This window comes from Microbacterium sp. H1-D42, from assembly GCF_022637555.1.
Classification (GTDB): domain Bacteria; phylum Actinomycetota; class Actinomycetes; order Actinomycetales; family Microbacteriaceae; genus Microbacterium.
In genome coordinates, this window is record NZ_CP093342.1 from 3354624 (window position 1) to 3412294 (window position 57671).

The 57671-nt window shown below is 68.4% G+C and carries 47 protein-coding genes (2 of these 47 cut by a window edge); 17 read left to right on the forward strand and 30 right to left on the reverse strand.

What is annotated here, in order from left to right; all coding sequences use genetic code 11:
* Together MNR00_RS15820 and MNR00_RS15825 are read right to left on the reverse strand one after the other, a co-directional pair.
* A protein-coding gene (locus MNR00_RS15820; protein WP_241926868.1) for a LuxR family transcriptional regulator crosses the window boundary here: on the reverse strand, positions 1-2492 show its 5' portion. 409 nt of this gene lie to the left of the window's left edge; only the first 2492 of its 2901 coding nucleotides appear in the window; it begins with the start codon at positions 2490-2492; its stop codon lies beyond the left edge, outside the window.
* 50 nt (positions 2493-2542) lie between these two features.
* A complete protein-coding gene (locus tag MNR00_RS15825) occupies positions 2543-2806 on the reverse strand; it encodes a hypothetical protein (protein WP_241926869.1) in 264 nt (87 codons plus the stop codon).
* Positions 2807-3042: 236 nt separating this feature from the next.
* Here MNR00_RS15825 and MNR00_RS15830 point away from each other — a divergent pair, with 236 nt between their 5' ends.
* The 4 genes from MNR00_RS15830 (at position 3043) to MNR00_RS15845 (ending at position 9533) form a co-directional block, all read left to right on the forward strand.
* Positions 3043-5844 carry an immune inhibitor A domain-containing protein gene (locus MNR00_RS15830; RefSeq protein ID WP_241926870.1) on the forward strand — a complete coding sequence of 934 codons (2802 nt, stop codon included), beginning with the start codon at positions 3043-3045 and terminating at the stop codon, positions 5842-5844.
* 294 nt (positions 5845-6138) lie between these two features.
* Positions 6139-7449 (forward strand): extracellular solute-binding protein, encoded by a 1311-nt coding sequence (locus tag MNR00_RS15835; protein ID WP_241926871.1) that lies wholly within the window; start codon positions 6139-6141, stop codon positions 7447-7449.
* Positions 7450-7635: 186 nt separating this feature from the next.
* Positions 7636-8568, forward strand: a complete 933-nt coding sequence (locus tag MNR00_RS15840) for a sugar ABC transporter permease (protein ID WP_241926872.1) — start codon at positions 7636-7638, stop codon at positions 8566-8568.
* 2 nt (positions 8569-8570) lie between these two features.
* The gene (locus MNR00_RS15845) at positions 8571-9533 is read left to right on the forward strand and encodes a carbohydrate ABC transporter permease (protein WP_241926873.1); all 963 of its coding nucleotides are present in this window, start codon (positions 8571-8573) and stop codon (positions 9531-9533) included.
* 199 nt (positions 9534-9732) lie between these two features.
* Here the strand turns inward: MNR00_RS15845 and MNR00_RS15850 are convergent, their stop codons facing one another.
* The gene (locus MNR00_RS15850) at positions 9733-11478 is read right to left on the reverse strand and encodes a beta-galactosidase family protein (RefSeq protein WP_241926874.1); all 1746 of its coding nucleotides are present in this window, start codon (positions 11476-11478) and stop codon (positions 9733-9735) included.
* Between the two features lie 89 nt (positions 11479-11567).
* Here MNR00_RS15850 and MNR00_RS15855 point away from each other — a divergent pair, with 89 nt between their 5' ends.
* Entirely contained in the window at positions 11568-12596 is a 1029-nt protein-coding gene (locus tag MNR00_RS15855) for a substrate-binding domain-containing protein (RefSeq protein ID WP_241926875.1), read from the forward strand.
* A gap of 14 nt (positions 12597-12610) precedes the next feature.
* Here MNR00_RS15855 and putP read toward each other — a convergent pair whose 3' ends face one another.
* Positions 12611-14125, reverse strand: a complete 1515-nt coding sequence (putP, locus tag MNR00_RS15860; RefSeq protein ID WP_241928871.1) for a sodium/proline symporter PutP — start codon at positions 14123-14125, stop codon at positions 12611-12613.
* A gap of 101 nt (positions 14126-14226) precedes the next feature.
* On the opposite strand from putP, the gene MNR00_RS15865 reads away from it, so the two are divergent.
* The gene (locus tag MNR00_RS15865) at positions 14227-14892 is read left to right on the forward strand and encodes a DNA alkylation repair protein (RefSeq protein WP_241926876.1); all 666 of its coding nucleotides are present in this window, start codon (positions 14227-14229) and stop codon (positions 14890-14892) included.
* Positions 14893-14918: 26 nt separating this feature from the next.
* Here the strand turns inward: MNR00_RS15865 and MNR00_RS15870 are convergent, their stop codons facing one another.
* The 7 genes from MNR00_RS15870 to MNR00_RS15900 all read right to left on the reverse strand — a co-directional run bounded on the left by MNR00_RS15870 (position 14919) and on the right by MNR00_RS15900 (position 24795).
* Positions 14919-15863, reverse strand: a complete 945-nt coding sequence (locus tag MNR00_RS15870) for a siderophore-interacting protein (RefSeq protein ID WP_241926877.1) — start codon at positions 15861-15863, stop codon at positions 14919-14921.
* On the reverse strand, positions 15853-16653 hold the full coding sequence (locus MNR00_RS15875; protein WP_241928872.1) for an ABC transporter ATP-binding protein: 801 nt from the start codon (positions 16651-16653) through the stop codon (positions 15853-15855). Before MNR00_RS15875 ends, MNR00_RS15870 begins: the two co-directional genes overlap by 11 nt.
* Before the next feature lie 44 nt (positions 16654-16697).
* Positions 16698-17753, reverse strand: a complete 1056-nt coding sequence (locus tag MNR00_RS15880; protein ID WP_241926878.1) for an iron chelate uptake ABC transporter family permease subunit — start codon at positions 17751-17753, stop codon at positions 16698-16700.
* A complete protein-coding gene (locus MNR00_RS15885; RefSeq protein ID WP_241926879.1) occupies positions 17750-18796 on the reverse strand; it encodes an iron ABC transporter permease in 1047 nt (348 codons plus the stop codon). Before MNR00_RS15885 ends, MNR00_RS15880 begins: the two co-directional genes overlap by 4 nt.
* A 20-nt stretch (positions 18797-18816) precedes the next feature.
* On the reverse strand, positions 18817-19887 hold the full coding sequence (locus MNR00_RS15890; protein WP_241926880.1) for an iron-siderophore ABC transporter substrate-binding protein: 1071 nt from the start codon (positions 19885-19887) through the stop codon (positions 18817-18819).
* A gap of 188 nt (positions 19888-20075) precedes the next feature.
* On the reverse strand, positions 20076-21140 hold the full coding sequence (locus MNR00_RS15895) for a DUF998 domain-containing protein (RefSeq protein WP_241926881.1): 1065 nt from the start codon (positions 21138-21140) through the stop codon (positions 20076-20078).
* 118 nt (positions 21141-21258) lie between these two features.
* Positions 21259-24795 (reverse strand): alpha-L-fucosidase, encoded by a 3537-nt coding sequence (locus MNR00_RS15900; protein ID WP_241926882.1) that lies wholly within the window; start codon positions 24793-24795, stop codon positions 21259-21261.
* Positions 24796-24979: 184 nt separating this feature from the next.
* Between MNR00_RS15900 and MNR00_RS15905 the strand changes: the two genes are divergently transcribed.
* Complete coding sequence (locus tag MNR00_RS15905; protein ID WP_241926883.1) at positions 24980-26041, forward strand: FUSC family protein; 1062 nt, start codon at positions 24980-24982, stop codon at positions 26039-26041.
* 163 nt (positions 26042-26204) lie between these two features.
* On the opposite strand, the gene MNR00_RS15910 is transcribed toward MNR00_RS15905, so the two are convergent.
* Complete coding sequence (locus MNR00_RS15910) at positions 26205-26849, reverse strand: TetR/AcrR family transcriptional regulator (protein ID WP_241926884.1); 645 nt, start codon at positions 26847-26849, stop codon at positions 26205-26207.
* Positions 26850-26909: 60 nt separating this feature from the next.
* Here MNR00_RS15910 and MNR00_RS15915 point away from each other — a divergent pair, with 60 nt between their 5' ends.
* Positions 26910-27722, forward strand: coding sequence for an oxidoreductase (locus MNR00_RS15915; RefSeq protein ID WP_241926885.1), 813 nt, complete (start codon positions 26910-26912; stop codon positions 27720-27722).
* Between the two features lie 48 nt (positions 27723-27770).
* On the opposite strand, the gene MNR00_RS15920 is transcribed toward MNR00_RS15915, so the two are convergent.
* Together MNR00_RS15920 and MNR00_RS15925 are read right to left on the reverse strand one after the other, a co-directional pair.
* Entirely contained in the window at positions 27771-29405 is a 1635-nt protein-coding gene (locus tag MNR00_RS15920) for a SulP family inorganic anion transporter (protein WP_241926886.1), read from the reverse strand.
* Positions 29402-29764 carry a metalloregulator ArsR/SmtB family transcription factor gene (locus MNR00_RS15925; RefSeq protein ID WP_241926887.1) on the reverse strand — a complete coding sequence of 121 codons (363 nt, stop codon included), beginning with the start codon at positions 29762-29764 and terminating at the stop codon, positions 29402-29404. Before MNR00_RS15925 ends, MNR00_RS15920 begins: the two co-directional genes overlap by 4 nt.
* Before the next feature lie 57 nt (positions 29765-29821).
* Between MNR00_RS15925 and MNR00_RS15930 the strand changes: the two genes are divergently transcribed.
* Both MNR00_RS15930 and MNR00_RS15935 read left to right on the forward strand, forming a co-directional pair.
* On the forward strand, positions 29822-30181 hold the full coding sequence (locus MNR00_RS15930; protein WP_241926888.1) for a zinc ribbon domain-containing protein YjdM: 360 nt from the start codon (positions 29822-29824) through the stop codon (positions 30179-30181).
* Positions 30182-30256: 75 nt separating this feature from the next.
* Positions 30257-32761 (forward strand): DEAD/DEAH box helicase, encoded by a 2505-nt coding sequence (locus MNR00_RS15935; protein WP_241926889.1) that lies wholly within the window; start codon positions 30257-30259, stop codon positions 32759-32761.
* A 48-nt stretch (positions 32762-32809) separates the two neighbouring features.
* Here the strand turns inward: MNR00_RS15935 and MNR00_RS15940 are convergent, their stop codons facing one another.
* A complete protein-coding gene (locus MNR00_RS15940) occupies positions 32810-33790 on the reverse strand; it encodes a YafY family protein (RefSeq protein WP_241926890.1) in 981 nt (326 codons plus the stop codon).
* A 61-nt stretch (positions 33791-33851) separates the two neighbouring features.
* On the opposite strand from MNR00_RS15940, the gene MNR00_RS15945 reads away from it, so the two are divergent.
* The gene (locus MNR00_RS15945) at positions 33852-35024 is read left to right on the forward strand and encodes an epoxide hydrolase (protein ID WP_241926891.1); all 1173 of its coding nucleotides are present in this window, start codon (positions 33852-33854) and stop codon (positions 35022-35024) included.
* A gap of 72 nt (positions 35025-35096) precedes the next feature.
* On the opposite strand, the gene MNR00_RS15950 is transcribed toward MNR00_RS15945, so the two are convergent.
* The 3 genes from MNR00_RS15950 to MNR00_RS15960 are packed head-to-tail and all read right to left on the reverse strand — an operon-like array spanning position 35097 to position 37809.
* Positions 35097-36059 (reverse strand): D-alanine--D-alanine ligase, encoded by a 963-nt coding sequence (locus MNR00_RS15950; protein ID WP_241926892.1) that lies wholly within the window; start codon positions 36057-36059, stop codon positions 35097-35099.
* Complete coding sequence (alr, locus tag MNR00_RS15955; protein ID WP_241926893.1) at positions 36056-37147, reverse strand: alanine racemase; 1092 nt, start codon at positions 37145-37147, stop codon at positions 36056-36058. The genes MNR00_RS15950 and alr overlap by 4 nt, the downstream gene beginning before the upstream one ends.
* An 8-nt stretch (positions 37148-37155) precedes the next feature.
* Positions 37156-37809 (reverse strand): D-alanyl-D-alanine carboxypeptidase family protein, encoded by a 654-nt coding sequence (locus tag MNR00_RS15960; protein ID WP_241926894.1) that lies wholly within the window; start codon positions 37807-37809, stop codon positions 37156-37158.
* 86 nt (positions 37810-37895) lie between these two features.
* Between MNR00_RS15960 and MNR00_RS15965 the strand changes: the two genes are divergently transcribed.
* The gene (locus MNR00_RS15965) at positions 37896-38585 is read left to right on the forward strand and encodes a response regulator transcription factor (protein ID WP_241926895.1); all 690 of its coding nucleotides are present in this window, start codon (positions 37896-37898) and stop codon (positions 38583-38585) included.
* Positions 38586-38601: 16 nt separating this feature from the next.
* Complete coding sequence (locus MNR00_RS15970; RefSeq protein WP_347271917.1) at positions 38602-39690, forward strand: HAMP domain-containing sensor histidine kinase; 1089 nt, start codon at positions 38602-38604, stop codon at positions 39688-39690.
* 27 nt (positions 39691-39717) lie between these two features.
* Here MNR00_RS15970 and MNR00_RS15975 read toward each other — a convergent pair whose 3' ends face one another.
* Genes MNR00_RS15975 through MNR00_RS16005 form a run of 7 tightly spaced genes read right to left on the reverse strand, consistent with a single transcriptional unit; the run spans position 39718 to position 48978 of the window.
* Positions 39718-40398 (reverse strand): N-acetylmannosamine-6-phosphate 2-epimerase, encoded by a 681-nt coding sequence (locus MNR00_RS15975; RefSeq protein WP_241926896.1) that lies wholly within the window; start codon positions 40396-40398, stop codon positions 39718-39720.
* Positions 40398-41918: an SDR family NAD(P)-dependent oxidoreductase gene (locus MNR00_RS15980; RefSeq protein ID WP_241926897.1), complete on the reverse strand. Its 1521-nt coding sequence runs from the start codon at positions 41916-41918 to the stop codon at positions 40398-40400. The genes MNR00_RS15975 and MNR00_RS15980 overlap by 1 nt, the downstream gene beginning before the upstream one ends.
* 50 nt (positions 41919-41968) lie before the next feature.
* Entirely contained in the window at positions 41969-42727 is a 759-nt protein-coding gene (locus tag MNR00_RS15985) for an SDR family oxidoreductase (protein ID WP_241926898.1), read from the reverse strand.
* Positions 42728-42735: 8 nt separating this feature from the next.
* Positions 42736-43923 carry an NAD(+)/NADH kinase gene (locus MNR00_RS15990; protein WP_241926899.1) on the reverse strand — a complete coding sequence of 396 codons (1188 nt, stop codon included), beginning with the start codon at positions 43921-43923 and terminating at the stop codon, positions 42736-42738.
* The gene (gene gcvPB, locus MNR00_RS15995) at positions 43920-45488 is read right to left on the reverse strand and encodes an aminomethyl-transferring glycine dehydrogenase subunit GcvPB (RefSeq protein ID WP_241926900.1); all 1569 of its coding nucleotides are present in this window, start codon (positions 45486-45488) and stop codon (positions 43920-43922) included. Before gcvPB ends, MNR00_RS15990 begins: the two co-directional genes overlap by 4 nt.
* Positions 45485-46870 (reverse strand): aminomethyl-transferring glycine dehydrogenase subunit GcvPA, encoded by a 1386-nt coding sequence (gene gcvPA, locus MNR00_RS16000; protein WP_241926901.1) that lies wholly within the window; start codon positions 46868-46870, stop codon positions 45485-45487. Before gcvPA ends, gcvPB begins: the two co-directional genes overlap by 4 nt.
* Positions 46867-48978: a beta-galactosidase gene (locus MNR00_RS16005; RefSeq protein ID WP_241926902.1), complete on the reverse strand. Its 2112-nt coding sequence runs from the start codon at positions 48976-48978 to the stop codon at positions 46867-46869. The genes gcvPA and MNR00_RS16005 overlap by 4 nt, the downstream gene beginning before the upstream one ends.
* Positions 48979-49135: 157 nt before the next feature.
* Between MNR00_RS16005 and MNR00_RS16010 the strand changes: the two genes are divergently transcribed.
* Positions 49136-49792, forward strand: a complete 657-nt coding sequence (locus MNR00_RS16010; RefSeq protein ID WP_241926903.1) for a GntR family transcriptional regulator — start codon at positions 49136-49138, stop codon at positions 49790-49792.
* 45 nt (positions 49793-49837) lie between these two features.
* Here MNR00_RS16010 and MNR00_RS16015 read toward each other — a convergent pair whose 3' ends face one another.
* The 5 genes from MNR00_RS16015 to MNR00_RS16035 form a co-directional block, all read right to left on the reverse strand.
* Entirely contained in the window at positions 49838-51490 is a 1653-nt protein-coding gene (locus MNR00_RS16015; protein WP_241926904.1) for a hypothetical protein, read from the reverse strand.
* A complete protein-coding gene (locus MNR00_RS16020) occupies positions 51487-52431 on the reverse strand; it encodes a carbohydrate ABC transporter permease (RefSeq protein WP_241926905.1) in 945 nt (314 codons plus the stop codon). The genes MNR00_RS16015 and MNR00_RS16020 overlap by 4 nt, the downstream gene beginning before the upstream one ends.
* On the reverse strand, positions 52428-53399 hold the full coding sequence (locus tag MNR00_RS16025; protein ID WP_241926906.1) for a sugar ABC transporter permease: 972 nt from the start codon (positions 53397-53399) through the stop codon (positions 52428-52430). Before MNR00_RS16025 ends, MNR00_RS16020 begins: the two co-directional genes overlap by 4 nt.
* Positions 53396-54703, reverse strand: coding sequence for a sugar ABC transporter substrate-binding protein (locus MNR00_RS16030; RefSeq protein WP_241926907.1), 1308 nt, complete (start codon positions 54701-54703; stop codon positions 53396-53398). The genes MNR00_RS16025 and MNR00_RS16030 overlap by 4 nt, the downstream gene beginning before the upstream one ends.
* Before the next feature lie 305 nt (positions 54704-55008).
* Positions 55009-55560, reverse strand: coding sequence for a hypothetical protein (locus MNR00_RS16035; RefSeq protein WP_241926908.1), 552 nt, complete (start codon positions 55558-55560; stop codon positions 55009-55011).
* A 100-nt stretch (positions 55561-55660) separates the two neighbouring features.
* Between MNR00_RS16035 and MNR00_RS16040 the strand changes: the two genes are divergently transcribed.
* The 3 genes in view from MNR00_RS16040 to MNR00_RS16050 are tightly spaced (at most 12 nt apart) and all read left to right on the forward strand, a layout consistent with a single transcriptional unit that may run on beyond the window.
* Entirely contained in the window at positions 55661-56731 is a 1071-nt protein-coding gene (locus MNR00_RS16040) for a M4 family metallopeptidase (RefSeq protein ID WP_241926909.1), read from the forward strand.
* Positions 56706-57068: a protealysin inhibitor emfourin gene (locus MNR00_RS16045; RefSeq protein WP_241926910.1), complete on the forward strand. Its 363-nt coding sequence runs from the start codon at positions 56706-56708 to the stop codon at positions 57066-57068. The genes MNR00_RS16040 and MNR00_RS16045 overlap by 26 nt, the downstream gene beginning before the upstream one ends.
* Before the next feature lie 12 nt (positions 57069-57080).
* A protein-coding gene (locus MNR00_RS16050; RefSeq protein ID WP_241926911.1) for a VOC family protein crosses the window boundary here: on the forward strand, positions 57081-57671 show its 5' portion. The gene runs 312 nt beyond the window's last position; the window shows 591 of its 903 coding nt (coding positions 1-591); it begins with the start codon at positions 57081-57083; the stop codon falls past the right edge of the window.

The window sequence follows — 57671 nt, forward strand, 5'->3', positions numbered from 1 at the left end:
ATGTCGTCCTGATCAGCGACGGCGATACCGGCCCGAAGGGCACTGAGAGTCGCATCGAGCAGCCCGTCGAGCAGCGCCGTCCACCCCTCGGGGCGAAGGTCTGACGGCATGTCCCGCCACGCTGCCCGCACCCGGTCCCCCAGCGCGTCAGCATCCGACTCCCGGCCCTGCGCCCGCAGCATGGCGACCACCCAGCCGCCGTCGAGCAGCAGCCGCGCCTGCTGCCCGAGGCCGGGCCCGGTGTCGTCGAGCATCTGTGTCAGCACCGCCGACGCGGCCGACGCCTCGCCACGGCTCAGGCTCAACACGATCTCGGTGCGCCACAGCGAATACCGCACCTGCCGCTCGGCCTCGGCGATCTGATGCATGCGAGGGCGCCATTCGTCCAAGAGTGCTTGAGCCTCATCGATGCGCCCGCGCCAGGCGAGCGCGCGCACGCGCGTGGCCGTCGTGTACGCGCGGAAAACACGATGCGTGCGGAAGGTCAGGTCCTTGGCGAGCAGCTGTTCGACACGCGAGATCTCGCCCAGCTCCAGCAGCGGTTCGGAGCGGTTCTGCGTGAGCACGGATCCACTGGTGCGCTCGATGCCGAGGCGCCGAGCATCATCGAGCCCGCCCTCGGCCAGCCGCACGGCCTCACGATAGCGGCCGAGGTTGTAGAGCGTGTCCGAGAAGTTGACCCGGTACTTCAGCTGGGCCTCCATGTTCGCCGCGTGCGACCACGCGATGCGAAAATCGGCAAGCCCCGCGTCGACTTCACCCAGGTGCACGCGACTGTTGCCCAGGACGTTCGCCGCGACCGACATCTGCGCATCGTCGCCCGCCAGCTCTGCCACCGTGAACGCCTCTTCGGCGATGCGGATCGCGTCGTCGAGCCGCCCGCCGATCATGTAGCGCGCGGCCAGCAGCGTGAGCAGCACGGCATGCAGGTGCGGCTCGTCGACATCGCTGGCGTCGTACTCGGCGAGCGCCTGCTGGAACGTCTCGATCTGCTGCGGCTTGCCCAGACTGGTCAGGTACATCCCGCGGTCGCGCAGCAGCCGCACCAGCACGCGCGGCTCGACGGTTGTCCGGTCGACCTCCTCGAGCGCCATGTTCACGACCATCAGCGCCCGCTCGCCGTCGCCAGCGTTGCGCAGGATCGACCCGAGCCTCGCCAGCAGCGCGACGTGGTCGGTGCCGGTCACAGCCTCGGCGTCTGGAACCTGATCCCACAGCTCGAGGGCGAGCTCGCCGTAGCGCGCCGCCGTCGAGAATGCGAAGCTGCGCCGCGAGCGGTCCAGCGCGCCGATCGCCGCGACCAGCGCTCGTCGCGGGTCGTGCGCCTGGTGCCAGTGGTACGCGAGCGCCGACTCCTGGCATCCGACGCCCTGCGCTGCGCGCTCTTCGAGCGCCTCGGCATAGGCGCGATGCAGCCGGGCACGCTCGCCGGGCAGCAGGTCGTCGTGCACGGCCTCGCGCAGCAGCGCGTGGCGGAAGCCGTAGGAGTCATCGGCTCGGACCGCCAGGATGGCCACGTTCGCCGCTTCTCGGATGCCATCGTCGAGCCGATCATCGGGCAGATCGGCGAGCCGGGCGAGGAGGTCGTGATCGATGGGCGCGTCGGATCCTGATGCTGTGCGCACCACGCGCTGCGCATCGGCGCTGAGTGCGTCGTAGCGGGCGAGCAGCACTTCGCGCAGCGTCTCGGGGATCGGGCCGAGCGCGTTGCACGAGAGTTCCTCGACGAAGAACGGCACGCCCTCGGCGCGCTCCTGCACACGCTCGAAGACCGCATCGTCGACCGGACCACTGAGGGCTTCGATGAGCGCCCGCACCTCGATGTCGTCGAGCCGCTGCAGGGTGACTCGCTCCATCAGTCGCGCCCGCTCGGTCTCGACGAGGAAGGAGCGCACCGCGGCTCCGCGCCGGACCTCGTCGACGCGGCAGGTGATGACGAAGAGGATGCGAGAGCCGTCGAGCGCCCGCAGCAGGAATGAGAGCATCGCGAGCGTTGCGTCGTCGGCCCAGTGCAGATCCTCGATGAGAACGACGACCGGACGGACGGATGCCGCCGCTTCGAGCAGCGTGACGATCGCCTCGCGCAGCGCCTCAGGAGAATGCACCGCTGGATCCTCGACGGATCCGGTGACGTCCCGCCCGGACAGCGGGCGCAACTCGGGCAGCAGCAGGCGGAGGGCTTCGCGCGCAGGACCCGCAGCGGATGCCGTCGGATCCCCCATGGCTTCGAGCACGCCGCGCAGAACCGCCGGCAGCGGCGCATACGGCGAGGGCGCGAACCCGTAGTCGAGGCACCAGCCGGTGAAGACATCGGCCGTTGCACTCGCCCGCTCGCGGAATTCGCGCAGCAGTCGGCTCTTGCCGATGCCGGCCTCGCCGGCGACCAGAACGGCGCCCGCCTCGCCGGCACCGGCGCGCAGCAGTGCCGCGTCGAGCCGATCCGACTCGACGTCGCGTCCCACCATGTCAGCGGTCGGTGCAATGACGGACATGAATTCATCGTGCCACTGACCACCGACACTGCGGGTCGAATGCGATCCGATCACGCGACCTCCGACGCGACCCGACCGCTGACCGCCGCGCAGGCGGCCCGCTCGCCTCGTGCATCCACGGCAGCCGCCGGATCGACCGCCGGAGCGCGGAGCGCCACGGGGTGGCTGCGATGCAGCATCCGATCCATCCAGCTCCGACGGGCGACGAGACGTTCAGGGTGCTCCTTCGCGATGCGCGCCCGCTCAAGGCGCTGCTCCTGACGCTCGAGGTCGATCTGGCCGACTCGGTGGATGAGGCAGGGGTGCTCGTACATGGATCTCTCCTTCTGACAGCATCCACATTCCTCGCTGAGGCGGCACCGGGGCATCCGACAGGTTCCCTATCTTCGAAGCACCGCACCTCAGGAATCAGACGAAAGTTCTCAAGAACCTCTCCGAAAGTAGCTACCGCCACGCCGTCACCGTCCGGTATTCCAGTAGTCGTGCGTCTGATCGGCGCACACCATCGCGCCGTTGCGACACCCTCGCGCGGCGCGCGAAGGGAGAAGTGATGTCAGAACAATCCGCCCGCACACGAAGGCGTGTCGCGGCGATTTCATCGGCGTTCGCGCTCGTCGCTGCCGGCCTCACCGCCGGTGCGATCCCCGCCATCGCGGCGCCGCCCGCCGATCCGCCACCGCCCCCAGCGACGATCGGCTCCGGCGAGTACTACATGAACTACGTCGCCCCGCGCGCGGAGAGCGCATTCGACACCACCGGTGACATCCGCGTCACCGACGCCAACGGCAACCGCAAGGGTGCGTCCGGCGGCAAGGCGCTGGAGCGCGCGACCGAGCATGATCACAAGTTCGCGCAGGGCAACCCGATGGCAGCGAAGCAGCTGGCCAAGACCGAGGCGAAGTCGATGAAGACGGGCAAGAGCCCCAAGGCACTGAAGAAGTCGAAGACGACTCAGCAGGCCAAGCTGCTCACGATCCTCGTCGAGTTCGACGGCACCGAGGACTTCAGCGATCAGTACGTGCCGACCGAGTTCGGCGCGACGCCGTGCAAGCCCGGTGATGTGCAGGGGCCCGTGCTGCACAACAACATCCCCAACCCCGCGAACGCTTCGCACGAGGACAACAACACGATGTGGGTGTCCGACTTCTCGAGCGAGCACTTCAACAAGATGCTCTTCTCGGACGATGGCATCACCGAGCGCGTGCGTCCCGACCTCACCGGCCCCGACGGCAAGCCCGGCTTCGACATCTCCGGCTACACGATGAAGAACATGTACGAGGAGATGTCACGCGGCGCCTACACCCTCACGGGCGAGGCGACCGAATGGGTCAGCGTGCCGCACTCCGAGGCGTACTACGGCGCCACCCGCTGCTTCAAGAACGACGCAGGCGAGTGGGAGGCCGGCCCCATGCAGGACATGCAGGGCCACCCCGACAACCCGAACGGTCCTGGACAGCTGCCGATCGATGCCGCAGCCGCCCTCGCGGCCGCGCAGCCTGACTTCCCGTGGGCCGACTACGACATCGAGGACCAGGGCGACCGCGACGGCGACGGCAACGTCAACGAGCCGGACGGTGTGATCGACCACGTCGTGCTCGTGCACGCCGGTGAGGACAAGTCCGGTGGCGGCGGAGCCCAGGGCACCTACGCGATCTGGGCGCACTCGTCCGCGGTCGCGGGTGGTGCGTCGATCCCCGGCACCGACCTGAAGATCTCGAACTACATCGTGCAGCCCGAGGACTCCGGCGTCGGCGTGTTCGCACACGAGTACGGCCACGACCTCGGCCTGCCCGACCTGTACGACACGTCGAACGCGGCGAACTCCGACATCGACTTCTGGGATCTGATGAGCTCGGGGTCGCACTCCGGACCGATCTTCCAGTCGATGCCGACGCACATGGGCATCTGGGACAAGTGGGTGCTCGGCTGGGCCGACCCCGAGGTGATCAACCCGGGTGATGGCACCAAGACCGTCAAGGTGGGTCAGACCTCGCGTCCCAAGAAGGGCACCGAGGACGGGATCAAGATCAACCTGCCCGACAAGAAGATCGTGCTGGCCGAACCGCACAGCGGAACCGAGATGTGGTACTCGGGCGCTGACCAGGACTGGGCCGACATCCGGCTCACCCGCTCGTTCGACTCCGTCCCCGCCGATGCGAAGTTCTGGATGTGGAACGACTATGTGATCGAAGAGGACTGGGACTTCGGCTTCGTCGAGGTCTCGACCGACGGCGGTTCGACCTGGACCGAGCAGAAGGTCTACGACGAAGCAGGCGGTCTGGTCAGCACGGACGACGGCTACGGCGACCCGAACAACCGCATGGCCGACTTCGGCGGCAAGAAGTACGGTCTGACCGGGTCGACCGACGGATGGCGTCACGACTACGTCGACCTGTCGGCATTCGCGGGTCAGAACGTCCAGGTGCGTCTGCGCATGGCCACTGACGCCGCCTTCCAGGAGCGCGGCTGGTTCTCGGATGACTTCTCGCTGACCAGCGGATCCGAGACCGTCTGGAGCGACGACGTCGAATCCGGCGACAACGGCTGGACGGCGACCGTGTCGTCGTTCACCGACACGACCGGTGGCGGCTGGATCCAGGACACCGGCACGCAGGTCAAGGCGCAGTACTACATGGTCGAATGGCGCAACCTCGACGGGTTCGACGAAGGCCTGAGGTACGGCTACACCACGGTGTACAGCGACGACGCCTGGAAGGTCGAGAAGGTTCCCTACAACGCGCCTGGCGCGCTGGTCTGGTACCGCGACGCGGTCTACGGCAACACCAACCACGTCACCTCCAACCTGGCCGGACTCCCCAGTTACGGCGCGAAGGGCGGTCTGCTCCTGGTGGACAGCCACTTCGATCCACTGCGTCGCACCGGCGAGGGCGCTGAGATCGACCCGAGCGTGCTGAAGAACCTCTCCAGCCGTGCACAGTCGTCGAACGCGGCCTTCGGCCTGCAGAAGACGTACCAGTTCGAGGACTGCGTGGTCGATGCCTCGTTCAACGAGGGCTGCACGATCCTGAAGCCCCAGGCCGCGGTGAGCACGTTCACCGACAACAAGGGCTGGGCTCCTGGCATCGAGGCACGCGACGACGGGCTGTACTACCGACTGGCTGACGGCTCTGTGGTCGTCCCGTCGGTCGGCAACGCCCCGTACACCACGCGTGTGGTCAACTCGGACGGCACTCCGGCAACGGATCTGTATGGTCTCGACATCGGAAACACCGTGCTCGGCACCGGAAACCCCGCCGACTCCGGCGTGGGCTACGGCACCGTGGTCACGGTGAAGAAGTCGATGCAGAACAACACTGCCGCGCTCATCACGGTGACGGCCCCCAAGGGCTGATCCCCGGGCCCTCCGGGCCCATCCACTGAGAAACCACTCCCCGCGTGAGAAATCACGTGAGGAGTGGTTTTTCGTGCGGCATGTGGTTTCTCGCGCGGGCACGAGAGCGGGGTGGGAGAGGGGCGGATGCTGGATGTGAGCGTTACCTAGAAATCTCTGCTATGGGCATAATCACGGCCACCCCTGGTTTGTGAGCGCAAACATTCTCATGTTTAATGGCCACGGAGCACCCACCCGCGAAGCGGGCGGGCATCCGAAACCACCAGCCCCTCGCACTCATCGGAGAGCACAGCAATGGCATCCACGTCACGCATCACTCGCACCGCCGCCGTCGTCGCGGTCGGTGCCCTGTCCGCCTTCGGCCTGGCTGCCTGCAGCAGCGACGCAGGCGACGCGCCCACCAGCGGCGATCCCGTCACGATCGAGTACATGCACCGTCTGCCCGACGGCGAGGGCATGACCGCCGTCAACGACATCGTCAAGCGCTGGAACGACGAGAACCCGAACATCCAGGTCAAGGCCACGAAGTTCGACGGCAACGCGCCCGACATGATCCTCAAGCTCGAGACCGACGTCAAGGCCGGCAACGCGCCCTGCCTCGCGCAGACCGGCTACGCCGAGGTTCCGCAGCTGTTCGTCAAGGGCCTGCTCGAGGACGTCGCCGGCGAGGCGAAGAAGTACGAGGAGAACTACTCGGCCGGTGCCTTCAGCGGCATGCGCGTCGGCGACGCCGTCGTCGGCCTTCCGCAGGACGTCGGCCCGCTGGTGTACTTCTACAACGAGACCGCGTTCGGCGAGCTCGGCCTCGACGCGCCCGCCACGCTTGCCGACCTGACGGCCGACTCGGCCACCGCCGCAGCCGCCGGCAAGTACGTCACCGCCTTCACGCCCGACGAGGCGCACAACTGGCTCGCCGCACAGTCGGCTGCCGCCGGTGACACCTGGTTCGGCACCGAGGGCGACGCCTGGAGCGTGAACGCTGAGGGCGAAGGCTCCGAGCGCGTCGCCGCGTTCTGGCAGGGTCTGCTCGACAACAAGCAGACGCTCTCCACCGAGCGCTGGGGCGAGGGCTTCACCGCCGCTCTGAACAACGGCAGCCTGATCGGCCACATCGGCGCCGCATGGGAGGCAGGCTTCCTGCTCGACTCGCTCGACGGCACCCCGGCCGAGGGCCAGTGGCGCGTGGCGCAGCTGCCCGACTTCGGCGCCGGCGCCCTCAGCGGCCCCGACGGCGGATCCGGTGTCTCGGTTCTGAAGGGCTGCGAGAACCCGGCCGAGGCCATGGAGTTCAACAACTGGTTCAACACCCAGATCGATGACCTCGCCTCGCAGGGTCTGGTCGTCGCCGCCACCGGCGCTGTCGAGACCCCCGAGAAGATGGCCCGCCAGTTCGGCGGTCAGGATGTCATGAGCGAGCTCGCCACCGCGACCGCGAACATGAACCCGGACTTCCCGTACGCCCCCGGCTTCTCGACGCTGTCGAAGATGAACGAGACCGCAGCAGCTGCCACGACCGGCGGCGCGAAGGTCGCCGACATCTTCACCACCGCGCAGAACACGGCGGTGTCCTCACTGAAGGACCTCGGCCTGCCGGTCGCCGAGTGACGGCTGATCGCGACAGAGTATGACATCGACGGCGGAGGGCACCACGAGTGCTCTCCGCCGTCTGCATGAGCAGGAAGGACGCACATGGTCACCGTGACCGACAGTCGCGGCGGCTCCCGCCGCGCAGGAGCGCAGCCCGAGTCGAGTCCCGCCAGCGGGCCCGGAAGCAGCGGGCCCGGAAACACAGTGCCCGGGTCCAGTCACACGCGCAGAAGGCGCGGCAAGGGCATCCGACGCGAGGGTCTGACGGGCTGGATGTTCCTGCTGCCCTTCGCCATCCTGTTCGCGCTGGTCTTCCTCGTGCCGATCATCGTCTCGATCCGCTCGGCGTTCTTCAACCAGGTGCCAGGCGGCGGCGGGCTGTACGGCGGCGGTGAACTGGTCGACACGTTCGTCGGCTTCGAGAACTTCGCCCTCGCGATCGGCAACAGCGCGTTCTGGATCGGCATGGGCCGGGTGGTCGTCTACGCCGCCTTCCAGATCCCGGTGATGATCCTCGTCGCGCTCGGCCTCGCGCTGCTGCTCGACTCGTACATCGTGCGCCGTCCGGCGCTGTTCCGCCTCGCGTTCTTCCTGCCGTACGCCGTGCCAGGCGTGATCGCGGCGATGATCTGGCTGTACCTCTACACGCCCGAGGTCTCGCCGTTCATGGAGTACCTGCCAGCCGGCACCGACTTCATGGCACCGCAGACCATCCTGCTGTCGATGGCGAACATGACCACCTGGACCTACACCGGGTACAACATGCTGATCTTCCTGTCGGCGCTGCAGGCGATCCCGCGCGACCTCTACGAGGCTGCCCGCCTCGACGGCGCCACCGGGTTCCAGATCGCCACGCGCATCAAGGTGCCCATGGTGCGCGGCGCCGCGCTGCTGGCCGTGCTGCTGTCGATCATCGGCACGATCCAGCTGTTCAACGAGCCCGTGATCATGCAGGGGGCGAACTCGTGGATGGGCAAGGACTACACGCCCATGATGCTCACGTACAACTCCATGATGGGTGAGCTCTCGCCCTCGGGCAGCGGCCCGGCCTCGGCCTACTCGCTGCTCATGGCCGTCATCGCGGGTGTGCTCGCGATCGTCTACGCGCTGCTGCAGCGCCGCAAGGGAGACGCGTGACCATGGCATCCGCACCTGTCGTTTCGAGCGCAACCGTCACTTCGACCGCATCCGCCGTCGAGAACAACGTCGCCGCCGCGAAGCCGCGCCGCGAGCGCAAGCCGCGGGGCGCCGACGAGCCGCCCCGCTCGGTCGCACCGAGCGCGCTCGCCCGCACATTCGGCATCATCGCGCTGATCGTCGCGATGCTGTACTTCCTCGTTCCGGTGTTCTGGCTGCTGGTGGCATCCACCAAGGACAACGCCGACCTGGTCTCGTCGTTCGGGTTCTGGTTCGCGGACTGGAACCTCGACACGAACTACGACAGCCTGATGGGCTGGACGCAGGGACTGTTCTGGCGCTGGGTCGGCAACTCGATCCTGTACTCGGTGAGCGCCGGCGTGATCGGCACGCTGTTCGCCGTCATGGCGGGCTACGCGATCGCGAAGTTCTCGTTCCCCGGCAAGAAGATCGCCGTCGGCGTGATCATGGCTGGACTGCTGCTGCCGGTGGCGCTGCTCACGGTGCCGCTGTACATCGAGTTCAGCGCGCTCGGACTGACGAACACGATCTGGTCGATCATCATCCCCTCGGCCGTCTCGCCGTTCGGCGTGTTCCTCGGCATGGTGTTCGCGCAGTCGTCGGTGCCGACCGAGCTGCTCGAAGCCGCCCGCATCGACGGCGCCAGTGAGGCGCGCATCTTCTTCACGATTGTGCTGCGTCTGCTGAGCCCGGCGATGGTGACGATCTTCCTGTTCATCTTCGTCGCGACGTGGAACAACTTCCTGCTGCCGCTGATGATGGTCTCCAGTCCCGAGCTCAAGCCCGTGACCCTTGGCCTGTACGGCATGATGAGCTACTTCTCGCCCGACAAGGGCGCGGTCATGCTCGGCGCCCTGCTCGGGGTGATCCCGCTGGTGATCCTGTTCTTCACGCTGCAGCGCTACTGGCGCAGCGGCCTCTCCGCCGGCGCCGTGAAGGGCTGACGCCCGGCTCGGCGCTCCGGCGCCGCACATGAAGAGCACCTCTCGCTGATCAGCCGGAGGTGCTCTCTGTCTGTGGACACGCACACGTGCCAGCATCCGGCCCTGCAGGGAGCCAAATGCCGGGTAAGAAGCCTCCACAAACGACATCTGACTCCCCGGCACAGTGCCGAGGAGCCAGATGGGCGCGAGTGGCGCGGCGTCAGAAGCCGATGAACTCCTCGACCGGGCCGAAGTCCGGCTCCTCGCGGATCTCGACCGCGGAGCCGAGGCGATCGGTGTCGAGCACGACGATCTCGTTGGCCCCCTCGCGCCACAGCGGCGCCGGCGCGTACAGGGTCACCTGCGGTCCGCGCTCCCAGTAGCGCCCGAGCAGGAAGCCGTTCAGCCAGACCAGGCCCTTCGCGCCGCCGGGGAACGCCAGCCAGGCATCCGCCACCTCGGTGACCTCGAGCGATGCCACGGCCACACCGGCCACACCGACAGCACCAGTAGCAGCGGGCACGCCGTCGCCGAGCACGCGGTGCTCCCACCCGTGCACGTAACGGCGACCGATCACGACACCCTGCAGAATGCCCTTGTCCTGGCCGGTGTACGGCCCGTAGTTGATGCGTCCGAGGCTCTCGACGATGATCGTCAGGCGCCCCTCGCCCCCCTTCGCCGGCAGCTCGAGGGTGTGCGCACCGTCGTGCTCGAACGTGCCGAGAAGCACGTCGTCCACGTACAGGGTGGCGCGATCGCGCAGCCCCAGGATGCTGATGGGCGACGATGCGGCGAACGAGATGTCCGCCTCGTAGGCGACCAGTCCGTCCTCGGCACCGAGGGCCTCGAATGTCAGGGGCATCGGCGCCTGCGCGGTGACCGGCACGGCCCGAACGACGTCGAGCAGCGATGCCTGCGGCGCCAGAGGGGCGGATGCTGAGCGCTGGCGCTTCGGAGCATCGGGGATCGCCGGGAGCTCGCCGTCGTGGAACGGGGCGAACGCGGCGCGCAGCGCGTGGAACTTGTCGTTCAGCGTGCCGTCCTCGCCGATCGGCGCGTTCGAGTCGTACGACGTGACCGTCGGCTGGATGACGCCGTCGTGGTTGGCGCCGGCCCAGAAGCCGAAGTTCGTGCCGCCGTGCGCCATGTACAGGCTGACCGACCCGCCCTCGGCGAGCAGTTCGTCGACGGTGCCGATCATGCTCGGGACCGAGCGCACGTGGTGCTGCTCGCCCCAGTGGTCGAACCAGCCGCCCCACAGCTCGCTGCACATCAGGTGCTCGCCCTCGCGGCGCAGTGCGACCGCGGCCGGCACACCGGTGCCGAACGTGAAGGTGCCCATGGCACCGGGGGTGCTGCCGTTGCGCACCATGTCGGCGGTCGTGCCGTCGGCCGTCGTGAGCATCTCGACCATGCCGCGCGTGGTGAGTGCATCGCGCATGTGCGCCACGTAGCCGGCATCGCTGCCGTAGGAGCCGTACTCGTTCTCGACCTGGATGAGCCGGATCGGGCCGCCGTGCACGGCCTGCAGCGGTTCGAGCTGCGGGATCAGCTGATCGAACCACGCGTCGACCGCGGCGAGGTAGACGGGATCGACCGTGCGCAGCGCGCGGGTGCGTCCTGACAGCCAGAACGGGATGCCGCCGTTCGACCACTCCGCGCAGATGTACGGGCTGGGGCGCACGAAGACGTCGAGCCCCACCTCGCCCGCGATGCGGATGAAGAGCGCCAGGTCGCGCCAGCCGGTGAAGTCGTACTGCCCCTCGACGCGCTCGTGGAAGTTCCACGCGACGTAGGTGTCGACGGTGTTCGCGCCCATGGCGGCGAGGCGGCGCAGCCGGTCCTCCCACTGATCCGGGTGCACGCGGAAGTAATGCACGGCGCCGGACAGGATGCGGTGCGGCTTGCCGTCACGCAGGATCTCACCGTCGCGCCAGGTCAGCGACGGGGAAGCAGAGGTGGACATCAGATCTCCCTTGATGTTTATGTTTGCGCTCTCATTCTGGCATCCACTGGGCTTGTGGGCTAATCGCCGTCTGTCGCTAACATGGGCACATGTCTCCGCGCCATCCCTCTGACGACCGCGCTCCGAACCAGGTCGACGTCGCCCGCCTCGCCGGCGTCTCGACGCAGACCGTGTCGCGCGTGATGTCCGGTCAGCAGAACGTGCGCCCTGACACCGCCCGCCGGGTGCTGAACGCCGTCGAAGAGCTGGGCTACCGGGTGCATGCGGCCGCGGCGTCCCTGGCATCAGGTCGCACCCGCATCCTCGGCGTGATCGTCGTCTCGACCGACCGCTACTCCACCGCGGCGCTCAGCGTCGGCATCCAGCAGGCCGCGGCCGAGCACCGCTACACCGTCACGACCGCCGCCGTGGCCGACCATGCGTCCACCGACGCGTTCGTCGAGGCCTTCGACCGGCTAGAGCGCCAGGGCGCGGAGGGCATCATCCTCGGGGTGCCGGTCGAACTCGACAGCCCGGCCATGCGCCTGCGCACCGACCGCACGCCGTCGACCCGCAATGAGCGCCTGTCGATGGCACCGGACGCCCCTCTGATCGTCGACCAGCACGCCATCGCACGGCTGGCCGTCGAGCATCTGCTCGACCTCGGCCACAAGACGGTTTGGCATGTGCCCGGCGACGCGTACTGGCTCGAGACCGTGCAGCGCCGCGAGGGGTGGGAGCAGGTGCTCACCGAGCGCGGCATCACCCCGCCGCCGCTGATTCCAGGCGACTGGACGCCCGAATCGGGCTACCGCGCAGGCCGCACGATCGCCGCGATCCCCGAGGCGACGGCCGTGTTCGTCTCCAGCGATGAGATGGCCTTCGGTCTGATCCGCGCCCTGCATGAGGCCGGACGCAGCGTGCCGGAGGACATCTCGGTGGTCAGCGTCGACGACATCGCCCTGGCCGGATTTGCGTCGCCCGCCCTCACGACCGTGCGCCAGCCGTTCGAGCAGATGGGCCGGGCCGCGGCACTGCGGATCATCGCCGAGATCGAGGGCGAGGATATCCCGGATGCTGCCGATGACGTGCACCCCGAGCTGATGGTCCGCTCCTCGACGGCCGCGCCTCGCAAGTAGGCGGATCGCCCGACTCAGGGCGTGTCGCCGACCGCGTGCGGACGCGGCAGCGTCAGCATGGTGCCGGTGTCGGTGAACTCCTGTTGGATCTCATCGTTGTGGCGGTAGGTGAGCAGGCTCACGACGACGGCCACGACCAGGCCGAGCACGAAGGCCGGCAGCAGCTCGTACAGGCCGGTGTCCATCGCCTTCCAGATGAAGACGGTCGCGGCACCGACGAGCATGCCGGCCAGCGCACCCCAGTTCGTCAGGCGACGCCAGAACAGGCTCAATAGGATGATCGGCCCGAACGCGGCGCCAAAGCCGGCCCAGGCGAACGACACCAGACCGAGGATGCTGTCGTTCGGCGTGATCGCCAGCACCATCGCGATCACCGCGACGACCAGCACCGTCATCCGACCCATCATCACCAGGGTCTTCGCCTTCGGAACATCCGCGCGGAACACCTTGAACAGGTCTTCGACCAAGGCCGAGGACGACACGATGAGCTGGCTGGAGATCGTGCTCATGATCGCCGCGAGCACCGCCGCCAGCACGAGACCGGCCACGAACGGATGCAGCAGCGTCTGCGCCATCACCAGCACGACGGTCTCGGGGTCGGCCAGATCGATGCCGTTGGCGGCCATGTAGGCGATGCCGACCAGGCCCGAGATGATGGCACCGACGAGCGAGACGATCATCCAGGTGATGCCGATGCGGCGGGCGCTCTTCGCCTCTTGCGGCGAGCGCAGCGCCATGAAACGCACGATGATGTGCGGCTGTCCGAAGTAGCCCAGCCCCCAGGCGAGCGACGAGACGATCGCGAGCACGGTCGCCCCGGTGATCGCCGTTCCGCCGAACCACGACAGGTGCCCGGCGCCGGCGTTCTCGGCGATGAGCGTGGTGGTCTCGTCGATGCCGCCGATGGCGATGACGGCCGCGACCGGAACGACGATCAGCGCGATGACCATCATCAGCCCCTGCACGACGTCGGTGAAGGAGGCCCCGAGGAACCCGCCGAACAGGGTGTACAGCAGCGTGACGGCGCCGATCAGCAGCATCCCGAACAGGTAGTCGCCGTTGAACGAGCTCTCGAAGAACACTCCGGCGGCGACCATGCCGGCCGAGATGTACAGCGTGAAGAACACCAGAATCACGACGCCAGACAGGATGCGCAGCAGGCGCGTCCGGTCGCGCAGCCGGTTCTCGAAGAAGCTCGGCACGGTGATCGAGTTGCGTGACACCTCGGTGTACGCGCGCAGGCGCGGGGCGACCAGCAGCCAGTTCAGATAGGCGCCGATCGTCAGCCCGACGGCAATCCACGCCTCGATCATTCCGGTCAGGTAGATCGCCCCTGGCAGTCCCATCACGAGCCAGCCCGACATGTCGGATGCCCCGGCGCTGAGGGCTGCGACCCACGGCGGCAGGTTGCGCCCGCCGAGCATGTAGTCCTCGTGATCGTCGGTGCGCTTGAAGGCGATGTACCCGATGACGAGCATGCCCGCGAAGTACAGCCCGAGCGCGATGTAGGTGAAGATCTGGTCGGACATCGTCGTCCCTCCCGCGGTGGCGGTCACCGCTAGCGGTTCCTCTCGATGATGCCAGGAGCCACCGGCGCGCACCAGGGCGCGTGCCGCCTACGCTTGTCAGCATGGCCACGATCACTGCTGCGGATGCCCTCGCCGAGCTCGCCGCCCTCGAAGACCCGAAGGCCCGAGCCGTCAACGAGCGGCACGGCGACGCGCACGGGATCAACCTATCGAAGATGCGCGCCGTGGCGAAGCGGATCGGCATGGACACGGACTTCGCCCGCGAACTCTGGGCGACCGACGACGTACCAGGCCAGCTGCTGGCGCTGCTGATCGCGAAGCCGCGCGATCTGTCGGCCGACGAGGTGGATCGGATGCTGCGCTCCACCCGCTCAGCGAAGGCACACGACTGGCTGGTCAACTACATCGCCAAGAAGTCGCCGCACGCTGAGGAGCTGCGACTGCGCTGGTTCGAAGATGCGGATGCCGACGCCCGCGCAGCAGGATGGTCGCTGACCACGGTGCGGGTCGTGAAGAAGCCCGACGGGCTCGATCTGGACGGGCTGCTCGACCGCATCGAGCGCGAGCTCGTCGATGCGCCGGCCCGCGAGCAGTGGGCCATGAACGAGACGCTCGCGAACATCGGAATCCAGCATCCGGCGCTGCGCGAGCGCGCCCTCGACATCGGCAACCGCCTGCAGGTGCTGGCCGACTACCCGACCCCGCCGAACTGCACCTCGCCGTTCGCTCCGGCGTGGATCGCCGAGATGGTGCGCCGCGGGGCCTGAACCACCCGCGCCCGGCCGCGCGAACCTCAGCCCCGCATGGCGACGCCGCGGCGCCAGTAGCCCATGAAGGCGACCTGCGTGCGGTCGATGCCGAGACCCTTCACCAGGTGACGGCGCAGGGTCGTGACGACTCCGCTCTCGCCGGCGATCCAGAAGTACCGGTCGGCACCGCCGTCGACGCTGGAGATCTCCTCGCCGAGTCCGGAGTACACCGGCGTCTCCCACACGAGATCCTCGCCCTCGGCATCCTGCACCACGATCTCGGTGCCCGCCGCCTCGCCCAAGTAGTCGAGCACCGTCGGGATCAGGCGCAGCCCGTGCGCGACATCTCCGCGCGGCAGCCAGTGCACATCCACCCCGGCGGGGGCGTCGACCGCGAGTTCATCGGCAGCATCCGGCACCTCGATGAAGGCGATCCCGCGCAGATCGCGCGGGGCATCCTCGAGAATCCGCGCGATCGCGGGCGCGGCGGTCTCATCGCCGACCAGGCACACCTGCGATGCCGAACCCGGCTCGTACTCGATGCCGCTGCGGTCCTCGCGTCCGCGACGCGGGCCGACCATCAGCAGCGCATCGCCGACCTCCGCGGCACTCGCCCACGAGGATGCCGGCCCGGTCAGGCCAGGCTCGAGGTGCAGCACGAAGTCGACCACGACCTCGGTCGCAGCATTCGCACGCAGCTCCCGCACCGAGTACGTGCGCATCGACCCGCGCTCCGCCTCTGGAACGGCGAGGTACGCGCCCCACCAGTCGTCCGTGTCGCGATCGACCGGAGGGAGGATGCCGGATGCCGGCGGGAAGACGAGCTTGATCCGCGCGTCGAACACGTCACCCGGCGTCCCGAAGTCGGCGAGTTCGTCGCCGCCGAAGGTGACGCGCACGAAGCTCGGCGAGACGCGTTCGACCGCGCGTACCTCGGCGCGCGCGAGCACGTACGGCGGGCGGGTGCGGGTGGTGGAGCTAGAGGACATGATGCCTTCCCATCGGTGTGACCATCGGCTTGCCCGACGCGGGGTCCTCGCTCACGACGTTCGCCATGCCGAAGACCTGTTCGACCAGTTCGCTGGTGAGCACCTGCTCGGGCGCGCCGACGGCGTGCACGCGGCCCGCCTTCATCGCGACGAGCTGGTCGGAGTAACGGGCGGCGAGGTTGAGGTCGTGCAGCACCATCACGATCGTGGTGCCCCGTGACAGGCAGAGGTCGGTGAGCAGGTCGAGCACCTCGACCTGGTGCGCGACGTCGAGGAACGTCGTCGGCTCGTCGAGCAGCAGGATGTCGGTCTCCTGTGCGAGAGCCATGGCGATCCAGACGCGCTGGCGCTGACCTCCCGAGAGCTCGTCGACGCTGCGGTCGGCGAGATCAGTGATGCCGGTGGCCTCGAGCGCATCGGCGACGACGGCGTAGTCGTGTGCGGTCCACCGGGCGAGCACCTTCTGATGCGGATGCCGCCCCCGCCCGACCAGGTCGGCGACGGCGATGCCCTCTGGCGCGACCGGCGACTGCGGCAGCAGCCCGACGATGCGCGCCACCTCCTTGGTGTGCATGCCGCGCAGCGGCGTGCCGTCCAGACGCACCTCGCCACCGGTGGGCCGCAGCAGGCGGGCGAGCGCGCGAAGCAGGGTGGACTTGCCGCATCCGTTCGCGCCGACGATCGCGGTGATCTGTCCTGGCGCGATGGCGAGGTTGAGGTCTGCGATCACGGTGCGGTCGCCGTAGCCGAGGGTGAGCCCCTCGGCGGTCAGGGTGTGGGCGTCGCTCACAGGGTCGATCGCAGGTTTGGTCTCGTTCACAGGGTCGATCTCGGTCACAGGGATCCTCCCGAGCGATTGGTGCGGATGAGCAGGTAGATCAGATACGGCGCACCGAGGATGCCCGTGATCACGCCGACGGGGTACCGGCCCTCGAACGCGAACTGTCCGATCAGGTCGGCCACCAGCACGAGCAGTGCGCCGACGAGCGCTGAGGGCACCAGCAGGTTCGCGCCGGGTCCGGTGATGCGCGCGGCGATGGGCCCTGCCATGAAGGCGACGAACGCGATCGGTCCTGTGGCGGCCGTGGCGAAGGCCAGCAGGATGACGGCGCCGATGATCAGCAGCAGCCGCGTCAGAGAAACCCGCACGCCGAGGCCGGCGGCCGAGTCATCGCCGAGGCGCAGCATGCTGAGGCTGCGCTGCTGGGCGAGCAGCAGCGGCACGACCACCACGCACGCGACCAGCAGCGGCAGGAGGCGATCCCAGCTGGCGGAGTTCAGGCTGCCGGTCAGCCACTGCATGGCCGCCTGGATGTCCCAGCCGGCGGCGCGAGTGAGCTGGTACGAGATGACCGATTGCAGCATGGCGGCGATGCCGATGCCGATCAGGATGAGCCGCACCCCGGCGAAGCCGCCCTTGTAGGAGAGCAGGTAGATGGTCAGCGCCGTCAGCAGGGCACCGGCCAGCGCGAACAGCGAGACGCCGATGCCAGAGAGCGAGAAGGCGATGATGCCCAGCACCGCCGCGGCGCTGGCGCCGGTGGTGATGCCGATGATGTCGGGGGATGCCAGGGGGTTTCGCAGCATGGTCTGGAAGGTGACGCCGGCGATGCCGAATGCAGTGCCGGCCAGCACCGCCGTGATCGATCGCGGCAGTCGCAGCTCACCGACGGTGAAGGACGCTCCTGGCACCTGCTCGCCGAGGAGGACCGCGAGCACCTCCCCCGGCGTGTAGAAGGTGTTGCCGATCATCAGCGAGAGAGCGAAGACGCCGAGAACCAGCACGGCCAGCACGATGCTCGCGACGGCGTGCCGCCGCTGCCGACGGCGACGCCCGGCGATGATCGGGGCGGCGGCCGGAGATGCGGTGGTGGGGCGCACGGCGCTCACAGTTCACGCACCTTCTGCCGGCGGACGATCCAGATGAACAGCGGTGCCCCGATGACGGCCGTGATGATGCCGACCTGGATCTCCTCAGTGGGAGAGAGGACGCGACCGATGATGTCGCTCGCGATCAGCAGCGCGGCGCCGGCCAGCGCCGAGAACGGCAGCAGCCACCGGTGGTCGGTGCCGATCAGCATCCGACACATGTGCGGCACGACCAGCCCGACGAAGCCGATGGGGCCGGCGATCGCCGTCGCGACGCCGGCGAGGATCACGGCGCCCAGCGCCGACAGCATCCGAGTTCTGGCGACGTTCTCGCCGAGCCCCGCCGCCATGTCGTCGCCGAGGGCGAGCGAGTTCATGCCGCGCGCGCTGGCGAGGCAGACGATGGCACCCACCGCGAGCACCGGGGCGGCCATCGCCATGCGCGACCAGTCCGCCCCTCCCACGCCGCCGACCTGCCACGCCTGGAAGCTGGTGAGGATGTCGACCCGCGGCAGCATGACCGCGCTGATGAGCGAGGCGAACGCGGCCGACGTGGCAGCCCCTGCCAGCGCGAGCTTGAGCGGCGTCGCGCCGCCGCGTCCGAGGGAGCCGACCAGGTAGACGAACACCGCGGCGACCGCGGCACCGACGATGGCGAAGCCCATGTACGCCAGCGGATGCGTGATGCCGACGAATGCGATGCCGAGCACGATGGCCAGCGAGGCGCCGTTCGTCACCCCGAGGATGCCGGGGTCGGCGATCGGGTTGCGCGTGACCGCCTGCATGGTGGCGCCGCTGAGCGCGAGGGCCGCGCCGACGAGGATGGCGAGCACCGTGCGCGGGATGCGCTGCGTCACTGCCGCCTGCGAGACGGTGTCGCTGTGGCCGGAGAGCGCGGCGAGGATGTCATCCACCGAGACGGCGCGCGACCCGAACGCCACCGACAGCACGCACAGCAGCAGCAGGATGCCGACGCCGGCGACCAGCCACGCGGCGCGCACCAGTGTCGGGCGCCGCAGGTCTGCGGTGCCCGACACGGTGGTGCGCGCGGCGGTCGTCGTCATGAGGTGAGCGTTGCGATCGGTCAGTTGCCGTCGAGCGCACCCGCGAGCACCGCGAAGTACTCGTCGATGCCCCAGCCGATCGACAGCGGAGACGGGTTGGCGGATGCTGCCAGCGGGCTGTTGTCGGCGAGGATGGCGATCTGGCCCTTGGCGATGGCGGGGATCTTCGACAGCAGCGGGTCGGCCTGCAGCGCCGGGATGCTCGAGTCGTCGCCGTAGCTGACGAACACGTCGACGTCGTCGAAGCGCTCAGCCTGCTCGGCGCTGACGGTCACGTAGAACCCGTCGGTGCCCTTGGTGGCTTCGGCGACCACGGTGGGTGCCGGCAGGCCGATGCTCTCCAGGAATCCGGGCCGGGTGTCGTGGCTGGTGTAGAGCCCGATCTGGCTGAGGTCGTTCATGTCGAGGTAGCTGAACAGCACCTTGGCGTCCTTCAGGGCGCTGTGCTTGTCGAGGGCCGCGCTGATCTGCGCGTGCAGGTCGTCGATGAAGGCGTCGCCTTCGGCTTCGAGGCCGAGCGCCTCGGAGTTCATCTCGATCATGTCCTCGAGTGAGGTTCCCCACGCGGTGTCGGGGTAGGCGACGACCGGGGCGATCTTCGAGAGGGTGTCGTATTCCTCCTGTGTCAGGCCGGAGTAGGCGGCGAGGATGACGTCGGGGGCGGTGTCGGCGACGGCCTCGTAGTCGATGCCATCGGTCTCATCGAACAGCACCGGCACATCGCCGGCCTTCTCAGCGTCCTTGTCGCCGATCAGCGAGGTGTCGACGCCCAGTTCGGTGAGCTTGTCCTCGACCCAGGGCAGCACGCCGTTGCCGTTGTCATCGCCCCAGGTCGCCTTGCTCATGCCGACCGGCACGATGCCGAGCGCCAGCGGCACCTCGTGGTTGGCCCAGGCGACCGTGGCCACCCGCTCGGGCTTCTTCGTGATCGTCGTCTCGCCGTAGACGTGCTCGATCGTGACGGGGAAGGCGTCGGATGCTGCGCCGCCGGCACCGGATTCCGGCGCGGGCGCGGTGGACGGCGAGCAGGCGACGAGACCGACGGCGAGAACCGCGGCGGCGCCGATGCCAAGGAGACGAGAGATGCGCACAGGCTTCCCTTTCGGGTTGGTTTGCGGGGAGTCGGCGAGCGAGCGCCGGACGGCCACCTCGGTGTTTTACTTTGGTAAGCCTCGCCTAACCTAACACGCTCATCGGGTGCACAAGAACGACGATTACGTCCATCTACAGATAGCGGAGCGGTGCGTCAGGGTGACGCCCCCGGAACGGCGCGGGCCGGTCAGGACGCCGTGGCGCGCAGCGGCGAGCGCTGCATCGACGGGCGCGACTGCGCCGGTGCCAGGATCGCCAGCACCCGCACGAACGTCGACATCCACAGCAGCACGAGTCCGATGACGATGCTCTCCAGCGCCGTCACCGACAGCAGCGCGAACACCACCGTCAGCACCACCGCGACGGCCACCACTGAGACCAGTCCGAGGGTGATGATGCGCAGCATCCGACCGCCGCGCAGTGCACGCGCCGAGAGCACCACGGCGACGACGATCAGCACCATCGTCGAGATGGCGACGACGTCGTGCACGCGATCGAAGCGATTGATCGGCAGCAGCCCGACGGCGGCGAGCGCGAGCCCCGCGACCACCCAGGCCAGCACGACCACGGCGATGCGGCGCAGCATCCGATCCCCGCGCAGGCGGTGCAGATCGCGTCCGATGTACAGACCGGTCGTGGCGACGAGGATGCCGGCGATCATGACCGTGCCGTTGAACGCCCACCCGCCGCTTCCGGAGCCCAGCTGTGAGAAGTTGCGCTGCCACCAGGTGGGATCGGTCGCGGTGATCATCGCGAACAGCGTGCCGATGAGAAGGAAGGCGAAAAGCAGGGCGGCGATGTCGCTGGTGCTCAGTTCGACGCCCATGTCGAAGGACAGCCTCCCGCCGACCGCTGCGGCGACGCCGACGAGCAGCCCGCCGCTGATCGGCGAGAGTTCGAGCCCCTGCAGGCCTGTGGCAAGCACCTGGCCGGCAAGCAGCACGCCGATGCCGCTGACGGCCGCCACCGCGATCGTCACGGACACTGCCGACAATTCGGTCACGATGGCCTGCCACCGCGGCATCGGGCGCGTCTCGGTGCGTCGGTGCATCAGAGTGCTGATGACGAAGGCACCGGCCGAGATGATTCCCGTCACGAGCGCCGTGGGGACGATCACCGAGTCGTCCCCGTTGAACGGGCGCGCAGCCCCCCATAGCGCGGCCGTCCCCGCGACCACACCGAGGACGAAGCAGCACAGGGTGGCCCACAGGGCGCGGGCCTGCGCGCGCAGCATCCGATCAGTGTCGTTCACGTCTCTTATCGAACCACGCGTCGCCGACACCCCCAATTCGCGCCGACACCCCCAGGTGCGGGCAGCAGCTGGGGGTGTCTGCGGGCGGATGCCGGGGCCGGAGCGGCGGATGCCGGCGTCAGCCGCCGGCGCGGATCACGACCTCCGACTCGGCGCGCGTGCCGTCCGGGCCTGTGGCGACCAGCGTGTACGTGCCCGGCTTGTTGCCGGCCATGCGCAGGGTGAGCGATCCGGCACCATCGGCGTCGGTCGTGATCTCACCGCCCGGCCGGCTGGTGCCCTCGAAGCCGATGGTCACCGTGGCGTCAGCCGGGAACCCCGCGACCGAGATGGATGCCAGTGCGCCGACCTTCACCGAGCCACCGTCGAGCGTGACACTCGGTGCCACGTCCGAGAACGCGATCTGCCAGCCCTGCGTCTCAAGAGGCGCGAACACGTCACGAGCGGTGCGGTCGCCGAAGGTCGGCGGCTCGTTCCCGTCGTAGAGGTCGACGACGATCGGGGCCTCGGCGGTGCCGTAGCCCCAGAACGGGCTGTCGGAGTCGGCGCACGACGTGCCTGCGCGCAGGTGCACGGCTGCACCGGGGGCGAGCTCGACGTCGCGGAACTGCTCGAGAGAGGCGAACGGGCGCTCCTTCGATCCGCCGCCGGCGACCTCGGCTGTGCAGTCGACCCACACCTCGGTCAGCCGCCCCGGGTCGTCGGCCAGCGTCGGGTGCACGGTCAGCTGCGCCAGGGCGAACGGCGCACGCGCCGAGTCGATGACCACGCGGAACCGCTGCGCGGTCGTCGGGGCATCGAGCGTGACGATCCGGCTGACGCCGATGGTGCCGGCCGCGCCGACGCTCTTCCACGCCCCGTCGACCTCAGCCTCGATGTGGAAGGCGTCCACTGTCTGCCCCGAGACGTCCACGCCCTCGGCGAGCCCAATGCGGGTGACCTTCTGCGCCGCACCGAGGTCGATCGTGAACGTGCCGGTCGTGGACTCGCTCTGCCATGACGTGCGGCGGTTGCCGTCGGTCAGCACCGCGGTGCTGCCGTCAGGCGCTTCGACGGGAGTGCCGAGTGCGAAGTCCGTGGCGAAGGCCTTGCGACGTTCTGCCGCGAACGATTCCAGCGCCTCGGTGGATGCCTGCGCGAACGAGCCGTTCACGGTCGGCGGTGTGTTCAGCAGCATCACCGAGTTGCGTCCCACGGTGTTCAGGTAGTGGTTCAGCAGCGTCGGTCCGCTCTTGGGAACGTCGTTCGGGTGCGCGAACCAGCCCTGGGTGAGCTTCATGTCGGACTCGGTCGGCCACCAGTGCAGCGCGTTCGCGCCGCTCTGGGCACCGGCGAGCAGAGAGGCCGCGGAGCCGACCTGCTCGAATGCACCGCCGGCGACGACGCCGATCTTGCCGCCGTCCTCAGGGACCTTCACCGCCATGGGCGCCCACTCGTTCAGACGCGCAGTGCCGTGCTCGTTGCCGACCCAGCGGACGTCGTTGCCGCCGACGGCGACGACCGCGTTCGGCTGCAGCTCTCCGATCAGGTCGTAGAACGCCGGGTAGTCGAACAGCTCCTGCTTGGCGGTGTTGCCTGCTGCGCCGTCGAACCAGACCTCGTCGATCTCGCCGTACTGGGTGAGGATCTCGTACAGCGAGTTGAGGAAGTACGCGCCGTAGTCGGTGGCGTCGTAGGTGAATGTCGGCAGATCCTTGCCCGCTCGGTCATCGCCTTCCACCAGGGTCGGGATCGTGCGCGCAGACTTCACGCTGCCGTTGCCGAAGCGCCCGTCGATCTCCTCGTGCGAGTCGGCCGGCGACATGTACAGGCCGACCTTCATGCCGTACTTGTTCGCAGCATCCGTGAATTCCTGCACGATGTCGCCCTTGCCGTCCTTCCACGGCGTCGAGGCGACGTCGTAGTCGGTGTACCGCGAGGGGTACAGCACGAACCCGTCGTGGTGTTTCAGCGTCAGGATCGCCATGCGGTGTCCTGAATCGCGCAGCGTCTTCATCCAGCCATCGACGTCGACGTCGCCGGTCGGGTCGAACCGCGCCGGGTCCTCGGTGCCGTGGCCCCACTCCTGGTTGTAGAAGGTGTTGATGCCGAAGTGCACGAATCCGGTCAGGGCGAGCTCCTGCCACCGCAGCTGCTGGTCGGTCGGGCGCACCATGGCCGACTTGGCGGTGAGGTTCTCGGCGCAGTCGTCGGCCGAGATGCTGACGTAGTTCGCCGGCTCGATCTCGCCGAGGTCGGCGCAGGGGATGACGGGCTTCAGCTGCTGGAACGTGAACGACTTGGCGCTGAACTGCTCGGTGAGCAGCGCAAATCGCGCGCGGTCGATGGAGCCGATGAAGCCTCGTCCGCCGATGGAGGGGATCTCGTTGCCGAGCGTCACGGTTCCAGCGTTGGCGGTGTTGCGCACCGAGCGATCGGCGGCGCTCACCTTGGGCAGCTCCACCCCGTCGAGCCAGGCGATCACCTCGGCGCCGCCGCCTTCGATCGGCTGGTAGGCCAGCGACAGGGTGTGCGTCTTGCCGGTCGCGGGCACCGCGGCGGAGCCCATGTGGTCGACCCACGCGCCGGACTGGTTCGAGCTGAACCCGTATTGCAGGCCGTCGTTGCGGTAGCGGGCGGAGAAGTTGCCGCCGACGGCGACCAGCGTCGCCAGATCCTTCTGCGCAGCATCCGCCTCGAATTCGATCTCGGTCACGAAGCCGGTGTCGAGAGTGGCGCCGGCGAAGGGCGATTCGGATGCTGTGAAGTCGGCCGCCTGCGCGGCGGAGGCGAGCACGAGCTTGCCCGACGCGACGGTGGCGCCGCCGCGCATCGAGAGCGAGCCGTCGAGGGTCTCGGTCGCGCCCGCTGCGTAGGCGGTGCCGTCGAGCGTGCCGTCGAAGCCGGCGCGCAACAGGTTCTTGGTGACGGGAGCGCTCTGGAACGTGTTCTGCTCCGGCGCGTACGCGGTCAGCCCCGAGGCCACGCGTACGCGACTCAGGGTGCCCTTGTACCCGCGATCGCCGCCGGCCGGATGCACGTCGTTGCCGAAGCCGAACGACGAGCCGGCCGCGGCGTTGATCGCCGCCGGCGCGTTCGCATTGATCGGCGCGAGTTCGACGCCGTCGAGCGACACGTGCATCTGTGCGCCTGCGCCGACGCGGATGTACTGCACCGAGAGATCGTGGCTGAGCCCTGCGGCCGGGGCGGGAGCAGAGAGTCGGTGCTTGCTCCAGGTGCCGGCGGTGACCGAGTCGAACCCGTAGGTGAGGGCGCCTGCCTCGAGCCGCACGAACATGTTGCCGCCGGCGCCGAACAGGGTCGCCATGTCGGCCTGCGCGGTCTGCGGGTCGATCGAGAGCTCTGCCACGAAGCCGGTGGTCGCGTCGGCGCCGGTGAGGCTGAATTCGGATGCGTCGAAGCGGATGCCCGCGGTGCCTCCGCCGAGCGTGACGCCGCCGCCGGGCAGCTGCTCTTCGGCGCCGTTCATGCGGTGCACGACACCGCGCATGGTCTCGCCTTCGACCGTGGTGTAGGCGGTGGTGCCGACGAGTGACCCACCGAACGCGATGTTGAGGTCGTCGGTCTCGGCAGCGGATGCTGCTGGTGTCACGGCTGCTCCGATCACGAGTGCTGCGGTGAACGCCGCGACAATGCGGAGGGTTCTATGAGACATTCTCTCTGCTCCATTGCGTCAAGAGTGGGGACCCGGCCGACGCTATCAAAGACCCGATGTATGAACAAGGGATCCCCGCAAAGTGCGCCCGGAACTCTGTTGTGTTCAGTCATTCATCGGGTGTCTCAGCGATATATCGGTATACCCGGCAGGAATGGTTCCCGGTCGGACTAGCGTGGTGGCCATGCGCTTCCCCTCTGCGATCAGAGCCGCACAGCGGGCCCCGCTGCTGCAGGTGCTGAAGTCGGCCGCAGCGACCATCGCGGCCTGGCTGATCGCCGGATGGCTGCTGCCGGGGCCGCTGCCGGTGTTCGCGGCGATCGCCGCGCTGCTGGTCGTGCAGCCGAGCGTGAATCAGTCGCTGTCGAAGGCGATCGAGCGCAGCGCCGGGGTGATCATCGGCGTCGTGATCGCGGTGCTGCTGACGCTGCTGCTCGGTTCGCAGAGCTGGGTCGTGCTGGCCGCCGTTCTCGTCGCCATGCTGGTCGCGTGGGCGCTTCGGGCCTCGACCGGCACGGGAAATCAGGTCGCGATCTCGGCCCTGCTGGTGCTCGCCCTCGGCGCCTCGAACCCCGCGTACGCGGCCGAGCGCATCATCGAGACCCTGATCGGAGCCGCGATCGGCCTGATCGTGAACTTCGCGATCGTGCCGCCGGTGCTCTCGGGCCCTGCGCGTCGGGATGTCACTCTGCTGGGGCGCGAAGTGGCAGCATCCCTCGACCGTCTCGGCGAGGCGCTGCCCTCGGTCCACACCAGCGCGCAGCTGCACGAGCTGATGCTGCAGGTGCGGCTGCTGCGTCCGATGAAGGACGCCGCCGAAGCGTCGCTCAAGGCCGCCAAGGAGTCACTGTCATTGAACCCGCGTCGCTCGCGGCACGGCGACGAACTGACCGATATCCAGGCGCTTTACGAGCGACTCTCCCCTGTCGTCACGCAGGTGATCGGCATGACTCGCGCGTACTTCGACCACTACGACGACACCCTCGCCGATGACGCTGCCGTGCGGGCGATCGCCGAGCAGCTGCACCGCGCGGGGCACGATGTGCGGCTCGCGGTGCAGACGCTGGCGCAGTCGTCGGATGCCCCGAATGCAACGGATGCGGGCGAGCCCGCCCCGATGACCTCGGCCATGCCGGCGTTGACGGCTCCCCTGGTGGTGCGGCCACCGGCATCCGATCATTGGATTCTCGTCGGCTCGCTCATGGAGGACCTCCGTCGCATCCACGGCGAGCTCGCCGGCGACTGACTCCGCTCCGGCCTCGCGGCCCACTCCTCGCGGCTCACTCCTCGCGGCCGGGTACGGATGGCGGTCGATTTCGCGGCGTGTCGGCCGCCATCCGTTCAGGCTCCCGCCATCCGTTCGGGGATTCGGGCGGGGACCACAGGCTGCGGAGGCCGCGGACTCGTGCTCAGTCGAGGCCCCGAAGGACGGTGTCGACGGCGAAGGTGAGTTCGGTGCGGGCATCGGGCGCCTCGCGCTGAACGCTCAGTCGAGGGAAGGACTTGGCGACAGCATCCGACAGCCAGGGAGCGGGTGCAGCCGCCGTCAGGCTCCGCTCCATGGCCGCGTACGTGCGCGTCAGGCTGTCGAGCAGCAGGGCGATCCGCAGCGGGTCGGCCTGCACGTCGTCGGTGATCGCGGTGACCAGGGCATCGATCCACGCGTAGGCACGCGGCTGCACTGGCAGCCGCGTGGGCGCGACATCCGAGAGCCAGGGGTGCGCGGCATAGACGCCCGCGAGGTGCCGGACCCAGACGCGGCAGCGCTCCCGCCAGTCGGATGCTGTGATCTCGGGCGGATCGCCGATGGCAGCATCCACCATCAATTCCACCAGCTCGGCCTTCGAGCCGACGTATCGATACAGCGCCGTCGTGGTCATCTCGAGGCGTGCAGCGACGCGGGCGAGCGAGAGGGACTCCAGGCCGATCTCGTCGGCGAGGTCGACCGCGACCGAGGACACCTCTGCAGTCGTCCACCGCGCTTTCGGTCCGCGGACGGTCGGCGCCTCGAGACCCCAGAGCTGCCGAATCGCGCGATCGTCTTGACTGTGCATGACGTTCACTGTAACGTACCCGGTAATCAGTGAACAGCATTCACAGTAAGGGAATCTCGCATGACGAACATCCTCATCACCGGCGCCTCCTCCGGAATCGGCGCCCGCGTCGCGGCCCTGCTCGCAGCCCAGGGCCTCACGGTCTACGGCGCAGCGCGCAACACCACGGCGATCGCCGCGATCGACGGTGTGGCCCCAGTCGCACTCGACCTCACCGACGAGCAGTCGATCCAGCACGCCGTCGCCACCGCGACCGAGAACGGCCCCATCGACGTGCTCATCAACTGCGCCGGCTACGGCGAGTTCGGCAGCGTCGAGGAGACCTCGCTGGCAGACGCCCGCGCCCAGCTCGAGGTGAATGTGCTCGGCGCCGTCGGCCTGATCCAGGCCGCGCTGCCAGGCATGCGCGCTGCAGGCCGCGGCCGCATCGTCAACGTCTCATCGCTCGCCGGCGAGTTCGCAGCGCCCCTTGGTGGCTGGTACCACGCGTCGAAGTTCGCGCTCGAGGCCCTGTCGGACTCGCTGCGCGGAGAGGTGGCCCAGTTCGGCATCGACGTCACGCTGGTGCAGCCGAGCTATGTCGCCACGGACTGGCACAACACTGCGATGGATCGCCTCGAGCAGACGTCGGCGCGCGGTCCGTACGCGAAAATGGCGGCCGCGATGCGCGCGTACTTCGCCAGCCCCGGCATGGCGAAGCAGATGTCGAGTGCGGATGCTGTCGCCGAGCTCATCGTCAAGGCCGCACTCACCGCGCGCCCGAAGACCCGCTACCGGATCGGCCCAGGCGCGAACATCGCCGTCGCGCTCGCGACCTTCCTGCCCGATCGCACCTTCGATGCCATGACGCGCAAGCAGTTCGGGTACGCCTGAGTCCGGGCATCCACCCTTCCGAGAGACCTGTCCTGAACCGGAGGCGCGTCAGGGAGCCGCGGCCCGCGCGACATGGCTGCGCGCGTGCGCGACGGCGGCGCCGAGCTCATCGAAGAGGTGATTCTGGTGGCGCAGGGATGCCAGCACGCCGACCCGCTCGGCGAGTGGACGGTGCTGCGGTGGGATCCCCTTGACCAGCACGGTGATGCCGCGACGCTCCAGCGAGGTGATCAGCTCGGTGATCACCTGCGCGCCGGTGGCATCGAGGATCTGCAGCTGCGACATGCGGATCACGATGACCTCGATGTCGCGCAGCTCGGCGACGCGCTCCAGCATCCGCTCCGCCGCTCCGAAGAACAGGGCGCCCTCGAGTCGGAACACCGCGATGCGCTCGTCGCCGGGCTGCGCGAGCCCCGGCAGCTCCTCCCGATGCACGCCGCTCGTGCCCGCCAGCTGACGGAGCGCGAAGAAGCCCGCGACGAGCAGGCCGATCAGCACCGCGTAGATCAGGTCGACGCTGATCGTGATCACGGCCGTGACGATGAAGACCGCGGCGTCGGCGCGGGTCGAGCGCAGCACGGTGCGCACCGTGGACGGTGTGATCATCCGCACGGCGGTCACCATCAGCACACCGGCCAGCGCCGCCAACGGGATGTGCGCGACCACCGAGGCGCCGACGAGCGCGATGGCGAGCAGCAGCAGCGCATGCACGGTGGATGCCGCGCGCGTGCGGGCTCCCGCGCGCACGTTCACGGCTGTGCGCGCGATCGCACCGGTGGCCGGCATGCCGCCGAACAGTCCAGAGGCGATCGAGGCGAGGCCTTGACCGACGAGCTCACGATCGGCGTCATACTGGCCGGTGTCGGCAAGGGTCGCAGCCACTCGGATCGACAGCAGGGATTCGATGGCGGCCAGCGCGGCGACCGCCACGGCAGGACCGACCAGAGAGAGCAGCGTCGTCAGGTCGACGGCGGGCAGCATCGGGGCCGGCAGCCCGGTGGGCAGCTCGCCGATGGTGTCGACCGGAAGTCCGACCAGTGCAGCGATCAGCGAGGCGACGACGATCGCCAGCAGTGACCCGGGAAAGCGCGGATGCAGACGGGTCGAAAGGAGCATGATGACCACGACGATGCCGACCAGCAGCAGCGACCAGCCGAGCTTCGGCCACGCCACGGCGGCCAGTGATTGTGCGGCCGCGATCACGGCGTTGGTGCTCTCGCCCACCGGGGTGCCGGTCGCCGTCGGCACCTGCTGAAGGAAGATGATCACGGCGATCCCGAGGGTGAACCCCTCGATCACCGGCCACGGGATGTAGCCCACCGTGCGGCCGAGCCGCAGCACGCCGGCGATCAGCACGATGAGCCCTGCCATCAGGCAGATCGCTGCCAGCGCGCCGGCGCCGTGCACGGCGAGGATCGGCGCGAGCACGACGACCATCGCCCCGGTGGGGCCGGAAACCTGCACGTTCGATCCGCCGAAGATCGCCGCGACCGCCCCGGCGACGATGGCAGTGACCAGCCCGCTCTCGGCGCCGGCACCAGAGCTGACGCCGAAGGCGAGCGCGAGCGGCAGGGCGACGATGCCGACAGTGACGCCCGCAAGCAGGTCACCCCGCCAGGTGCGCGGCAGTGCGCGGTAGTCGGATGCTGACGGCAGCAGCATCCGGGCGGAGCGGAGGTTCATGCGCGTGCGGGGATGGCCGGCAGGTGATCGCGCTCGACGAGCTGCTGCTGGGTCGTCTCGAGGATCTCACCCAGCAGCGCGCGGGCGACGCGCAGCAGGCCGGCGACCTGGGGGTACGCGAGACGGTAGAACACCAGACTGCCGCGACGCTCGGAGACCACGAGGCGGTTGCGGCGCAGCACGGCGAGATGCTGAGAGACGTGCGAGGGCTCGAGCTCGACGACGCGCAGCAGGTCGGTGACCGTGGCCTCGGGAGTACTCGAGAGCACTTCAAGGATGCGGATGCGGATCGGGTGCGCGAGCCCCTTGAAGAGTCCGGCCTTCACCTCGTACAGCGGGCGGTTCGGATCACTCAGCATCTCTCCCCTTCGCATCGCTGATCTGATGAATTCATCATATCGAGATATGCTCGAGGCATGACCGACACGCTTCCCCTGTGCCCGGAATGCTCCAGCGAGCACGCCTACGAGATGGGCGCGCTGCTGGTGTGCCCGATGTGCGGACACGAGTGGTCGCCGGCCGAATCCGCCTCAGCATCCACCGAGGAGTCCGCCGAACGCGTCGTGAAGGACGCCGTCGGCAACGTCCTCGCCGACGGCGACACGGTCGTGGTGACCACCTCGATCAAGGTGAAGGGATCACCGCAGGGCATCAAGGCCGGCACCAAGGTGCGCGGCATCCGCCTCATCGACCCGGTCAACGGCCACGACATCGACTGCAAGGTCGACGGCTTCGGCGCCATGCTGCTCAAGTCGAGCCTCGTGAAGAAGGCCTGAGCGCGGCACGCCGCGCGCAGCGAGCTCGCAGAGCGCAGGAGATGTGGCCTGCGACCGTGAAAGGATCGAGACACCATGCTTCTCGATCCCACTCCCCTCCGCGACGCCGATCCGGATGCCGTGTACATGGCATTCGTCGAATGGGCGGAGTCGACCGGCATCAGCCTGTACCCCGCGCAGGACGAAGCTGTCATCGAGATCGTCTCGGGACAGAACCTGATTCTGAGCACCCCGACCGGCACTGGCAAGTCGCTCGTCGCCGTCGGCGCCCACTTCGCCGCCCTCGCCGACGGCCGCCGCACGTACTACACCGCGCCCATCAAAGCACTGGTGAGCGAGAAGTTCTTCGCGCTGGTCGACACGTTCGGCCCCGAGAACGTGGGCATGATCACCGGCGACTCGTCGGTGAACTCCGATGCCCCGATCATCTGCTGCACGGCTGAGATCCTGGCGAACCTCGCGCTGCGCGAGGGGTCGGATGCTGATGTCGGCCAGGTCGTGATGGACGAGTTCCACTTCTACGCCGACCCCGATCGAGGTTGGGCGTGGCAGGTGCCGCTGCTCACGCTGCCGCAGGCGCAGTTCATCCTGATGTCGGCGACCCTCGGGGATGTGACGGAGCTGGCATCCGATCTCACCCGGCGCACCGGGCGCGAGACGGCCGTCGTGACCGGCGTCGAGCGGCCGGTGCCGCTGCACTTCTACTACGAGCTCACGCCGATCCACGAGACCGTCGAAGAACTGCTGACCACCGGGCAGGCTCCGATCTACGTCGTGCACTTCTCGCAGGCGGCCGCGATGGAGCGCGCGCAGGCGCTGTCGAGCACCAAGATCGCCACCCGAGAGCAGCGGGATGCCATCGCCGAGCTGATCGGCGAGTTCCGCTTCACGACCGCGTTCGGCAGGACTCTGTCGAAGTTCCTGCGGGCCGGTATCGGCGTGCACCACGCGGGCATGCTTCCGAAGTACCGGCGCCTCGTCGAGCAGCTCGCCCAGCGCGGCATGCTGCGGGTGATCTGCGGCACCGACACCCTCGGCGTCGGCATCAACGTGCCGATCCGCACGGTGCTGCTGACCGCGCTGACGAAGTTCGACGGACAGCGGATGCGACAGCTGAACGCCCGCGAGTTCCACCAGATCGCCGGCCGCGCCGGCCGCGCCGGATTCGACACGGCCGGAACCGTCGTCGCCCAGGCACCGGAGCACGAGACCGAGAACGCCGCGGCGATCAAGAAGGCCGGCGACGATCCGAAGAAGAAGCGCAAGCTGATCCGCAAGAAGGCACCGGACGGCTTCGTGTCGTGGGGCGAGCCGTCGTTCCGCAAGCTGATCGACGCCGAGCCCGAGACGCTCACCTCGCACATGCAGATCACCAGCGCCATGATGCTCAACGTGATCGCCCGCGGCGGCGACGTGTTCGGCAATATGCGCGCGCTGGTATACGACAATCACGAACCGCGTGCGAAGCAGCGTCTGCTCGCCCTTCGCGCGTTGGGGATCTACCGCACGCTGCGGGAATCGGGCATCGTCGAGCAGACGGCTGACGGCGAGGTGCGTCTCACGGTCGACCTGCAGCCGAACTTCGCGTTGAACCAGCCGCTGTCGCCGTTCGCGCTGGCGGCGTTCGAGCTGCTGGATCCGGATGCTGCGACGTTCGCGCTCGACATGATCTCGATCGTCGAGTCGACGCTCGACGACCCGCGCGCCGTGCTCGGACAGCAGGAGTTCCTCGCGCGGGGCGAAGCCGTGGCCGAGATGAAGCGCGAGGGCATCGAATACGACGAGCGCATGGAGCTGCTCGAGCAGATCACCTATCCGAAGCCGCTGGAAGAGCTGCTCGGTGCGGCCTTCGAGACCTACAGCTCTGCGCAGCCGTGGATCCGCGACTTCGAACTGCACCCGAAGTCGGTCGTGCGCGACATGTACGAGCGAGCCATGTCGTTCGGGGAATATGTCGCGTACTACAAGATCGCCCGCTCAGAGGGGGTCGTGCTGCGATACCTGTCCGACGCGTACCGCGCGGCATCGCAGACGATCCCGGAGCACCTGAAGAACGAAGACCTGCGCGACCTCATCGAGTGGCTCGGCGAGCTGGTGCGCCAGGTCGACTCGTCACTGCTCGACGAGTGGGAAGAGCTGCGCGCTGGCATCGACAACGGGGTGTTCGACGTGCCGCGTCACGATGACGAGCCGGTCGTGCCGCCGGCACCCAAGCGCCTCACCTCGAACGTGCGCGCCTTCCGCACCCTGGTGCGCAACGAGCTGTTCCGTCGCGTGCAGCTCGCCGCCCGCGAGGACGTCGATGCACTGGCATCCCTCGACGCCGACTTCGGCGCCGACGCCTGGGACGCGTCGCTCGACGCGTACTTCGCCGAGCACGATGAGATCCTCACAGGGCCAGATGCCCGCAGCGCGAAGCTGCTGATACTCACCGAAGGCCAGACGATGTGGACCGCACGCCAGATCCTCGACGATCCCGCCGGCGACCACGACTGGGGCATCTCGGCGACGATCGATCTGGCGGCATCCGATGAAGCCGGCGAAGCCGTCGTCACGGTGACCGGCGTCGACCGGCTGTAGACCGACCCGCCGTTCGGCAGTCGCCGGCCGAGAAAGCCGGCCGGTGGATCATGAATGTCGAGGGTCAGCCTCCCCCGGCCCTCGTCCGCGCAGCATCCGCTCCCCCATCTCACAGAGCGCGCGTCGCACCTCCTCGCCCTCGAGCACCTCGAACTCGATGCCGCTCATGCCGATGTACAGCGCGAACTCCTCCGGTGTGCGGGCGCCGGCGGTGAGGATGCTGGTGCCGTCGACGTCGTCGACGACCTGGGCGATCGACGCGTCGAAGTGCTGAGATACCTGTGCCGCGGGCGCATGCATGCGCAGCCGCGCCCGGATCGGATAGGGCGCCGTCGTGATGCTGTGCGCTGTGAACTGCCGCAGCGCATCGTCGGGGATGTCGCGCTGGGGAAAGTCCTCACGAAGTTCGACCGGGCGTCGCAGCCGGTCCACGCGCAGCGTGCGCCAGGCTTCGCGTGTGGGGTCCCAGGCGACCAGATACCAGCGCTCTGCGGTGTGCACGATGCGGTGCGCCTCGATGACCCGCTGAATCTCGACACCGTCATGGCGGGTGTAGTCGACACGCAGTCTCCGATGGGCGGCGATGGCAGCGGCGAGCGCGGTGACGACCTCGAAGTCGATGTCCTGCCTGCCCTCTGCGAGCGGCACCATCGCCTGCTCGACCTCGACGATCTGCCGGCGGGTCGCCGGTGACAGAGACTGCTCCAGCTTCGCGAGTGCGCGGGCCGCGGCATCCTCCATCCCCGTCACCACGGTCGTCGCGGCGGCCCGCAACCCCACGGCGATCGCGACGGATTCGTCCGGGGCGAGCGTGAGCGGCGGCACCTCGGCGCCGGCGCCGAGCCGGTATCCACCGTGTCTCCCGCGGGTCGCTTCGACGCCGTACCCGAGTTCACGAAGGTCGTCGATGTCGCGCCGCAGCGTGCGACCGCTCACTTCGAGGCGCTCGCGCAGTTCGGCGCTGCTCCATGCCCTGCGCACCTGCAGCAGTGCGAGCAGGGCAAGTGTCCGTCCCGTGGTTCGAGTCATGCATCCAGCCTGTTTGCGTATCAGGACATATTGTGACCTATTAGGGCGAGAAGCTGAAGTCATGAACACGAACCGGGTCCAGCCCTTCCGCATCGAGATCGCCGACTCCGCCGTTGCAGATCTGCAGCATCGGCTCGAGAACGCGCGGTTCCCGCAGCCCCTTCCAGTCGACGACAGCAGCACCGGCATCCCGTCGGCGGAACTGCAGCGTCTGATGGCCCGGTGGGCTCAGCACGACTGGCGCGCGACAGAGGCACGACTCAACGCCCTGCCGCAGATCATCACGAACATCGACGGCCAGAACATCCATGCCGTGCACGTGCGGTCGCCGCATCCCGATGCGACGCCTCTGCTGCTCATGCACGGTTGGCCAGGGTCGTTCCTCGAGTTCGAAGCGCTGATCGGGCCGCTCACCGATCCACTCGCCCACGGCGGCGCGGCATCCGACGCCTTCGATGTCGTGATTCCGTCGCATCCCGGCTTCGGCTTCTCGACGCCGCTGGTCGGCGCGGACTGGAAGCGCAGCGATATCGCGGTCGTGATGCTCGAGCTGATGACGCGGCTAGGCTACGAGCGCTTCGCGATCCAGGGCGGCGACATGGGGGCGGGCGTCGCGCCCGAGATGGGGCGCATCGCACCGGACCGTGTGATCGGCATCCACGCGAACGGTTCGCTCGGATCATTCGTCGGACAGGTCGACGACGAGACAGCCGCGGCGCTCACGCCCCTGGAGCGCGATCGGCTGCGGCGGGTCAGCGAGTTCATGCAGCGGGAGTTCGGCTACATCTCGATCCAGTCGACACGACCCGCCCTGATCGGTGCGATGCTCGCCGACAGCCCGGTGGCGCAGTTCGCGTGGATCCACGACAAGATCCAGGCGTGGACGCATCCGGCGGAGACCTCCGCCGCCGACCTCATCGGAGAGCGATTCCTGTTCGAGAACGCGGCGCTCTACTGGTTCACGGCCACAGGTGGGACGGCCGCGTACGTCGGATACGCGCAGGATGCCGGATGGGGAGCCGTGCCCGAGAACTCGGGTGTTCCCACCGCGGTGATGGTGTTCGCGCACGACGTCGGACTGCGATTCGCGGAGGAGAAGTCGAACACGATCGTGCGCTGGACCGACGTCGAAGGTCGCGGCGGACACTTCGCCGCATTGGAGGAGCCGCACCTGCTGCTGGCGGACGTGCGGGAGTTCTTCGCGGGACTGCGGTCTGATCGCTTGCCGCGGTGAGGCGGCGTGAACAGCCCGGAGTCGCGGCCGAGCGCACCCCCTTGACGACGTCGGGTGAGCCCACCCTCCCACTCACCGCGGCACCCCCTCGAGTGCACTGGCCACCATCCGCCGCACCAGCTCCGGGTATGACACCCCGGCGGCCGCGAACATCAGCGGCACCTGTGACTGCGCGGTCATTCCAGGTGTCGTGTTCACCTCGTTCAGCACCGGCCCTTCTGCAGTGAGGAAGAAGTCGATGCGTGCGACGCCCGCGCAGCCGAGGGCATCGAACATCCGCAGTGCGGCACCGGTCAACGCGGTCCGGTCGCGGCGCGACAGCTCGGCGGGCACCTCGAAGCGCGCCGTGCCGTCGTACTTGCTCGCCGTGTCGAACAGTCCGTTCGCGTGGATCTCCAACGGCGGCGTCGCCCAGCGCACGCCGCCCGAATCACGCAGCACCGCGACGTCGATCTCTCGACCGCGCACGACCTGCTCGATGAGGATGCGGCGGTCATGGTGCGCCGCCTCGTGCAGCGCCGCCTGCAGCTGATCGGCCTGACGCACCAGCGTCACGCCGTGACTCGACCCGGCGCTGACGGGTTTGACGACCACTTCCTGCTCGAACTCGATGTCGCCGATGTCGGAGGCGTCGACGAGCTGCGCCGGGGCTGTGCGGATGCCGATGGCCTCGGCCACGAGCTTGGTCGCCCATTTGTCCATGCCGATCGCGCCGGCGGCAACACCGGATCCCACAACGGGCACGTGTGCGAGGGCGCACAGCGCGGCGAGCGCGCCGTCCTCCCCGCCGCGGCCGTGCACGACAGGGAGCACTGCGTCGGCCCCCGCGAGAACTCCGACGGCGAGCTGCAGCGACAGCGCCGGTGTCGGCGCCAGCGGCACGCCGTCGTGCATCCAGCATCCATCTGCGCTGATGGTCAGCCGCTCGACAGCGAAGCCGGCCTGTTCCAGCGCGGCGGCGAGGCCGTCCGCGCCGGCCAGCGAGACCGCGTGCTCTGCGCTCTCGCCCCCTCCTATGACGACGATCCGCTTCATGCAGCGCTCCTTCTCACTCGTGGTCCGATGCCTGTGACGATCGTGTGCGGGATCGTGCCCGCCCAGGCGGCCCACTCCTGCACGCTCGGCGCCCCCGCGTCGGGCCCGAAGATCGTCACCGTGGTGCCGCGCGGGTAGTCGAAGACGCCGGTGTCGACGACGATCTGATCCATCGACACCCGACCGACGATGGGATGCCGCCGGCCATCGATCGACACGCAGGCGTCGGCGGACAGCTCCCTCGGGATGCCGTCGGCATAGCCGACCCCGACGACCGCAAGCCGTGTGGGGGAGCTCGTGATGTGCGTACCGCCGTAGCCGACCGGCGTGCCCGCTGATGCGCTGATGCTGTGCACCACCGGGGCGGTGAATCGTCCCGCTGCCGCGAGCGTCGTGGTGGCAGACGGATCGATGCCGACCAGCCCGGCGCCGATCCGCACCAGATCGAAATGGGTGCCGGTGTCGGTCAGAGCTCCTGACGTGGCAGACAGGTGGGTGATGACGGGGGCGAAGCCCGCGCGCAGCGCGGTGTCACGGGCCGCGCGCATGAACAGCACGGCGGGCACGTTGGCGCGCGGATCAGCGCGGTCGGCGTTCGGCAGGTGCCCCATCAGACCGGTCACAGTGATGTGTCCGGCATCGCGACCCCGGCGGGCCAGCTGCAGCAGGGCGTTCCAGTCCTCGATGGGGCATCCGCCCCTGGTCATGCCGGTGTCCACACTGAGGTGCACGCGCTGCGCCGTGGGGCGCTGGTCGAGCAGCGCTCGCAGTTCGTCGACCGAGCCGATCGCGACGTCGACGCGCAGCAGGTTCGCCTGCTCGGCGTCGATCCCCGCCGGGTTCAACCACGCCAGGATCGGCGCGCGCAGCCCGGCCTCACGCAGCGGTGCCGCATGAGCGACGTCGGTGATGCCGAGCCATTCGGCTCCGGCATCGAGGGCGGCGGATGCCACGGGCACGGCCCCGTGGCCGTATCCGTCGGCCTTCACGACGGCCATGATCGGCGGGCGGACCTGCGCCTGCACCCTGGCGATGTTCTCGGCGACCGAGGATCGAATCAGCTGCAGAGTGGGTGGGGGGAAGCTCATGTCGATCCTCACCGCCGCTCGGAGGCGTCGGCGTACATGCGCGGGCATCCGACGTCGACGGCGTCCGGACGCAGCTCGAAGTGCCACGCCTCGTTGGCGTACACCTGGCAGAGTCCGTGCGCGGCGCCGTGGTCGGCGAGCCACTCCGCGGCCCGCCACGGGCCGATGTCGACCGCCTCGCCGGACACGTGCTCCGACTCCTCGGGTGTGGCCACCCAGCGGGCGGCCTCTTCTGCCGTGCCGTGCTCTGCGGTGGCATCCTGCAGCAGGAGGTTCTGATAGGCGGGCGTGCGCCAGCCGCTGTTCAGACGGATCTCCACCCCGTCCGCCGCCGCGTCGTCGGCTGCGCGGCGGAGCGCGTCGAGCAGTGCGGGCTCGAGATTCGTCACCGCCGGAACGTCGCTCCAGGCATTCACCTGCTCGCCATCGCGGATCACGCCGTCCGCACCCGTGACCTCTCGGTCGGCGGTCGTGCCGGCAGGCTGCCCGACCACCGGCTGCCCGTCCGCCGCTGCGCGTGGTGCGTGCTGCAGTTGGAGTGCCGCCTGGGTGACGGCGAAGGCCGCGAGCACGACGATGAGCACCGTGATGCCCGTGAGGGTCCGACGCCGACGCCGACGCCTGCGCTCGGTGGCCGCGGTCATCGTTCTGACGCTGTTCATGCTCCCAGTCAACGAAGCCGGATGTTGCAGGGCCGTATGCGGTTTTCGATACGCGGGCGATATGCGCCCGCACGTAGGCTTCAGGCATGCGCGTTCTGATCGTCGAGGACGAGCCCCTGATGGCCGAGGCCATCCGCGATGGGCTCCGGCTGGAGGCCATCGCCGCCGACATCGCCGCCGACGGCGACACCGCGCTCGAGCTGCTGACGATCAACGCCTACGACCTGGCTGTGCTCGACCGCGACCTGCCTGGGCTCTCCGGGGACGACATCGCCCGCTGGATCGTGGCCTCTGGCAGCGGCATCCCGATCATGATCCTGACGGCCGCCGACCGCCTCGACGACAAGGTCTCGGGTTTCGAGCTGGGCGCCGACGATTACCTCACGAAGCCGTTCGAGCTGCGTGAGCTGGTGATGCGTCTGCGCGCGCTCGATCGCCGTCGGGCTCACGCGCGGCCACCGGTGCGAGAGCTCGCTGGTCTGCGCCTGGATCCGTTCCGTCGCGAGGTGTATCGCGATGATCGCTATGTCGCGCTGACCAGGAAGCAGTTCGCCGTTCTCGAGGTGCTCATCGCCGCTGAGGGCGGGGTGGTCAGTGCGGAGGAGCTGCTGGAGCGGGCGTGGGATGAGAACGCGGATCCGTTCACGAATGCCGTGCGCATCACGGTCTCGGCGCTGCGCAAGCGTCTTGGCGAGCCATGGGTGATCGCCACGGTGCCCGGTGTCGGCTATCGCATAGATACCGCGCCGCAGGGAGACGTCGATGCCGACCGGTAGGCTCCCCGGGCTGAGCGTGCGGACCAAGCTCGCGTTGACGTACGCTGGATTCCTGATCGTCGCCGGCACCGTGTTGCTGACGGTGGTCTTCCTGTTCCTGCTGCGCTACGTGCCCGACGGCGCCATCACCGCCGATCGGTTCGTGCCCAATCAGTCAGACCTGGTGCGCGCGTTCACGCCGGCGGTCAGCTGGGCGATGCTGTTCCTTCTGGTGGTGGGGCTGCTGGGCGGCTGGTTCCTCGCAGGGCGCATGCTGGCGCCGCTGAACCGCATCAGCCGGGTCGCGCAGCTCACCGCGCAGGGGAATCTCGATCGGCGCGTGGCGATGCCGGGGCGCCGCGATGAGTTCCGCGACCTCGCCGACGTGTTCGACACCATGCTGGACCGCATCCAGGCGCAGATCGCCGAGCAGCAGCGTTTCGCGGCGAACGCCTCGCACGAGCTGCGCACGCCGCTGGCGATCACCCAGACCCTGCTCGAAGTGGCAGAGGCCGACCCCGACCGCGACGTCGACGCGCTGCTGTCGCGCCTCACCCAGGTCAATGCTCGCGCGGTCGAACTGACAGAGGCGCTGCTGCTGCTGGCGCGCGCAGATGGCCAGGCGTTCGAGCGCCGACCCGTCGACCTCTCACTGCTGGTCGAGGAGGCGACCGAGAATCTGCTGCCGCTCGCCGAGAAGCGCGGCATCGTCCTGGAATCGATGGGCACCCCGACGCGCGTGATCGGCTCGGACGCACTGTTGCTGCAGCTGCTGACCAACCTGATGCACAACGCGATCGTGCACAACGTCGGCCCCGGCGGCTACGTGGGGGTGCGGGTGGCGGCCGAACCGGATGCCGTCGTGCTGACGGTCGGCAACACCGGGCATCCGATCTCGCCCGAGCTGCTCTCGACGCTGGCCGAGCCCTTCCAGCGCGGCGCTGGACGCACGCGTCAGACGGGCAGGGAGGATGCTGACGCGGATCCGTCGGTCGACCACGGCGGTCTCGGGCTCGGCCTCGCCATCGCGCAGAGCATCGCCAGGGCGCATGATGCGCAGCTGCGCTTCACCGCGCGGGCGGAGGGCGGGCTCATGGTCGACGTCCGGTTCCCTCGCGCGGAGTGACCCGGACCCGCCCTCCGACGCTGACGCTCAGCCGATGGCGTCCACGAACCACGAGGTGATGGTGGACGGATGCGTGATCGCGGTGCCGACGCAGACGCTGAAGGCACCGGCCGCGAGCGCCGCGGCTGCCTGGGCAGGCGAATGGATGCGCCCCTCGGCCACCACTGGCAGGGAGCAGGCCTGGGTCACCAGTGAGATCAGCTCGAGGTCCGGCCCGTCGGTCTTCGGCCGCTCGCCGGTGTAGCCCGAAAGCGTCGTGCCGATGATGTCAGCGCCTGCGGCTTCGGCCGCGATGGCATCTTCGAGCGACCCGCAGTCCGCCATGATCAGGGCGTCGCTGCGCGCGCGCAGCCCCGCGATCGTCTCCGCGAGCGTCAGACCGTCTGGCCGTGCCCGCCGTGTGCCGTCGATCGCGACGATGTCGGCACCCGCATCGGCGACCGCGATCGCATGCTGCAGGGTGGGGGTGATGAAGACGTCGGAGTCGCCGTCCTTCCACAGACCCACGACCGGCACCGGCAGGTCGGCTGTGGCGCGGATGTCGCCGATGCCCTGCACGCGGATGCCACTGGCACCGCCCACCAGCGCGGCTTTCGCCACCTGCGCCATCGTGTTCGGGTCGCGCATGGCCTCGCCGGGGTAGGCCTGGCACGACACGATGAGCCCGCCGCGCAGGCGTTCGATGATCTCGCTCGCGGGCATGCTCATCACCAGGGGTTCGGCTTGTAGTCCTTCAGGAACACGCCGTGCAGGTCTACGCCGGCCTCGCCCTGCACGATCGGGTCGTATACGCGCGCGGCGCCGTCGACGAGGTCGAGCGGTGCGTGGAAGCCCTCTTCTGCCAAGCGCACCTTCGTGTAGTGCGGACGCTCATCGGTGATCCAGCCCGTGTCGACAGCGGTCATCAGAATGCCGTCGGTCTCGAGCATCTCCCCGGCGCTGGTGCGGGTGAGCATGTTCAGCGCGGCTTTGGCCATGTTGGTGTGCGGATGCCCCGGTCCCTTGTACCGGCGCGAGAACTGCCCCTCCATAGCCGAGACGTTGACGACGTAGGTGCGGCGTGCACTCGACGCGGCCATGGATGCCCGCAGTCGGCTGATCAGCAGGAACGGCGCCGTGGTGTTGGCCAGTTGCACCTCGAGCATCTCGAGCGGGTCGACGTGCTCGATGTTCTGCACCCAGCTGTTCACGGTGTTCACGTCAGGCACGAGGCCGCCGGCGTCGATCGCGGTGCCATCGGCGTGCTTGACCAATGATGACGAGCCAGGTGCCATCGCCAACCGTGCCAGGTCCTCGGCGGTCAGCGCCTGCCCGCCCTGCTCGGCGACCGTGCCGCCGAGCGCTGCCACCGACAGCAGGGGGTGCGCATCCACGGATGCCTGCAGCGCCTGCGGGTGCGGGTCGGCGGTGTGCCCGAACGTCTCCATCTCGGGCAGCGGTCCGTCCGGGAGCGGCTGCAGCTCAGCATCCGCCAGCAGCGAGTACGAACCCGGCGAGCGCCGCACGGTCTGCGCGGCGTTGTTGATCAGGATGTCGAGCGGGCCCTGGGCCGCGACCGAGTCCGCCAGGCCGATCACCTGGGCGGGGTCGCGCAGGTCGATGCCGACCACGCGCAGCCGGTGCAGCCAGTCGGCGGAGTCCGGCAGCGATGAGAACCGGCGCACGGCGTCGCGCGGGAAGCGAGTGGTGATCGTCAGGTGCGCGCCGTCGCGCAGCAGCCGCAGCGCGATGTGCATGCCTATCTTCGCGCGGCCGCCGGTGAGCAGCGCGCGGCGGCCCGTGAGGTCGGTGCGCGCGTTGCGCTTGCCGTGGCTGAAGCGCGCGCACTCGGGGCAGAGCTGGTGGTAGAACGCGTCGACGATCGTGTACGGCTGCTTGCAGATGTAGCAGTTGCGCGGCTTGAGCAGCTCACCGGCGATCGGGGCGTCGGTGACGCTGGTGGCCAGGTCGTTGCCGCGGGTCTCGTCGTCGATGCGGTCGGGGGCGCCGGTCGCGGTGCGAGCGACGACGGCCTTGTCGGCCTCGGCGATGGCATCGCGGATCTCCTTGCGACGCGCGCGCTTCACGGCCTTGAACATGTTCGAGGTGCCGCGGCGGACTGCCAGGTAGTCGGGATGCTCCTGGTCGACCTGATCGAGGGCTGCGAGCACCCGGAGCGTGGTCGCGAGGTCATCGGGGTCGATGCCGGAGGGGATGCCCGCGAAGGGCTCAGAGGGACCGCTGGTCATTGGGCCGATTCTACGCGAGCCGGCTGGGCGCGCGCCCGGCGCGGACGCCGTCAGGCGATGCCACCGCCGTCCACGACGAGCGCCGAACCGGTCACGTACGAGGAGTCGTCGCTCGCAAGCCAGACCACGGCCTGTGCGATCTCGCTGGGCTGCCCCATCCGGCGCAGCGGGCGGTCGGCGGCCTCGGCGAGAAACGTGGCCGGGTCCTGCCCGAGCTGACGTGCCTCGTCACTGAGCATCCCAGTGTTCACGTCGCCAGGGTTGACCGAGTTCACGCGGATGCCGGCGGGTCCGTGATCGATCGCCAGCGCCCGGGTCATGTTCACGACCGCCCCCTTCGAGGCGCAGTAGGACAGCGCCTGCCCGCCGCCCTTGAGCCCCCACCCGGAGCCGGTGTTGATGATCGAGCCGCCACCCGCGGCCTCCAAGATCGGCACTATGTGCTTGCACATCAGGAAGATGGAGCGCACGTTCACACCGAACACGCGGTCCCACTCCTCGACCGTCGTCTCGACCGCGGTGGTGCGGCGGATGATGCCGGCATTGTTGAAGACTATGTTCACACCGCCGAGTTCGGCGACTGCGGTGGCGACGACCCGCTCGATGTCGGACTCGCTGGCGACGTCGGCGGCGATCGCGATCGCGGTACCTCCGCCCTCGCGGATCTCGGCGGCCACTGCTTCGGCGGCCTCGGCGTTCAGGTCGACGACGGCGACGGATGCGCCCTCCGCGGCGAGCGCAATCGACGTGGCGCGGCCGATGCCGCCGGCTCCGCCGGTGACGATGGCCTTCTTGTTCTCTAGACGCATGGAGTTCCTTACTGTGTGGGGGCGAGTTCGGGGGCGATGACGGCGTACAGGCTGCTGATGCCGACGCCCGTGATGATGCGCATGTGTCCGGCCAGCTTCGCATCGAGCTCGGCATCACCGGTGTCGACGATGAGTGGACGGCCGTGCAGGTCGAGCAGTTTCTGCTCAGGCGCGACGATGAGAAGGGGGGCGTCGCCGAGGCGGCGCAGGACTGATGCCGAGAGCTGCTGATTGCCGCGGCCGAGCAGGAACCCCTGCCCTCCGATGACCGTCACCACGGCCTGCGCCGGGCCTTCGGCGATCTCAGCGAGGAGTTGCCGCTCACTCGCGGCGGCCCTGACGAGAGCGCCGTCGAGGACGACGTCGACGCCGAGCGGGGAGCCTGTCACGCCCAGTTGGCTGGCGACCTCGGCGGTCGTGCCACCTGGTCCGAGGAGATAGCGGATGCCGGGCCGCATCTGCGCGATGACACCGCGCGCGGCCGCAGCGACGGCGGCTGCCTCGGTGGCGGGAGTCGCGGCTTTGCGCGCCTGGGTGCGGCCGCCGCGGTACGGCACCCGAAGGAACCCGTGCAGGACCGGGTCAACGCGGGTGCGGCGCATCGCAGCCTCGTCGATGTCGAGCACCTCTCGCTCTTGGACCGGCAGTCCGTGCTGTGCGACCCATTCCGCAGCGATGGCCCCCGCCGCGCGGGGGCTGACGGCGAACACCGGGGAGTACATCTTCACTCCGGCCGGGACACCGAGCACCGCGGGCATCCGTGCCTCCGCGGACGCCGCAGCACCCAGCCCGGCGACGGCATCCCGCAGCGTCCCATCGCCGCCGACGACGAGCACGAGTTCGGCGCCGGCAGCGGCCACCGCGGCGATGGCACGCGACGTGTCGACGGCATCCGTGCCCGCTGCCCGGTCGCCACTGTACGAATCGGACTCTGACTCCTCGTCCGCCCCGTACAGGACGTGGGGTGCCAGGCCGGCCGCGCGCACGGCATCCGCCCCCATCTCACCGGCCGCCGTGAGCACGACGAGGCTCGGATGCTGTTCAGCGAGCACCCGCAGCGCGATGGCCGTCCGCTCCTGCACGCGCGAACGGGCGCCGCGCGCGATGGCGAGGCGCTGCACGTCCGCGCCGTCGGAGCCGGCGAGCCCAGCAGGCCCGCCCACTCCGGCGACAGGATTGACGACCAGTCCGATCACGACGAGAAGTACTTGCGCTGGTAGGCCCGCCACGTGATCGCCCAGCGCTCCGGGTCGTCGAGGTCGTCGTGGTGCGTGTGGTGCACGGTCTGGTTGTGCGGAGCTGTGCGCACGACTTCTGGTGTCTCCCGCGCCTCGCGCGCCACCTCGGCCAGCGTCGCTGCATACTCGTCGAGCTCGGCCATCGAGTACGACTCGGTCGGCTCGAGCGTGAACGGCTGCGGCACCACGTACGGGTGGTGGCTGGTCCAGTAGTGCATGCCGAAGTCGGTCATCCGCACGCCGATCTCCTCAGAGGAGACGCCGGTGTCCTGGAACAGCTCCTCCCAGGAGTAGCGCACCTGCTCGATGCGGCGCCTGCCCGCCGCATAGGGCGCGGACGCCCCCGGAATCGCCAGCACGCGAGCCATCAGATAGTTGTTGTTCAGCACCGCGATCTCGGCCGCCGCGAGCAGTCCGGGGGCACCGAGCGCCATGATCCACGAATAGGCGCGCACAAGATTGGGGATCACGCCGTGAAATGGCGCCACTGCCCCGATCGACTGGGCGCCGGCCTCGGCGACGTCGAACGTGCCGTCGTCCGCCCGAATCACCCGCGGACCCGGCAGGAACGGTGCGAGGGCTGCGCTCACCGCATTCGCACCCGCGCCTGGTCCACCGCACGCGTGCGGGGTCGAGAAGGTCTTGTGCAGATTGAAGTGGCAGACATCGAACCCGGCGTCGCGGGCACGCGTGATGCCCAGGATGCCGTTGGCGTTCGCCTGGTCGTACGAGGCCAGCGCGCCGACGGCATGCGCGGCATCCACCCATTCCCGGATCGCCGGGTTGTAGATGCCGGTGTCCTCGGGGTTGGTGACCATGATCGCCGCTGTCTGCGGCGACAGCGCCGCCTTCAGCGCGGCCAGATCGGGATAGCCATCGGCATCAGGGAACACCGTGATGACCTCGTAGCCGGCGGCCTTCGCCGCCGCCGCATTGGAGGGGTGGCTGAAGATCGTGGTGATGACCTCGCGGCGCTGCTCGCCCTCGCCGTTCGCCTCGTGATATGCGCGGATCATCGCGATGTTCGACCAGATCGCGGCCGAACCGCCCTGAGTCTGCAGCGAGACCTCGTCCATACCGGAGATCTCCGCCAGCATCCGCTCGAGGTTCCAGACGATCTCGAGCACGCCCTGCGCATCGGCCGGGTCCTGGTGCGGGTGCATGTCAGTGAGCTGCGGGGTGCCGATCAGCTGGTCGTTGATCTTCGGCGAGTACTTCATGGTGCAGGTGCCCTGCCCTACATCGACGTTGAAGTCGGCGCCGAGGTTCTCCTGAGACAGGCGCAGATAGTGCTTGAGCACGCGCATCTGCCCCATCTCGGGGAGCTTCGGCTTCGACAGGCGGCGCAGGGACGCCGGCAGGGCGCCGACCACGTCACCCACCGCGTCACGCACACCCGGCTCGACCTGCGACACGAGCACGCCGCGCTCACCGGGCGTGGACAGCTCGAAGATGATCGGCTCGTCCCAGCGAGCCTGCTGGAAGCGGCGCAGCGCCGGCTTCGGGGCGACGGGGAGGCTCATCGCTTGTTCTCCTCAGCGAGTTCGGGGGTGATGACGGAGGCGAGCGCGCTCGCCAGGGTGTCGATGTCGGCCTGCGAGTTGAGTTCGGTGACGCACACGAGCAGGCGGTGCGGATCCACGATCACGCCGGGCTCGATGCCCCTCGCGCGAAGTGCTGCGACGATGTCGGCGGCGGGCACGTCGAACGTGACGGTGAACTCGCGCAGGTGCACGGCATCATCGTCGAGCGTCACACCGGGGACAGCGGCTAGCGCCCGTTGCGCGTACCGCGTGCGGGTGAGCAGGGTCTCGCCGAGTTCGGCCATGCCGTCCGGTCCCATCAGAGAGAGATAGACGCCAGCGGCGATGCCCCAGAGCGCTGCAGCCGTGCCGACCCATTCCTTCCCCTCTTCGCGGTGTGCGAAAGAAGTCCGGTCGTAGGCGACGTCGCCGAAGCCGTACTCGCCGGGGACGTCGGTGGTCGCGAGGCCGAACAGCCGAGAGGGCAACTCCATGACGAACCTCGGGTCGTCGTGCACCGCGATGAAGCCACCGTGTGCGCCGCCGTACCACTGATGAAGTCCGAGCGACTGGATGTCGCCGGTGACGATGTCGGCGCCGTTGAGCGACGGCGGGGTGAGGATGCCGTAGCCGATCGGATCCGTTCCGACAACGAGCACCGCGCCGACGGCGTGCGCGGCGTCGGCGATCTGCTGCAGTGCGGCCTCGACGGCTCCGGTGGCGCTGGGCGTCTCCACCCACACGGCAGCGACGTCATCGCCGAGCGACGCGGTCACGGCGGCGATGTCGGCGGTGCCGCCGGTCGTCGGGACGTGCTCCAGCGTCAGGTGGGCGCGCACGTAGTCCGCCACCTTGGCGAGTTTGGCCGGCAGCACGTCGCTGGCGACGATCACGCGGGTGCGGCCTGTGATCCTCCCTGACATCGTGAGGCCAGTGGCGGTGGCCTGGTAGCCGTCATAGGTGGGGACGTTGACGACATCCATCTCGAGCAGTTCGGCCATCAGGGACTGGTATTCGAACAGCGCCTGAAAGCGACCGTGGTCCTCGTACGGCTCACCGGCGTAGGCGGTGAGGAACTCGCTGCGCCCGATCACCTCGTCGACGACAGCCGGCACGTAGTGGTTGTAGACGCCAGCGCCGAGGAAGCTGAGGCGCGTGCCGGTGGGCGTGTTCTTCGCCAGGATGCCGCGCACGTGCCGAGCCAGATCCTGCTCGGCGACGAGAGGTGCGGGCAGATCGAGCGGGCGATTCAGGCGCAGCGACCCGGGCACGTCGGCGTAGAACTCGTCGACGGATGCTGCACCGACGACCGCGAGCATCGCTGCCTGTGACTCGGGCGCGGTGTTGGGGATGTACGGATGCACGAAGTTGTCATTCGTCATGCTTGCTCCTTCACGTGGTTGTCGGGAGATTCGTTCGGGATGATCGTCGAGAACGGGGCGGTCTCGGATCGGGGCGCCGCCAGTACCGCGACGCCGTAGCGGTCAAGGTCGAGGCGGCCGGAATGGCGTATGCCGGTGAGCAGGTCGGTCGCGGCTGCGCCGAGCTCGAACGCCACGGGATTGCGGCCGTGGTTGAGGTAGAACGTATAGTCGGTGTTCCCGTCGGTGCGGGTGATCACCTCGGCGTCGACGTCGACGTGCTCGCGCGTCGGGAGACCTGCCGTGCGCAGGACGTCGCGGAACACCGGCAGCATGCTGTCCCGTTCGAGCATCGCGCTGAGGTACCAGGCAGAGCCGGATCCGACGGCGCGACGGGTCACCGCGGGCAGTCCGGCCAGCTCGCCAGACGCATAGGCGCCGCGGATCTCGACGCCGGCATCCGCCTCGATCCACTCGCTCCAGCTCGGCGCGATGAGCGTCTCGCCGGCGTAGTCGATAGTCTCGGTCAGCTCTTCGGCGATCGGCCACTGCTCGTCGACCTCGATGCCCAGCAGGTCGCGCAGTGGGCCGGGGGCGCCGCCATCGTGCACCTTCTCGGTGGCGTCCACGGCGCCGGAGAACGGACCGACCACGAGATGCCCGCCTCGTTCGACGAAAGAGCGGAGCGCATCAGCCTGCGGCTGCTCGGTGATGTACAGGTTGGGCACCACAACGACGTCGTACCCGTCGAAGGGACCGGTGGCGCGCACGGCATCCGTCGGCTGGCCGAGCGTGTACAGCGCCCGGTGCCATTCCCGCGCCTGACGGGACCACTGCAGACGCTGCGACGGCAGCGACTCGAGGGCACTGGATCCCCACCAGGAGTCCCAGTCGACGACAAGCGCGACCCGCGAGCGCACCCTGGTGCCGCGCACCGGCTCGAGCTTCTTCAACTCCAGTCCCAGGGCCTTCGTCTCCCGGAAGCTGCGCGAGCGCTCTCCGCGGTGGCCGAGCATCGATGAGTGGAACTTCTCCTGCCCGTACTTCGCCTGACGCCACTGGAAGAACATCACGGCATCAGAACCGTGCGCGACGGCCTGCAGGCTCTCGACCCGGATCTTGCCCGGCGCCTTGGGGACGTTGACGTCGCGCCAGCTGGTGGCACTGGCCGAGGACTCCAGCAGCAGCCACGGCTGTCCGCCCTTGAGCGAGCGCATCAGGCCGTAGTTCAATGCCGCGCCGACGTGGGCGGTCGGATCGGCCGGCTCCGGGTAGGCGTCGTCCGTGACGACATCCTCGGCGGCGGCGAAGTCCCAGTAGTTCAGGTCGCGGAACATGCTCATGAAGTTCGTCGTCACCGCGATGTCGGGGGTGATCTCGCGGAGCACATCGATCTCGATCTGGAACAGCTCGAGCAGGGCATCCGATGAGAATCGCTCGAAGTCGAGAAGCTGGGTGGGGTTGGTCGGCCCTGGCGCCTTCTTCGGCGTCTCGATGTGCTCCCACGAGGTGTACCGCTGCCCCCAGACGTTGACGCCCCAGGCCTCGTTGAGTCCGTCGAGGTCGCCGTAGCGGTTCTGCAGCCAGCGACGGAAGTGCCGTGCCGACTCCGGGCACCAGCAGCGCGAGGTGTGGTCGCCGTACTCGTTCGAGATGTGCCACATCGCCAGCCCAGGATGCTCTCCGTAGCGCTCGGCCATGGCGCGCGTCATCCGGGCGACGTTCTCGCGCCAGATCGGCGATGACGGGCAGTAGGTCTGGCGGGAGCCGAACTCGAGCCGGTGGCCGTCGACGTCCCACGGGGCCATCTCGGGGTGTGCGCGCAGCAGCCATGATGGCGGGGTCGCGGTGGCCGTCGCCAGATCGATGCGGATGCCGTTCTCGTGCAACAGCTCGATGATGCGGTCGAGCCATGCCCAGTCGTAGACGCCGGGCTCCGGCTCGAGCTGCGGCCAGCTGAAGATCGGGAGGCTGACCATGTTCACGCCGGCTTCGCGCATCAGACGGATGTCCTCATGCCAGGTCTGCTCCGACCACTGGTCGGGGTTGTAGTCGCCGCCGTAGGCGAGTGCGTCGATGCGGACGCGTCGGATCGGCTGGTCACCACCGTCCACTGAGGATGCGGGCACGAGGACTCCTCTCTGAGTCTTGTTCACGGATCCCGTCCTGCGCTGGCGCATTCGGAGACGTCACTGTATTCTGTATACACCACAGTAGGTCGTCGTGCGGGGACCGTCAAGCCATAGGCTGACAGGCAGGGCGTGACGCAGAAGGGGGAACCGGCCGATGGCCATCGAACGCAAGAATCTGCGCTCCCAAGTGCGAGAGGAGCTCCTCGCCCGCATGCGGACAGGACTCGTGCAACCCGGAGAGGGCATCAACGAGGTCCAGCTCGCGGCTGAGCTCGGCGTCAGCCGCACCCCGCTGCGCGAAGCCCTGATCGCGCTCGAATCCGAGGGACAGATCGAGAGCGAGAACGGCAAGGGCTTCCGCTTCGTGCCGCTGAGCGCCTCGGAGTTCCGCGACCTCGCCCCCGTGATGGCGAACCTCGAGAGCCTCGCCCTCGAGCTCAGCCCACCCGACGAGCTGCGCGCGATCGGCGCGCGCCTGAAGGAGATGGCGGATGCCTTCGCCGATGAGCTCGTCGAACACCAGCTCGTCATCACGAAGGACGATGAGTGGCACACCCTCATGCTCTCGGCCTGCCCGAACACTCGCCTGCTCGCCGTGATCGAGAGCGTGCGCAGCTCGTTCCACCGGTACGAGTCGCTGCTGGTCCCTGAAGACGTCAAGGTCGAGCGCGTCGCCGCCGAGCACGCCGAGATCGCCACCCGCCTCGCAGCGGGCGACGTCGCCGGCGCGATCGAGGCATTGAAGACGAACTGGATGCACGGCATGCAGCGCATCCTCGACAACGCCACGAGCAGCTACTTCACGGCGTAGGGCCGCACAGCAGCATCCGCTCGTTTCGACAGGCTCAGCGACGGGTCAGACCGACAGTCCGACGGCCAGATCGATAAACAGGGCCGCGGACCAGCCGAAGGCGGTCGTCGCGCGGTCGGCTTTGAGGCCCGTGCGGGGGTTGAAGTACTCGTGCGGGCCCCCGCCGTGGATCACGAGCGCCACAATGTGTTCCCGCAGTTCTCGGGCCCGCTCTGGCCAGCCCGAGGCCTCGAGGCCCTCGGCGACGAGCATGCTCGTGTTCACCCAGATCGGGCCGCGCCACATCCGCTCCGGTGAGAAGTCGGGGTCGGATGCCGCCACCGTCGGCAGCCCCCACTCCAGTCCGAACCGCTCCGGGTCGTCGACGGCATGACGAAGGGCATCCGCGACGGCACCCGGAAGCGTTCCGGTGAGCAGCGGCATGAGGCCGACCACGGTGTCGCTGAACTGAACCTCGCCCCCGCCATGGGCGAGGAATCGACCATGCTCCGGTGACCACATCTTCAGCAGCAGCTGCTGCGTCGCCGCGGCCCGCTCGCGGAACCTCGCCGGGTCGACATCCGGCTCATAGCGTTCGAGCAGATCGGCGATCTCACGATCCTGCCGTACGAGGTACGCGCCGAGGTCTGGGGACGCGGTCGGCAGCGGCCCGTCGAAGATGGGGCTGTCGTCGAGACCGGAGGAGTACGGATGCCCGTACTCCGGCATTCCATCGTGATCGAGGTCGGAGCCCGCGAACCACCAGTCCTGCGAGGCGACGATCCTGGGCAGCTGCTCCCGAGCGAACGCAGGGTCATCACCGACCGCGAGCACCTTGCGCAGTGCCCACGCAGCCAGCGGCGGCTTGGTCAACGGCACCGGAGTGCTCGGGTCGGCGATCTGCGAGCCGGCGCGACGGAGGTTGACGCGGTCGCTCTCCGGCAGATCGTCGCTCGTCGCGAGCACTCCGAGCTCGTGCACGACGTCGGGGAGCTGCCCGTCGGGCCGAGGGAATCGGAACGCGATCGACAGTTGCTCGCGGGCGAGCTCGGGATCGCCGTGGCGGGCCCCGACGGCGATGAAGTACGCGTCCCACTGCCAGAGTCCGACGTAGCCGATCTTCGACGGCACGATCGCGCGGGCGTCGCCCAGCGACGGCAGCTCCACGATGTTCGCGCCGAGCACCCACCAGCAGAACGCGGCCATCTCCTGGAGGTCGTCGCGCACGATCGGGCACTTGCCGAACCAGTCGTCCCAGATCGCACCGGTCGCAGCAAGGGCGCTTGCGTGGTCGCCCGGCTCGACGCTCACGCGGCGATCGGCGGCGACGTGCAGTCGGATGCCGTCCACGAGCGGATGCTCCTCGACACCGCCGTCCGGGCGCTCGAAGCGCAACCGCATGCCTGCATTGGCCGCTGATCCGGTGGAAGGACCGAGGCTCAGCGTCGACGGGTCAGCGAACGTGAGCGTCGCCTCCGCACCGGATGCCCCGAAGCGCACCCGCCCCGGCAGCACATCGACGACCGGAAGCGCCTGCCCCTCGGCATCCGTCACCGTCAGCGAGTCGAGCACGCGGCACTCCGAGAGCCGCTTCTCGTACTCAGAGGTGTGCACACGGACCCCATCGGGGGCGCGGAACACGAGCACGCGCGAGCGCGGCAGCGTGAATGGGGCCGAGACCAGGTCGAGGTGCTTTCCGGCGAGCGCGGCGAGATTCATCGTCCTCCGAGGCCCGAGGCGGCCATGCTGTTCAGGATCTTGCGCTGACCTATCACGAAGACGATCAGCATCGGAATGGTCGAGATCGCCGAGGCTGCCGTCACCAGTCCGTAGTTGACCGAGCCGAACTGGCCCGAGAACGAGTTCAGCAGCAGCGGCACGGTGAAGAGGTCCGGCGAGTTCAGCAGCACGAGCGGGAACAGGAACGCGTTCCACACTCCGAGTGACACGATGATGCTGAGCGCGGCGAGTCCGGGCTTCAGGTTGGGCAGGATGACGCTCCAGAACACTCGCCATCTGCCTGCGCCGTCGATGATCGCCGCCTCCTCGAGTTCCTTCGGCAGTGACAGCACGAACTGACGCATGAGGAACACGGCGAAGGGGTTCGCCAGCAGCCCAGGCACGATCAGCGCGAGGTGCGAGTCCACCCAGCCGAACTGCGACATCAGCAGATAGAACGGGATCAGCGTGACCTGTGCAGGGATCATCTGAGTCGCCAGGAACACGATGAAGATCACCTTGCTGCCCCGGAACGGGATGCGGGCGAAGGCGTATCCGGCCATCGATGCGGTCAGGAGCGTGCCGATCACGACCAGCACGGCGATGTAGATGCTGTTGATGTACGCCTGGCCGAACGGCACAGCGGTCCACGCCTCGGTGTAGTTCTCGACGGTCCACGGGCTCGGGATGAACGACAGCGGATCCTTGAGCAGCTGAGGCAGTGTCTTGAACGACGTCAGCAGCATCCACACGAAGGGGAACACCATGCCGATGCCCCCGATGACCAGGAGCACGTGCAGCACGCTGGAGTTGATGCGCCGCTTGGCGCGATCTCGCACCGGTGCACTGCGCTGGCGACGACCCGGGGCGATGATCGCCACGGTCGAATCGGTGACCGGCGGCTGAGTGCCGTCGGTGAGTCGGGCGGCGGGGATGCTCACGCGGAGTCCTCCTCGTAGTGCACGAACTTCTTCTGCGCACCGAACTGAATCGCCGTGATGATCAGGGTGATCACGAGCAGAATGATCGATGCGGCGCTCGAGGGTCCGAATTCGAACCGCCGGAAGCCGAGATCGAAGATGTGATAGACGATCGTGCGGGTGGCGTTGTCGGGTCCGGCGTTGGAGACGAGCACGTAGACGGTGTCGAAGGTCTGCAGCGACGAGATGAACGCTACGACGCTGGAGAAGAAGATGATCGGCGACAGCAGCGGCAGGCGGATGCTCCAGAAGATCCGCCACGCGCCGGCTCCGTCGATGCGCGCCGCCTCGATGATGCCGGGGGAGATGTTCTGGAGTCCGGCGAGGAAGATGACGACGTTGAGTCCGAGGGATGCCCAGATCGTGACGATGCACACGGCGATGAGCGCGAGTTTCGGGTCACCCAGCCAGTCGGGTGGCGCGATGCCGAAGATCCTCGAGATTGTCGCCGACATGATGCCGTCGGCCCGGAACATCTGCTGCCAGATCATCGCCACGGCAACCGTCGAGGTCATCACGGGAGCGAAGAACAGCACGAGGTAGAGGGTGCGGGTCTTGAGCTTCTCCAGGGCGATCGCGATGACGACGGCCAGCCCGAGCCCGATCGGCACCGTGACGATGGCGATGAAGAGGGTGTTCGCGATCGAACGCCAGAGCAGCTCGTCCTGGAACTGGTCGGTGAAGTTGGCGAAGCCCACCCACTCCAGTTCGGTGAGCCCGTTCCATGAGGCGAAGGCGAGCACGAGGCTCGCGAAGAACGGCAGGACGACGAACAGGCCCATGCCGATGAGCTGGGGCCCGACGAACAGGTAACCCCAGCGACGATCCCGGCGCCGCCACGCCGATTCGGTCCGCCGGGGTGGATCGGGGAGTGTCCCCGAGGGGGCGGTCGCTTCCTCGACCGCCCCCTCGATTCCGGACGTCGTCATTCGCCCGTCTTCTCCGCAACCAGATCTGCGACCTCGTCGAGCGTGGCCTTGGCATCCTGCTTCCCCTCGTACAGCTTGAGGAAGATCTCGGCGATATCGGTAGGCAGGTTGGGCACCCGCGCTTCGGCGGCATAGTCGACGAAGCCGATGTCGCGCATGTCGAGCATGGTCTGCGCGTGCGGCGGGTAGTCATCCTCGAGCACGACCTCGTCGGCGCCCTTGATCGACGGCACGGCGTTGCCGTCACCGGACAGCCGCGAGATCTGACCCTGCGCGCTCAGGAACTCGGTCCAGAACAGGAACGCGGCGTCCTTCACCTTCGTCCCGTTGTTGATCGCGAGGTACGACACGGCGACGCCGGTCGGCTCCTCGGCACCGTCTGGGGTGGGCCAGCGCACGATGTCGACATTGTCGGCCGTGCCGGCCTCTTTGACCGTGCTGATCGTGTAGCGGCCCTGGATGAAGAAGCCCGCCTTGCCGGTGACGAACAGGCTGTCGGCGCCTGCGCCGTCTGGCAGTGTGTCTGCGACGATGAACTGCCCGTCCTGGACGCGGTCACCCAGCTCCTGGATCAGCTCGACCGACTCTTCATCCTTGTTCGCGACGAAGGCGCCGGAGTCGTCGTACGGCGCGGCGGCACCCTGCGAGGCGAGCCAGCCCCAATGCGTGGCCCAGTAGTTCCAGAACATCGTCCCGCCGATGCCGGCGTCGGCGAGCTTGTCGTTCATCTCGAGGAACTTCTCGGTGGTCCACTCGCCGTTCTCAGCCAGCGTCGCCGGGTCCTCGGTGATTCCGGCCGACTTCAGAGTCGCCTTGTCGTACCAGAGGACATCGGGGTTCGAGTCGTTCGGTGCGCCGTAGTAGTCTCCGTCCTTCTCGGCTGCGCCGAACAGGCCGGGGAAGAAGTCATCGGGCGTGCTCTGGCTGGCATCCGACTCCATCAGATCGGTCACCGGCAGGAGCCGGCCCGAGTCGATGAACTGGCCGATCTGGTCATCGCCGATGTAGAAGACGTCCGGCGCCTTGTTGGCCGCCAACTGCGCGAGCAGCTTCGGGTGGTAGTCGCCGTAGCCGGCGACGGGCTGCATCTTGACGGTGATCTCAGGGTGACGGTCCATGAACTCCTTGTTGAACGCGTCATAGCGCTTGAGTTCATCGGCGCTGCCCCACGTCGACCAGACGACCGTCGCAGATCCGTCAGCAGCGGGTCCGTCACCACCGCTGCCGCTGCACGCGGCGAGCCCCAGCACCAGGGAGCCGGCGGCTCCCAACGCCAGATACCGCGTCACCTTCGCACGAACCATCTCGCTACCTCTTTCATCATTGGAAGACTGTGTCGGGAACGCCGCAAGGCGTACCCGTATTCTGTATACAGAACTCAGATGTGTCAAGAGTGTTGACGGTTCGAGACCTTCTCGTGACGCGGGTGGCGGAGGAGAACCAGATCCCTTCGGCGGTGCGGGCCCGCCCGCACCGCTGCCATCCCTGAGGAACCCATGACCACGCAGCATCCGGCCGTCGAAGCCAGCGGACTCGTCGTCGACTACGACGGCAGAGTCGTCGTCCGGTCACCGGCACCCCCATGGTGGTGCGCCGCTAGATCCGGGCGTCAACCAGGCAGCGGACCCAGTTCGCCGCGCACCGGCCATCGGCCGTTCTTCTGGTGGTACTCCAGGTGGGCGATCAGTGGTGCCACGTCGTAGGTCGCGAGGTTGACGCGGAACCTGGTGCCATCGGATGCCGAGATCAGCAGCGTCGGCTGGGCGCTGACCGGACGCACCTCGTAGGTGACGATGTCGGCGTAGCGGATCGCCTTCTCAGCTCCCCAGACCGTCCGGAACACGATCTCGTCAGCGCCGGGCGCGATGTACCAGTTGCGGTACATGACCAGGAAGAAAACCCCGCACGCGACGATCGCCACCGACGCGATCTGCATGCCGATCTCTTCTTCTCCCGCCGGGCGGGTGAAGGCGGCGAGCACCATCAGCGTGCCCACGATGATGAGGATCCATCCGATGATCGGCACGATCTTGGGCATCCGCACCCGCTCGGGGAGCCGCTTCGCGCGGTTCGGCCTGCTGCGCGCCCATTTCGCGAGAAGTCCGACCAGCACGACGGCTATGACGATCAGGGTGTACTTCAGAATTACGGCGAGATCCACTTGGCGACGCTATCAACCCATTCGGCGGCGACACGAATGCCGCCGGTGACTTTGTCCCTGCCCCGGCGTATCGTCCTGATCAAGACCAACGGAGGCGGCGATGACGATGACGAACATGATCGGCATGCAGGGCATCGTCCCCGGCTACCTGCTGGCACGGCTGGCCGTGTCCGGCAAATACACCCACGCAGCTCAAGCGGCGCGGCAGACGCTGATCGCCGGTCGGCCGACGTACCACTCCACCCTCGAGCTGTCGATCGACGAGTCCGGCGCGCTGGTCGCCGAGGTCACGGCCGCGCCGACGCGCACGATCTTCGACGCGCAGAACACCGAGAAGCTGCCCGGCCTGATCGTGCGCGGCGAAGACGAGCCGCCGGTCGCCGACGTGACGGTGAACGACGCCTTCGACGGCCTCGGCGCCACGTTCGAGATGCTGCTCGATGCCTTCGGGCGGGATTCGCTCGACGGAGCGGGCGCTGCGCTGAATGCGACGGTGCACTACGGCGTCGACTACGACAACGCGTTCTGGGACGGCTCGCGCATGGTGTTCGGCGACGGCGACGGCGAGGTGTTCCAAGGCTTCACCGGCTCGGTGTCCGTGATCGGGCACGAACTCGGGCACGGGGTGATCCAGACCTCGGCTGGACTCGTCTACCAGGGCCAGTCCGGCGCACTGAACGAGTCGATCGCGGACGTGTTCGGCGTGCTCACCGAGCAGCACCTGAAGGGGCAGAGTGCCGAAGACGCGACCTGGCTGGTCGGCGAGGGCATCTTCACCGAGGCCGTGCAGGGCCGTGCGCTTCGATCGATGCTCGAGCCGGGCACGGCGTACGACGATGACGAACTGGGCAAGGATCCGCAGCCGGCGCACATGCGCGACTACGTGCAGACCACCGAGGACAACGGCGGCGTGCACATCAATTCGGGCATCCCGAACCGCGCTTTCGCGCTCGCTGCGCGCGCGATCGGCGGACACGCCTGGGAAGGCGCGGGCCTGGCCTGGTATCGCGCGCTGACCGGCGGATTGTCGTCGGATGCTGGATTCTCAGAGTTCGCAGAGAAGACACTCACCGCGGCGGCCGAGATCGGGGTTAACGTGGAGTCAGCGATCCACGACGCGTGGGTCGCCGTCGGAGTGATCAAGGATGCACGAACGCGAGATCCCCGGTGACGGGACGGACAGCCGGAGCGATGCGGGGCTGAACCACATCGTCGTCGCCGTGGTGCGCACGGGCGGGCTGGCGGGGATGCGGCGGCGCTGGCGCGCCGAGCCCGACCCCGAGCAGACGCCGCACTGGCTCGCCCTCGTCGAGCAGTGTCCGTGGGACGAGCCGATGGATGCCGACGAAGACGACGTCCCGAGCGCCGACCGCTACATCTGGAGCATCCACGCCCGCGTGCAGGACGAGCAGCGACAGCAGGTCGTCCCCGACACGCACATGCAGGGCGCGTGGCGAGAGCTGGTGGATGCCGTCCGCGACGCCGACCCCGCACCAGAATCGCGATAAGGAGTCACGAGCATGTCTCAGAAGATCATCCCCAACCTGTGGTTCAACGGCGATGCCGAGCAGGGCGGCGAGTTCTACAGCGCCGCCCTGCCGAACACCACGTCACGGATCACCGCGCGCTACCCGGACGAGGTGCCGGAGTCGCAGGCCGGCTTCGCCGGCAAGCCACTCGTCGTCGACCTGTCGGTCGACGGATTCCAGATCACCATGATCAACTCCGACGCGCACTTCCGACCCAACCCGTCGATCTCGTTCATGCTGAACTTCGATCCGCTGATGTTCGGCGGCGATGCGGATACCGCACGCGCTCGACTCGATGAAACCTGGGCCGCGCTGGCGGAAGGCGGCATGGTGCTGATGGAGCTGGCCGAATATCCGTTCAGCCCGCACTACGGCTGGGTGCAGGACCGCTACGGCGTCAGCTGGCAGCTCATGCTCACAGACCCCGAGGGCGACCCGCGGCCGTTCGTCATTCCGCAGATCATGTTCGCCGGCGCTGTGCAGGACAAGGCGCGCGAAGCGGCGGAGCTGTACACCTCGCTGTTCGACGACGCTGAGATCGGCATGGTGGCGGAGTACCCCGCGGCGACCGGCGCCGCTGGG

Bases quoted from the DNA above. Each gene is read 5' to 3' on its own strand.
- MNR00_RS15825 (WP_241926869.1), bottom strand. From the start codon at position 2,806: ATGTACGAGCACCCCTGCCTCATCCACCGAGTCGGCCAGATCGACCTC.
- MNR00_RS15830 (WP_241926870.1), top strand. From the start codon at position 3,043: ATGTCAGAACAATCCGCCCGCACACGAAGGCGTGTCGCGGCGATTTCA.
- MNR00_RS15835 (WP_241926871.1), top strand. From the start codon at position 6,139: ATGGCATCCACGTCACGCATCACTCGCACCGCCGCCGTCGTCGCGGTC.
- MNR00_RS15845 (WP_241926873.1), top strand. From the start codon at position 8,571: ATGGCATCCGCACCTGTCGTTTCGAGCGCAACCGTCACTTCGACCGCA.
- MNR00_RS15850 (WP_241926874.1), bottom strand. From the start codon at position 11,478: ATGTCCACCTCTGCTTCCCCGTCGCTGACCTGGCGCGACGGTGAGATC.
- MNR00_RS15855 (WP_241926875.1), top strand. From the start codon at position 11,568: ATGTCTCCGCGCCATCCCTCTGACGACCGCGCTCCGAACCAGGTCGAC.
- putP (WP_241928871.1), bottom strand. From the start codon at position 14,125: ATGTCCGACCAGATCTTCACCTACATCGCGCTCGGGCTGTACTTCGCG.
- MNR00_RS15865 (WP_241926876.1), top strand. From the start codon at position 14,227: ATGGCCACGATCACTGCTGCGGATGCCCTCGCCGAGCTCGCCGCCCTC.
- MNR00_RS15870 (WP_241926877.1), bottom strand. From the start codon at position 15,863: ATGTCCTCTAGCTCCACCACCCGCACCCGCCCGCCGTACGTGCTCGCG.
- MNR00_RS15885 (WP_241926879.1), bottom strand. From the start codon at position 18,796: ATGACGACGACCGCCGCGCGCACCACCGTGTCGGGCACCGCAGACCTG.
- MNR00_RS15900 (WP_241926882.1), bottom strand. From the start codon at position 24,795: ATGTCTCATAGAACCCTCCGCATTGTCGCGGCGTTCACCGCAGCACTC.
- MNR00_RS15905 (WP_241926883.1), top strand. From the start codon at position 24,980: ATGCGCTTCCCCTCTGCGATCAGAGCCGCACAGCGGGCCCCGCTGCTG.
- MNR00_RS15910 (WP_241926884.1), bottom strand. From the start codon at position 26,849: ATGCACAGTCAAGACGATCGCGCGATTCGGCAGCTCTGGGGTCTCGAG.
- MNR00_RS15915 (WP_241926885.1), top strand. From the start codon at position 26,910: ATGACGAACATCCTCATCACCGGCGCCTCCTCCGGAATCGGCGCCCGC.
- MNR00_RS15920 (WP_241926886.1), bottom strand. From the start codon at position 29,405: ATGAACCTCCGCTCCGCCCGGATGCTGCTGCCGTCAGCATCCGACTAC.
- MNR00_RS15925 (WP_241926887.1), bottom strand. From the start codon at position 29,764: ATGCTGAGTGATCCGAACCGCCCGCTGTACGAGGTGAAGGCCGGACTC.
- MNR00_RS15930 (WP_241926888.1), top strand. From the start codon at position 29,822: ATGACCGACACGCTTCCCCTGTGCCCGGAATGCTCCAGCGAGCACGCC.
- MNR00_RS15935 (WP_241926889.1), top strand. From the start codon at position 30,257: ATGCTTCTCGATCCCACTCCCCTCCGCGACGCCGATCCGGATGCCGTG.
- MNR00_RS15940 (WP_241926890.1), bottom strand. From the start codon at position 33,790: ATGACTCGAACCACGGGACGGACACTTGCCCTGCTCGCACTGCTGCAG.
- MNR00_RS15945 (WP_241926891.1), top strand. From the start codon at position 33,852: ATGAACACGAACCGGGTCCAGCCCTTCCGCATCGAGATCGCCGACTCC.
- MNR00_RS15950 (WP_241926892.1), bottom strand. From the start codon at position 36,059: ATGAAGCGGATCGTCGTCATAGGAGGGGGCGAGAGCGCAGAGCACGCG.
- alr (WP_241926893.1), bottom strand. From the start codon at position 37,147: ATGAGCTTCCCCCCACCCACTCTGCAGCTGATTCGATCCTCGGTCGCC.
- MNR00_RS15960 (WP_241926894.1), bottom strand. From the start codon at position 37,809: ATGAACAGCGTCAGAACGATGACCGCGGCCACCGAGCGCAGGCGTCGG.
- MNR00_RS15965 (WP_241926895.1), top strand. From the start codon at position 37,896: ATGCGCGTTCTGATCGTCGAGGACGAGCCCCTGATGGCCGAGGCCATC.
- MNR00_RS15975 (WP_241926896.1), bottom strand. From the start codon at position 40,398: ATGAGCATGCCCGCGAGCGAGATCATCGAACGCCTGCGCGGCGGGCTC.
- MNR00_RS15980 (WP_241926897.1), bottom strand. From the start codon at position 41,918: ATGACCAGCGGTCCCTCTGAGCCCTTCGCGGGCATCCCCTCCGGCATC.
- MNR00_RS15985 (WP_241926898.1), bottom strand. From the start codon at position 42,727: ATGCGTCTAGAGAACAAGAAGGCCATCGTCACCGGCGGAGCCGGCGGC.
- gcvPB (WP_241926900.1), bottom strand. From the start codon at position 45,488: ATGAGCCTCCCCGTCGCCCCGAAGCCGGCGCTGCGCCGCTTCCAGCAG.
- gcvPA (WP_241926901.1), bottom strand. From the start codon at position 46,870: ATGACGAATGACAACTTCGTGCATCCGTACATCCCCAACACCGCGCCC.
- MNR00_RS16010 (WP_241926903.1), top strand. From the start codon at position 49,136: ATGGCCATCGAACGCAAGAATCTGCGCTCCCAAGTGCGAGAGGAGCTC.
- MNR00_RS16015 (WP_241926904.1), bottom strand. From the start codon at position 51,490: ATGAATCTCGCCGCGCTCGCCGGAAAGCACCTCGACCTGGTCTCGGCC.
- MNR00_RS16025 (WP_241926906.1), bottom strand. From the start codon at position 53,399: ATGACGACGTCCGGAATCGAGGGGGCGGTCGAGGAAGCGACCGCCCCC.
- MNR00_RS16030 (WP_241926907.1), bottom strand. From the start codon at position 54,703: ATGGTTCGTGCGAAGGTGACGCGGTATCTGGCGTTGGGAGCCGCCGGC.
- MNR00_RS16040 (WP_241926909.1), top strand. From the start codon at position 55,661: ATGACGATGACGAACATGATCGGCATGCAGGGCATCGTCCCCGGCTAC.
- MNR00_RS16045 (WP_241926910.1), top strand. From the start codon at position 56,706: ATGCACGAACGCGAGATCCCCGGTGACGGGACGGACAGCCGGAGCGAT.